The 41,033-nt window shown below is 35.1% G+C and carries 33 protein-coding genes, 2 tRNA genes and 1 pseudogene; 6 read left to right on the plus strand and 30 right to left on the minus strand.

Annotated elements, in window-relative coordinates; genetic code table 11:
• Both TY19_RS16170 and TY19_RS04630 read left to right on the plus strand, forming a co-directional pair.
• Window positions 1-181 (plus strand): hypothetical protein (locus TY19_RS16170; RefSeq protein WP_042280588.1); only part of this gene is annotated, 181 nt, incomplete at its 5' end.
• A 63-nt stretch (window positions 182-244) separates the two neighbouring features.
• Window positions 245-766: a hypothetical protein gene (locus TY19_RS04630; protein WP_042280581.1), complete on the plus strand. Its 522-nt coding sequence runs from the start codon at window positions 245-247 to the stop codon at window positions 764-766.
• Window positions 767-856: 90 nt separating this feature from the next.
• Here TY19_RS04630 and TY19_RS12740 read toward each other — a convergent pair whose 3' ends face one another.
• Window positions 857-1,243: an aromatic amino acid transport family protein gene (locus TY19_RS12740; protein WP_158383136.1), complete on the minus strand. Its 387-nt coding sequence runs from the start codon at window positions 1,241-1,243 to the stop codon at window positions 857-859.
• A gap of 443 nt (window positions 1,244-1,686) precedes the next feature.
• On the opposite strand from TY19_RS12740, the gene TY19_RS04640 reads away from it, so the two are divergent.
• Complete coding sequence (locus tag TY19_RS04640) at window positions 1,687-4,764, plus strand: hypothetical protein (RefSeq protein WP_042280589.1); 3,078 nt, start codon at window positions 1,687-1,689, stop codon at window positions 4,762-4,764.
• Window positions 4,765-4,974: 210 nt separating this feature from the next.
• Here TY19_RS04640 and TY19_RS04645 read toward each other — a convergent pair whose 3' ends face one another.
• The 22 genes from TY19_RS04645 to TY19_RS04750 form a co-directional block, all read right to left on the minus strand.
• The gene (locus TY19_RS04645) at window positions 4,975-6,564 is read right to left on the minus strand and encodes a protein kinase domain-containing protein (RefSeq protein WP_042280590.1); all 1,590 of its coding nucleotides are present in this window, start codon (window positions 6,562-6,564) and stop codon (window positions 4,975-4,977) included.
• A 75-nt stretch (window positions 6,565-6,639) separates the two neighbouring features.
• Complete coding sequence (sctQ, locus tag TY19_RS04650; RefSeq protein ID WP_042280591.1) at window positions 6,640-7,974, minus strand: type III secretion system cytoplasmic ring protein SctQ; 1,335 nt, start codon at window positions 7,972-7,974, stop codon at window positions 6,640-6,642.
• Between the two features lie 302 nt (window positions 7,975-8,276).
• Window positions 8,277-9,305 carry a hypothetical protein gene (locus TY19_RS04655; RefSeq protein WP_042280592.1) on the minus strand — a complete coding sequence of 343 codons (1,029 nt, stop codon included), beginning with the start codon at window positions 9,303-9,305 and terminating at the stop codon, window positions 8,277-8,279.
• 70 nt (window positions 9,306-9,375) lie between these two features.
• On the minus strand, window positions 9,376-9,873 hold the full coding sequence (locus TY19_RS04660; RefSeq protein WP_011175947.1) for a hypothetical protein: 498 nt from the start codon (window positions 9,871-9,873) through the stop codon (window positions 9,376-9,378).
• Window positions 9,874-9,886: 13 nt separating this feature from the next.
• Window positions 9,887-11,203 carry a flagellar protein export ATPase FliI gene (gene fliI, locus TY19_RS04665; RefSeq protein ID WP_039359951.1) on the minus strand — a complete coding sequence of 439 codons (1,317 nt, stop codon included), beginning with the start codon at window positions 11,201-11,203 and terminating at the stop codon, window positions 9,887-9,889.
• 104 nt (window positions 11,204-11,307) lie between these two features.
• Window positions 11,308-12,156, minus strand: coding sequence for a hypothetical protein (locus tag TY19_RS04670; RefSeq protein WP_042280593.1), 849 nt, complete (start codon window positions 12,154-12,156; stop codon window positions 11,308-11,310).
• A gap of 145 nt (window positions 12,157-12,301) precedes the next feature.
• On the minus strand, window positions 12,302-12,580 hold the full coding sequence (locus TY19_RS04675) for a DUF5407 family protein (protein WP_011175944.1): 279 nt from the start codon (window positions 12,578-12,580) through the stop codon (window positions 12,302-12,304).
• A gap of 309 nt (window positions 12,581-12,889) precedes the next feature.
• The gene (locus TY19_RS04680) at window positions 12,890-13,555 is read right to left on the minus strand and encodes a galactosyltransferase-related protein (RefSeq protein ID WP_042280595.1); all 666 of its coding nucleotides are present in this window, start codon (window positions 13,553-13,555) and stop codon (window positions 12,890-12,892) included.
• 26 nt (window positions 13,556-13,581) lie between these two features.
• Window positions 13,582-14,043, minus strand: coding sequence for a tetratricopeptide repeat protein (locus TY19_RS04685; RefSeq protein ID WP_226988482.1), 462 nt, complete (start codon window positions 14,041-14,043; stop codon window positions 13,582-13,584).
• Between the two features lie 90 nt (window positions 14,044-14,133).
• Window positions 14,134-14,376 carry a DUF5398 domain-containing protein gene (locus TY19_RS04690; protein ID WP_042280597.1) on the minus strand — a complete coding sequence of 81 codons (243 nt, stop codon included), beginning with the start codon at window positions 14,374-14,376 and terminating at the stop codon, window positions 14,134-14,136.
• 46 nt (window positions 14,377-14,422) lie between these two features.
• Window positions 14,423-16,285 carry a type III secretion system inner membrane ring subunit SctD gene (gene sctD / locus TY19_RS04695; protein ID WP_042280599.1) on the minus strand — a complete coding sequence of 621 codons (1,863 nt, stop codon included), beginning with the start codon at window positions 16,283-16,285 and terminating at the stop codon, window positions 14,423-14,425.
• A 64-nt stretch (window positions 16,286-16,349) separates the two neighbouring features.
• Window positions 16,350-16,736 carry a type III secretion system chaperone gene (locus TY19_RS04700; protein WP_042280602.1) on the minus strand — a complete coding sequence of 129 codons (387 nt, stop codon included), beginning with the start codon at window positions 16,734-16,736 and terminating at the stop codon, window positions 16,350-16,352.
• Window positions 16,737-16,988: 252 nt separating this feature from the next.
• Complete coding sequence (locus tag TY19_RS04705; protein WP_042280603.1) at window positions 16,989-18,071, minus strand: hypothetical protein; 1,083 nt, start codon at window positions 18,069-18,071, stop codon at window positions 16,989-16,991.
• 31 nt (window positions 18,072-18,102) lie between these two features.
• Complete coding sequence (locus tag TY19_RS04710) at window positions 18,103-19,062, minus strand: hypothetical protein (protein ID WP_042280605.1); 960 nt, start codon at window positions 19,060-19,062, stop codon at window positions 18,103-18,105.
• A gap of 21 nt (window positions 19,063-19,083) precedes the next feature.
• Window positions 19,084-19,758 (minus strand): hypothetical protein, encoded by a 675-nt coding sequence (locus TY19_RS04715; protein WP_042280606.1) that lies wholly within the window; start codon window positions 19,756-19,758, stop codon window positions 19,084-19,086.
• A gap of 2 nt (window positions 19,759-19,760) precedes the next feature.
• Window positions 19,761-20,354 (minus strand): SycD/LcrH family type III secretion system chaperone, encoded by a 594-nt coding sequence (locus TY19_RS04720; protein WP_042280607.1) that lies wholly within the window; start codon window positions 20,352-20,354, stop codon window positions 19,761-19,763.
• A gap of 11 nt (window positions 20,355-20,365) precedes the next feature.
• Complete coding sequence (gene sctE / locus TY19_RS04725) at window positions 20,366-22,615, minus strand: type III secretion system translocon subunit SctE (RefSeq protein WP_042280609.1); 2,250 nt, start codon at window positions 22,613-22,615, stop codon at window positions 20,366-20,368.
• A 118-nt stretch (window positions 22,616-22,733) separates the two neighbouring features.
• The gene (locus TY19_RS04730; protein ID WP_039359917.1) at window positions 22,734-23,306 is read right to left on the minus strand and encodes a SycD/LcrH family type III secretion system chaperone; all 573 of its coding nucleotides are present in this window, start codon (window positions 23,304-23,306) and stop codon (window positions 22,734-22,736) included.
• Window positions 23,307-23,436: 130 nt separating this feature from the next.
• Complete coding sequence (locus tag TY19_RS04735) at window positions 23,437-24,738, minus strand: hypothetical protein (RefSeq protein WP_042280611.1); 1,302 nt, start codon at window positions 24,736-24,738, stop codon at window positions 23,437-23,439.
• A gap of 95 nt (window positions 24,739-24,833) precedes the next feature.
• On the minus strand, window positions 24,834-26,276 hold the full coding sequence (locus TY19_RS04740) for a hypothetical protein (protein WP_042280613.1): 1,443 nt from the start codon (window positions 26,274-26,276) through the stop codon (window positions 24,834-24,836).
• Between the two features lie 99 nt (window positions 26,277-26,375).
• A complete protein-coding gene (locus TY19_RS04745) occupies window positions 26,376-27,614 on the minus strand; it encodes a hypothetical protein (RefSeq protein WP_042280614.1) in 1,239 nt (412 codons plus the stop codon).
• A gap of 80 nt (window positions 27,615-27,694) precedes the next feature.
• Window positions 27,695-30,298: a hypothetical protein gene (locus TY19_RS04750; protein WP_042280616.1), complete on the minus strand. Its 2,604-nt coding sequence runs from the start codon at window positions 30,296-30,298 to the stop codon at window positions 27,695-27,697.
• A gap of 193 nt (window positions 30,299-30,491) precedes the next feature.
• Here TY19_RS04750 and TY19_RS04755 point away from each other — a divergent pair, with 193 nt between their 5' ends.
• Window positions 30,492-31,415, plus strand: a complete 924-nt coding sequence (locus tag TY19_RS04755; protein WP_042280617.1) for a GNAT family N-acetyltransferase — start codon at window positions 30,492-30,494, stop codon at window positions 31,413-31,415.
• Window positions 31,416-31,419: 4 nt separating this feature from the next.
• Here TY19_RS04755 and TY19_RS04760 read toward each other — a convergent pair whose 3' ends face one another.
• The 6 genes from TY19_RS04760 to TY19_RS04785 form a co-directional block, all read right to left on the minus strand.
• Window positions 31,420-32,313, minus strand: a complete 894-nt coding sequence (locus TY19_RS04760; protein ID WP_042280618.1) for a GNAT family N-acetyltransferase — start codon at window positions 32,311-32,313, stop codon at window positions 31,420-31,422.
• A gap of 50 nt (window positions 32,314-32,363) precedes the next feature.
• Entirely contained in the window at window positions 32,364-33,605 is a 1,242-nt protein-coding gene (clpX, locus tag TY19_RS04765; protein WP_042280620.1) for an ATP-dependent Clp protease ATP-binding subunit ClpX, read from the minus strand.
• A 237-nt stretch (window positions 33,606-33,842) separates the two neighbouring features.
• Entirely contained in the window at window positions 33,843-34,436 is a 594-nt protein-coding gene (locus TY19_RS04770) for an ATP-dependent Clp protease proteolytic subunit (protein WP_039360024.1), read from the minus strand.
• A 467-nt stretch (window positions 34,437-34,903) separates the two neighbouring features.
• Complete coding sequence (gene tig, locus TY19_RS04775; RefSeq protein ID WP_042280622.1) at window positions 34,904-36,211, minus strand: trigger factor; 1,308 nt, start codon at window positions 36,209-36,211, stop codon at window positions 34,904-34,906.
• 30 nt (window positions 36,212-36,241) lie between these two features.
• Window positions 36,242-36,313, minus strand: a tRNA-Gly gene (locus tag TY19_RS04780).
• 88 nt (window positions 36,314-36,401) lie between these two features.
• Window positions 36,402-36,473: transfer RNA gene (locus TY19_RS04785), tRNA-Gly, on the minus strand.
• A gap of 359 nt (window positions 36,474-36,832) precedes the next feature.
• Here TY19_RS04785 and TY19_RS04790 point away from each other — a divergent pair.
• A complete protein-coding gene (locus TY19_RS04790; protein WP_042280623.1) occupies window positions 36,833-40,318 on the plus strand; it encodes a DEAD/DEAH box helicase in 3,486 nt (1,161 codons plus the stop codon).
• 235 nt (window positions 40,319-40,553) lie between these two features.
• Here the strand turns inward: TY19_RS04790 and TY19_RS14080 are convergent.
• Window positions 40,554-40,664, minus strand: a pseudogene (locus TY19_RS14080) (IS982 family transposase); the annotation flags it as partial.
• A 32-nt stretch (window positions 40,665-40,696) separates the two neighbouring features.
• Here TY19_RS14080 and TY19_RS14085 point away from each other — a divergent pair.
• Window positions 40,697-40,852, plus strand: coding sequence for a hypothetical protein (locus TY19_RS14085; RefSeq protein ID WP_320408604.1), 156 nt, complete (start codon window positions 40,697-40,699; stop codon window positions 40,850-40,852).
• Window positions 40,853-41,033: the final 181 nt, after the last annotated feature.

Genomic DNA, 41,033 nt, shown 5'->3' on the forward strand with positions numbered 1-41,033 from the left:
TTTAAATACAAATACTGAAACCGATCAACAAGCCGTAGTTGAAAAAGAGACTGACAACGTTTCCTCATTTACGAATTTAACAAGTCAAGAAAATATAGCAAAGCCAAGTTGGTTGGAAACGGCATTAAAGGTTATCCAGACATTAATGAACAGCTTATTCAGTTTTGTTAAAATAAAGTAATTTAGTAGAGATTCTAGAGCTTCAAACGTTTTATAAATGATAAAGATTATAGGAACGTTAAATATGTCAATACATTCAAGCCCCTTAAGCCCTTCAATGGGCTCTTTTGATTATCCCTTAGCAAATCCAGCAAGAAAAATTGTTACGAATTCTCGTTTAGGTGGTGTTCAAAAGAAAGTGAGCAAGCTTTCTAAAAGTCCTAATCAACTTGAACTTGTTTCAGCGATTCAAACAATTGAAAAGCTGATGCAAAAGCATAAGGCAGAGAGGCAAGAATATAAAGCTGAGAGGCAAGAATATAAAGCAGAGGTGCAAAAGCATAAAGCAGAAATGCAAAAGTTAATGGATGACCATGAGCAGTTTTTAAGGGATTTTAGACCTCCTTTATGCAAGGTAAAAGAAAGTTTAAATACAAATGCTGATCTTGATCAACAAGCCGTAGTTGAAAAAAAGACTGACAATATTTCTTTATTTACGAATTCAATAAGGCAAGAAATTATAGCAAAACCAAGTTGGTGGGAATCAGCATTAAAGATTATCCAGACATTGATAAACAACTTGTTCAGTTTTGTTAAAATAAAGTAATTTAGTAGATATTCTAGAGCTTCAAACGTTTTTATAAATGATAAAGCAAGAAGTAAATTCTCTTTTTACTGATCCGATTACGTTCTTGTTTTATATAAAAACTCTTCTTAAAATTTCATACGCTAAAACAGAGAAAGAGAATAGACAAATCAAGACAAGTAAAACGTTACCTCCTATCACTTTATAGTCTCCTTGTTTAGAAAATTTAGCCCTTCCTTTCCATATCATAATAGCCGGAATTAATCCGCTTATGATTGTATCTCCAATTCCTCCTGATAGCTCAAGAGCAGTTATAAATGCCCTTTGAAAGTAGATGGCAAAAAATAAAATAGGTAGAGCTATTAGCATGGTTAGGTAGATCTTTCCTTTTCCTTTTTTAGAAATTCCAAAGCCATCTGACAAAAAATCGAAAAGCGCTAAAGCAATACCCAAAAAGGAAGTAGCTAGAGCAAAAAAAAGCAAAAAACTGGGCAACATAAGACAGCAGGGAATTTTTGATGACGTAATGTAAACATTCTGTAGCTGGAATATCACAAATAAGAGCTTCTTGTAGGCCATGTGCTCCTTCATTTGAGACAATCCCCAAAATAAAATAAACATATGCGACAAAAGTTAAACTAGTTTTTCCAATAATAGCGATTTGAATCATTCTTATATTTCTATAAGTCATAAGTTCGCTTAAAATATACTAAGAAAATGTCCTATCTTTGTTAATTTTACGACAATTCAACAATTATAAAATTTTTAAAATATTTATTTGTTAATAATTCAAAAATTAATTAGGTTAAAAACGCTAAAATTTAAGAAGACAACTTATATTCCATTACCTGATTTTAATTTGATAGCTTCTTCTTATTTAAATAGCTTAAATGTCGTTACGAATTAAAAATTTACCGTGTCTTATTTATAAAAGAGGTTTTATGTATATAGGCGACTCAGTATCTCCTTCTTCTGTTAATACAACATCTAATTCTTCGATTGATAAAGCAAATCAAATACAGACGGATGTTCTTGGTCAACAAATAAAAATGGAAGCCATTAAGAATTATGCCTTAAATTTTTTGGGGCATGGGTATAATAGTTTGGCCAAAACTAGTGAGAGCAAGTTGTTACAAAGAACCTTAGTAAAATTTTCAACCGACATAGTCAATATTCAATCTGCTAATTCTTGCGATGAATATGCAATAGGGGCAACAAACGAGGAAGCTTCCGAAAAAATTAAAAAAAGTTATGAGGCGAGAGTCGATTTGCCTTGTTACATAGCAACTATCGGTGCTCGAATTAATTATAAAAGCTCTAAAAATTCGGAAGAAGGGGCTGATAAAATTGTCTTTGCCGCTTGCCATATTGATTACAGTAAATGCACATTTGACCAATTCCCCGAGCTAAGAAGAGATCTTCTTACAGCGGGTTGTGAAGTTAAAGGTGATTCTTTTGTCAGCTCTGGTTGGGTCTATACAGGATACAAAATCTTTTTTGAAATTGATATCGAATGGCAAACAGAGGGATCTCAAAAAAACTTTCAGATAGAAGCAGACGCCGAAAAAGGCTCTGTTGGTTTGGGAGCTCATGCCGATAGGTTAAATAAATCGCTAGCAAACAGAAAAGTTACGGGCATTACAATGCATGCTAAAGGCTTTGGTGGCTATTCTATTCCTACGAATTCCTTTTCTCCACCTCAGAATGCGGAAGGAATTAACCAGGTTATTCAGACTATTCACATTGACTATCTGGCAAAGGTTAATCAATTAATAACTCGAAAATTTTTCATTAATGAAGAATGCCTGACCTCATATGATGTTTTACCCATCCCTTGCTTCCCTAAAATTTATCCTAAACATTCCCCTGTGGTTGAAACTCCTCATGAGCCAATCATTGTAAATTTTCGAAAGCTTGCCGAACAAATTCACACATACAATAAGGACAAACTCAGGTCTGAGTTAGGAACAATTCAATTGAATGAACTCTTTACATCCATGGTAACGATTTTTTCAGACATTGAATCCAAGTTTAGAGGATCTTCATTAGAAGATTATACACTGGTTATAGGGGCAACTGGTGTTGGTAAGAGCACACTTATTGGTTATCTACAGGGAGCGGAAATTATTTATAAAAAAATTCCGATAATGGGTTTGCCAACAAAGTTTTCAGCTACCCATAAATTTGAAATGGTGGAAAATCTTTATGAGAAATTTTTAAATAAGATCCCCAAAAAGTTAGTAGCAGTTTATAAAACTAAACAAGATGCTCTTTACCCAGAAATAGGGCATCACAATGCAAAGACAAAAGCCTTTGGAATTTATAAAAACTATATCGATACAGCGGGGATTTTTGATTCCGCTGGCCCTACAGAAGACATCTGCAATGCGGAAGCTATACATATGGCAACAAAAGTCTACTCCCCCAAAAAAATGATTGTTCTAATCAATTCAGCATCTTTTGAACACAGATCCCATATTTTTTTGGAAATGATTGATCGATTAAAAAGAGTGGTAAGAAATCCAACAGATGAAAGCGTCATGTCTTCTATCCTATTTGTAGTTAATGACAAGCTAAGTAAAGCACGATATGAAAGAAAAAGTAAGAAGGAAGTCATTAAAGGAATTTTAGATGCGATCGACAGTTTAGAAAAGGAAAAAAAAGCTTTATTACCGAAGGATCCAACTTGGTGGGAATGGCTCAGGGGACAAACACCTGAAGATCAAAAACGTGCAATTAAAGGTAGCGTTAACGATGCTAGAGTAGATGATTATGACAATAAAATAAATATATTAGCAACTCTATTGAAATTACATAATAATATTATCGTTGCGGACATTTTTAGTGAACAGACAAGACAAAAAATTAAAGCTTGGGAGGAGAAAGAGATTTCTCTTGAGCCGTCTTCTAATCCCTTATCCTTCACAATGGAAAACTTTGTTGAAGGGGGGCACGATAAATTTAAAGCCGCTTTGCGGGAAACGGCCGGCTATTTTCTTCATCTTCTTTCAACAATACAACAACTCAACCAAGCTCTTAATGAATTGAAAATTGAAATTACAGATACCGAATCTCAAATAAGTGCTGAAGAAATGTCTGTAAATTCTTTGGGAAAAACTGATATCCCAATAGAAATTAGTAAGAAAAGAAAAGAGATTAAATCCAATAACAAAAAAATTGCTCGTTCTAAAACTGAATTAAAAAAGATTGAAGCAGAAATAATCGAAAAAAAGCGACGAGAAAAGGAATTGCAAACGGACAAAGAGATATTTTGGAAGAAGATGAGCCCAAATAAGCCCATTACTCCTCGCTCTTTCTTCGCAGCTGGGTTTCTAGCAACAAAATATGTATTTAGTATCGATGATAAAAATACACCTATCAATCGGGTAAAATTAATTCCTGGCAAAAGACAAGAAAAAACAACAGGGTCTTTTTGCGATGAGAATCGATCAGAACTCAATGAAGGAAAATATATAGTTTCTTATAAACCTGGTTGGCATGGATACCCAGAAGACTGTAAAGCAAAAGTAAAACTTTATGTTAAAACAAAAGATCATCCCTCTTCAAAAACCGAACTCGCCCAAATTGAGCAAGATTTAAATGGGATGCCTAATGTCCCAAATACTGGTTTAATAGCTCAACAAAAAAACCTAACAATTCGAATCAACGCACTTAAAGGACGTAATTCAGTTCTTTCTGGTGAGATATACCAACTTGAAACTCAAGGCAAATTAATAGAAAGCAATAAACAAAATATTCGTGATTATTCTGACAAGCTAAATTGCTTGAAACTCTCTCAAGCAGAAATTGATTGTGAACTACAACCGCTTAAATCAACACTAGATGTGTACAAAGATTTTTGTCAACTAATCGGCAAAATCATAAAAAATTTAAAGCTTGATGAATCAGAAAATAGTTCCGAGCGAAACATTTTTAATCAATTTCTTGATGAATATTGCCCAGAAGATGGTACTGAAGAAGATATTGGTGTCGAAGGGGATGTCGAAATCTTGTTTTGATAAATATAAAAAAATCCGATATGACCAATCTTATCGAGGGCTTGTAAGAACAAGCCCTCAGTAGCCTATTACATATCGTTTTTCTTAATCATATGAAATTCAATTCTAGCTTGCTTATGATGGAGGAGAAGATAAAGCGAGTTCATAATTTCTTAGAATAAAATTGTATGATTATGTTTATACACATTCTAATTTATTAATTAATAAAATTTATTCGTTTCTTAGAAGATTAAGAAGAACAATAGAGCGTTCATCGGAGGTACGGCTAAGCTCAACCTTAGCTTTTCTAAGAATCGTATCTACTTGTTTTTGGGGAGATGTCATAGAAGCTTCTTGAAGGCTTGATAACAATTGCTCATTTGAAAATAAAGGTTTTTTGGCAAAAGTATCCGAGGAGCATAAGGAACCATAGAAAAGAATTGCATCTCCAACATTCCATGGATGTTCGATTTCCACAAATGAGTTTAAATGATTAATTCCTAGGGGAGAATTTTCAGAATTAATGAGTTCTAATTGCAATTTCTCTTTTGGGAGATACCATAAGTGTCCACATCCACAAGAAATAAACCGGAAGAGATTTTCTTGAGGAGAAAGAATAAGATAACTAAAAGAGAAATTTTGCTTCATAGGATCATTTAACAAGAGTGCATTGAGGACCGTAGCCATTTCTTCAGGTCTTTGAGTAAGTTGACAAAGAGCACGAACCATTCCTCTTAAAACTGAAGTATAGACAATTCCTGCTGAGCCTTTTACGGAAGGTTCTCCAATGATGATTCCATAGCCGTGTTGGGGGAGATTAAAAAAATCATAATATAAACTCGATATTCCTAAACTTTTATAAGAAGCAAGCCCTATATCAATTTTAGGCCATTTGGGAGGATTGTCTGGAACTAAAGAGTGCTGAGCATGACGCAAGCTTTCTGAAAGATCGCTTAATGGATCTAATTCTTTGTTTTCTTTAAGCAGAGCTGGAGAATAAAGGTAAGCAGAGACATCTGTCATAAAATCAACGATATCTTGATACCGATCCTCAGGATTTAACTGTAAAGCTTTGGCTAATATTTTTTGCAGTCCTTTAGGCATGATAGAAAGATGAATTTGTCCATGGCTTAATTTTCCAAGCACAAGTTCATAAGTGATGATACCTAATGAGTAAATATCTGAGGGATAAGAAGTTGATTCAGGATTGTTTTTTTGTTCGGGACTCATATAAATAGGAGTTCCAATTAAACGGCGTTGAGATTTTGGATCTGCTTGCCCTTCTGTTAAAAGCTGAGCAATCCCAAAATCAATAACTTTGACTCCTCCTGATTCTGTCACTAAAATATTTTCAGGCTTGACATCTCGATGAATCACACCATGAGCATGAAGGTGGCACAGAGCCATTGAAATTTCCATAACTAGCTCTAAAGCATGCTTAAGAGAAATTAGATTACGTAAAAGATATTGCCTTAAAGAAATGCCTTGGATAAATTCCATTGCAATATAAAGTCCGCCTTCCCACTCTCCTTGCCCATACAACTTAACAATGTTTGGATGATCTGCAAGTCCAATAATTTCAGATTCACGCAGAAATCGTTGAACCATTTCTGGATTGGAAACAAATTCTGGAAAGAGAACTTTAATAGTGATAGGGTCCTTGGTATCTGGGTGTGTGGCCAGATAAAGAATACTCATACCGCCCTTTTCGAGTAGAGCTTCTACTTGATAAGGACCAATTTTTTCAGGAATTTTAACAATATTTTTAGTTGAATCAAGGGCAGTTGGTAAAGTTATTTGTTTGCTAGGATCTAATTCCACTGTATTAACCTAAAATATCAAAAATCAATTCTGAGTAAAAGCTATGCCATTTATTCATTAAAAAATAATCGGTAATCAATGACCTAATTCTAAAACTCTCACACCTAAAACTTCCCCAATACGAAGTAGCTCTCCTCGTCCGACAATTTTTCCATTAATCGTTAAATCGACGCCATCTTCCGGTTTAATGTTTAATTCAAGCATATTACCGGGTTCAAGTTTGAGTAAATGATCCATAGACATTTGGATACGGCCGACTTCTACAGTCAGATTGACAGGAATTTGGTTGGGGGTAATGAGACCTGTTTTTGTGTTTTCTGTAGTAGAAGAAGCTGGACTACTTTGAGATGAATTGTTTTTGGGAGAAGCTTGTTCTTCTTCTGTTACTTCATCTAAAGTAAAATTTTCATCATCATCATCTTCAGCCTCTTCCTCGTCGTCTTCGAAATCAAAATCTTCGTCTTCATCTTCAGTAAAATTTAAGTCACTTAAATCATCATCATCTTCTTCTGATTGTTTTACCATAGGGAGTTCCTCTTGTGGCATATTTAATTCTTGTAAAGGTGTTTCAACTTCTTGGATGAGAGGAGTTTCTAAAATTTTGATAACACCATCTTTGATTTTTCCTCGATGGGCAGGTTTTCCGTTGACTGTCAGCATAAGACGGCCTGTCAATTCTTGAGGATCTAATGAGCAGCTATCCAAAACAATAAAATCACCTAAACAAACTGAAGACCACTCTTTTAATGAAAGTGTCGTCTTTCCAGCTTCTAAATGTACTTGAATATCAATAGCTTTGGCAAGTTCAGTCGTCAAATGAGAAGGGCCTCGGGAAGCAAAATGCTCGACCCAGGAACGTCTCAAATCTTTTGAAATAATTAATCGACCCCAGACTATTTGTTCTTGAAATTGCAAACAGATATCTAGACATAAAGCGCTTTCATTAGGTAAAGAAGTTTGATTAGTGAGAATAGGAGTAATTGATTTATCGAAGTTAAGTTGATTAGTGTGGTAAAGAACTTCAAGAGCAAAAAATCGATAAAAGCTTTCACTTAATGCTCGATCTTGAAAACTAATAGGGTGAGACTCTTTAGTTAAAAGCCATGTCTCTAAAATAGCCATTTCCTGTTCCGGCATTATCCAACAAGCCTGTCCTTGTAAAGTTGGAATTGCAAAATGTAAAGGAAATGGGGAATCCCCTAGCCCTTCATATAAATTTTCTTGGGAACGCCAAACCAATTCTTTGGGTTGAATAAATAATCCTTCTCGATCAAAAGATTTTGCAATGCGTTGAGAAAGCTCTTCCCAGGGAAAAGGAGGAGCAGATCCTGTTAGGGGAATTTCATCTAAATTTTTTAATTCTGGATCAATTGTACGAATCCAATCATAGGAAGCTGAAGGAGTTGCCATTTTGTCTAACCTGAGTTTGTATTCCCTATGCAATTTATAGTAGGCGTTAAAATTAATTTTTTCAAAATACTATTTTCTCATATTTTTCTCAAAATTTGGAGAGAAATTTTGTCATTCATGTCAAATACTAATATGTACAATAAAAATGGATTAGAAAAAAGTGAATAACTTATCCATGTATGAAAAGTTTCTTTTTTTATCCATCCGTAGAGATGTCGGATGAGGATCGTTTAATAAAAAAAGATAGCCAATAAATGCATTGGCTATCTATGGAAAAAAATAAAAATTTTTTAACAATTAATTTACTCTTCTTCTTCTTTTTGATCTTGGGCTTGTTGATCTCGTTTTTGTTCTCGCTCTTCCCTAGTGAAATATTTATAAGAGTCCGTATCAGCATTCGCTTCAGGAAGGGTTGTTGTGGTTAAAACGTTAACAATAATATCTTGCCGCGCAAGGCTTTCTACTAAAGAATCTTCAACAATTTTACGATCTAAAAATCGCTTCGCTTCATCAGTTAAGTTGGCAAAAGCGACATTGAATTCTCGCGCCGCTCCTTCAAAATTTGTTAAAGTGACTGTTGCTCCTTCAAAAATAGGGGGGTATCGAAGTGTGACAACTGTATCTGTCTTTTCGCCTGTTTTAATGACCTGCATTTTTTCTACAATTTGGGCGACAATATCTTTAATTGACGATGAAGTTTTTGGTTCTTGAGCCAATTCCGCTTTATCTGCTAAAAAGGCGATCGGACGTTGTTGTGAATTAATGGCTGATAAATCTACCTGTTCTTCTCGTACTTCGAATGGAGTTTGGCTAAGTTTCTGTTTTTCTTTTTTAGGAGATGAAGCAGCGCTGTCAGTTGCTAAAGTAAAAGGGCTGTTTTTTTCTTTTTTTCCTTCAATGACAGATTCACGGACAATTTCTCCGTGAAGAAAAGTATCTTTCAAGGGTTTTTCAGCGGAATTTTGCTCAAGTTGAGGATTTCTATTTTCAGCCATTTCCAAAATTGGTTGTTGGTTGCTTTCTTCTTTTATAATAAGCTGCTGATTGCTTTCTTCTTTTATAAAAGGATTTTTTTCAACCATACTAGCGGGGGATTTTCGGGTTGATTTATTTTTTGCTGATAGATCAAAAAGAGAAAGGGGAGCCGCTTCATTTTCTTCCTCAAGTCCGGCTAGTTCTTCTTGCTCTTTTGAGGGATCTTCATCATTACGAACAAGTTTTTTAAAAATTTTATCACTACGTGGAGTGCCTTCGGGGCGACTTCGACCAAGGCTTGAAGAATCAGACCTTGGATTAAATCTGACTGGATTGATTTCATCAGATGATGGCATATTACACTCCTTTTCCGTTAAATAAGCTGCTAACTGCGCTTTCACTTTTTTGTTGCTTTCCTCAGAGAACTTAAGAATTGCGTCTTTGATTAGAGACAAAAATGATCGAACCTAATTCATCTTGTTCCCTGCCTTCCACAATTTCAAGTTCTTTACGCATTTCCTTTTCCCAGTCTTTTTTATGACTTAAGAGCTTATCTACTTCTTGTCTTTTTATACGTAATTCTTCTTTCGCTTGATCCAAATTTTTTTGAGCAATTTTAACCTGCTCTGCTTGGTCTTTAACTTTTTTTTCCTCGATTGCTAATTTTTCTTCCACGACTTTAATGTAAGCTTTCATTTGAATAACTTTTGGGCTAGTCGTTCCTTGATCTAATTGCTCTCTTAATTGATTCAATTTGTCCTGTTTGTGACTCTTTACTTTATTTCTTTCAGCTTCTCGTTCGGCTAACTTTTCCTTTTCTTTTTCCAGTGCTAATTGCTTCTGTTTAACATTTTTTTCGGCTTCTTCGACGCGCCTTTGTTTAACTTCAATGACTTGTTTTAAAGGATAAACGATTTTGCTCATAATTTAACCAATTTTATCTGAAGAGAGATTTCAGGAGTTGGACAGTCTCTTGAAATGAGCATTTTTCGTCGACACCTTGTTTGAGAAATTTTAAAACTTTTTCGATATAGTCTATAGCAAAATCACCTGCTTTATCCGCCCCTCTTTTGTATTCGCCAATTTTAATTAATAGTTCGTTTTTCTTATAATTAGCTAAAACTTCTTTAAGTTTACCAACTAATTGCAAGTGTTCTTTGGGAACAATGGCATTCATGACACGACTTGCAGAGGAGAGAACATCAATGGCGGGATAATGATATTGACGTGCGAGTTCGCTAGATAAAATAATGTGACCATCTAAAATAGAGCGTACTTCATCAGCAACGGGTTCATTCATATCGTCTCCAGCCACCAAGATAGTATAAAAAGCTGTAATACTTCCTTTATCAGAATTTCCCGCTCTTTCCAATAGTTTAGGAAGCGTTGAAAAGACTGAAGGAGTATAACCAGCTCTTGCCGGAGGTTCGCCTGCTGCTAAGCCTACTTCACGCAAAGCTCTTGCAAATCTCGTCACCGAATCCATCATTAAGATGACAGATTTACCTTGATCTCTAAAATATTCAGCAATCGCAGTACCAACGTAAGCTGCATTGAGACGAAGTTGGGAGGCTTGGTCAGAGGTCGAGACCACAAGGACAGATCTTTTTAGTCCTTCGGGACCTAAATCCTTTTCAATAAATTCTCTGAGTTCTCGCCCCCGTTCCCCAATTAAACTGATTACATTGACATCTGCGACTGCATTGCGAGCAATCATTCCAAGTAATGTTGATTTACCACCACCTGCAGCAGCAAAAATCCCTACCCTTTGTCCGAGGCCTGTAGTTAATACGCCGTCAATAGCCCTTATTCCAACGGAAATAGGGTTATGAATAGGCATTCTTTTGACAGGGTCAGGAGGAGCTTGAATAACAGGATAGGTCTCTTCTAAGATTAAAGGACCTTTGGTTTCTTCATCTAAGGGTTCTCCTAAACCATTTAAAATTCTCCCAAGCAATTGAGGGCCGACTTTGATGTGTAAAGGGAGATGAGTGGGAATGACTTCAGAAGAGGGACCGATACCAGTCATTTCTCCTAAAGGAGAAAGAAGGACTTCGTCTTTTGTAAAACCCACCACTTCTGCGCGTAAAGGGTCTCCTGCTCTTTTGATTAAGCAAACTTCCCCAATTTTTACTTGAGGCACTACAGCTTTGATTAACATTCCAACAATTTCGGTAATGCGGCCATTCACCGTCGTAAGTTGGAGTTCATCTAGATCATCCAGAAGTTTGTCAATTTGATCATTAAAAAACATGAAATTTACCCTTAGTTGGAAACAATAGTAGATAGAAAATAAGGACAAAATATTCCTTATATCAAGATATCAAGAATGAAGAAACCAACCAATATTTTTTTGCTTTAGACTTGAACGTTCATGATTGTTTTTGTCGATTCTAAAGCTTTATTTAATAAACTAGTGAACAACTCAATTTGTTGTTGAATATAACTAACTTTAATTTGTATGGCGAGCATACTAGCAGGTGTCATCTGAACTTTAGTAAGATTTAAGTGTTCAATTGTTTGGTTCAAATGTTCAAGTTGATATTGGCTACTTGTTAAGTATCCAATAAAGCGTTTAATAGGGTTAGGGCTGTTGATATCAGTAACTTGTGCAGCGGGAGGAGTGTATTCCACACCTGCTTTAGATAAAGCAATTTTTAAATTGTCATCGATATGTGTTAAGCGGTTACGGAGTAAATTTTGATAAGAAGGCTTTATTTCTGCTTGAGTTTGGCTAAGTTGTGTTTTGACTTGGTCTATTTGAGCAATAACAGATTGAGCCTGATTTCTTAATTCTTCCGGCGTTAATGTAGAGATTTTCGCAACTTTTGTGTTGAGTTTTCCGACCTCTTCTATGAGAGAAGAAGTTGTTTTTTTATTGGTTGTGGCAGCTACCCCTTCAATCTCATCATTTTGAGGCTGTTTTTTCTTTTTGTTTTCTTGATCCGTTGCTGTTCCATTTCTTTGTACAGTGACATTTTCATCTCCAAAAATGGGATTTTCCACCGAATGAGCTTGTTCGGGCGCAACCACTGACCCATCTAATCGCTGAAAAGAGGGTTGAATTGTAGAAGAAGTATTTAAAAAGTTTTGAAAATGCTCTTTATTGGGAGCCACTCGTTCTAGTTCTTCATGAACTTGAGGCTGCTGCTTATTAAGTGCTTCGCCCACTTTTTTTACTGCTTCAATTTTTTGTTCTAATGCCATGGCAAGCTTCCTTCACCTTTAGTGTTTAAAAGAATAACGAATGACCCAAGAAAAATTCAAACTCCTAATTTTAGAAAAAACTTTGAAGGTTAAATCCTTCTTAGGGTCAAGTTCGGGGTTAGACTGAAGTCTAACTAACCGACAATTATCCTTTAACGTTACGAGCCATTGATGAGATTGCTGAGTTGGATGCACTCACAACAGCCGTGGACATCTCTGATAATTGAGATAGGTGATTCATCAACATTTGCATGTCGAACATATCAGCAATACTGATAGAACTACGTCTTGCTTTCAAGATTTCCAGTTTTCTTTTTGCACTAACTGTCGCATCGTTAACGATGCTAATCAAAAAGTCAACTTTAAATCCTTCCCCTACGTAGTTACCTTGAAAATCACCACTACTTCCTCCACCAGTCGCCATATTTCCTCCTACTACTTCTGCTTATTAATGTTAATAAGTTCAGTAGGGAATTCAGATTTGGGAAATTACACTTCCTGAAGTTTAAAGAGAATTAGAGTCTCTTACCCACTTCTTTTCTGAAACGCTACAACACTTAAATACTTTACTAAATTTTTTGAGGACTCGTATTCGAGGCCTTTTAAAACCTCTTTCTTCCTATTTCTAATGATAGCAAATTCTAATAATTAAATCAATATAGTGAATATTTTATTAAATAAATAATTTGATTTTAGATAATTAAAATTTATTTAAAAACAAACGATTAATATTTTAAATATCTACTAAATATTGGGTATAATTAGAAAATATTTTGCTGTTTAAAACCTGATAATTGAGATCAGATAAACCTGACAAATCTTCTTCTAAATTTTTTAAAAGATTGATGAAGCGAGTTTTATTTGCTTGATGTTCTGGAGTACCTCCTGAATAAGCGTGAGTGAGGCTTTCATACACACCTGGTTTACGAATCCACTGTAAGTTATTTTCAACTACACGAACTATTAAATCATCGTCTTCAACCCCATATCCCCAATAACGATTAGAATACCCATTAACTTTAACAAAATCTGCTTTGTTGAATAAAACAACTCCGCCAAAATAATTTTTATAGGCAAGTCCATTACCCATCCATTCTCGAAACTGGCTCACGTCAGCTGCAAGATGAGTAGGAACAATTGGGTAAGAATAGTCTGAGGTAGTTGGTAACATATCTACATCATGAAAGCAGAAATAATCAAAAGTTTCTTGTGTTAATGTATATCCAACATTTAAAAGTTTACCTCGATTAAAAAGTTTACCCTCCGCTTGCTCGATGATAAAAATAGTATATTGAACATGAGGAGATATTTTTTGAATCTTCTCTGGGAACTCTGTGAGAAATATTTTTAGATGCTCTTCTCGATTACGATAAGGAATGATAAGAGCCATCTTTTGCATCATTTCACCATAACCCAAAAAAGACCTTATTCTTCGCTTTCATTTTTTTCTTGATTTTGTTTGGTGAAAAAGGGAGCTTTTGAAACTTTAGATAAATCTTTTTCTGCCCATTCGAGTGAAATTGCTCCTAAATTTTTAATCGTAGGATCAGTTGTTTTCTCAATGGCTTCATTGATCAGTTTTTCCCCTTTTTTTCTCTTTGTTTTATTTAAAAGAAAACACATGCCTAAAAATGTTTGAGCGAGATAATTATCAGGTTCTGCAGCTATAACACCTTCAAAGATACGCGTTGCTTCTTTTAACTCAAGCTTGTTTAAGGCAATGTATCCCAAACCAATTTGAGGAGCTGTGTTATGAGGGCTTAAAGCTTGAGCAGCATGAAAAATGCGAGTTGAGCTTGTTTCATCTAATTGTTTTACGGCCAAAAAACCTGCTTCGATTAGTAAAGCAAAATCATCTTTAAATGCATTTATTTTTTCTGGATCCATCATCAAGTCCTTTTGTTTCCGTCTATGATAAACTCTAATAATATCTTTAAACTAGATCATAACACCAATCAACAACCTTTATACCTATACCTATTTAGGATTAAAGCGAGAAATCACTTTCAGCAATGAAGTATATCCATGGAGAAGTAATCCAAAGCGGTCAAATTCTTCTTGATTTTCGCCGGATCTTAAAGCTTCTTTAATTTTTTGAATTCTTTCTTCGACTTGCTGTCGAATTTCTTTATTTTTTTTTGGATTCTTTAAATCTTTCTCTAGCTCAAAAACAAATTCTTCTGAAGTTTTTTTCTTTTTTTGATCTTCTAAACCAAACATTTTGACCTCACAAGTTGGGCTCTACATTTTTATTTTTGTAACAAATCTACTTATAATCAATTCTGTATTTCGTTCCATCTTTTTCTAAAAAAATAACTTTCTCTTTGATAGAAGTAATTGTCATACTGTCTAAATTATCTCCTTGAGATAAAATACGTCCATTAATGACAACAGTATAACGATTTCCAAGTTTAGATTGCCCTGTCACTTCATATCTATCAGAAAGATTAATAATACCCATTTCTGGAGCATCCGCTTTGATATAGTTATTAACGATTCTTACTCCGGGAAGGCCTTTAATTTTAGAAATCAAATGAGTTATTTCTCCTGCTTTATCAGAAGGGGCATTTCCCGATAAAGTAATTTCTCCACCATTTCCCATTTTAACCGCTACACCGCGAAGATTATAAGTTTGCAGCCAAACATTAATTTGTCCAATCACATCTTCTTCTACAATGACCTGTTTCTTGAGTAGATCTAAGTAAGGAAAATTAACGCTAATATAGTCGGAGAGCTTCTCAGCTTGTTTACGAGTTTCTAAGTAACCGGATAGAATAAATTGCCCAGCTTCAGGAGAATGAACGGTAATCCCTCTCCAAGAGGGATCTTTAGATAATATCGAATTAATTTCTCTCCAAACATATTCATCAATAATAATGCCATTGTCATCAATATGTTTAATAAATTTTAGTCCTTGCAGATTATACATCAGCTGGTTTTTATCTGCAGAATTACTAACGTGTCCTAATAACAAAAGATTTCCTGCGTTTTTGTTAAATGAGTAGCGAACGGCCGGAAAGGGAGCAATTGCTTGTTGGACTAGTTCAGTTGCATTTTCTTGCGTATTGACGACCACTGGTTCGCTTTTAAATAGAAAATATATTCCAATCCCTGTCAATAAGAAGAGACCTGATATAATAGCTAGCAAAACATAAGGCCCAAATTGTGATATTGTTGTTTCAGGGGCAGTTGGAGAAGGAATCATTTCTTCAGAAACAGGAATTGTAGGCTCTTCTTTCGGTTTAGCCATTTCTTCTTCATTTTGTAAAACTTTAACAATGGAGGGGAGGAGAGGAGAAATAATTGTCTGCATTTCTCCTTCTCGATCATAAACAACAAAAGAAGTGGTACCTAAAGTAACAATTACACTAGGAGAAAGATTTTGTTTAATCTCTAATGGTGAACCACTAACTAAAACTCCATTGCGACTTTTCAAATCTTCAATTGTCAAGGTATCTTCTAACGAAACCGCAATTTTGGCGTGTTGGCGGGAGACACTTGTATCATGAAAGACAATATCACATGTATGAGGATCAGTTCCAAGAATATAACTATGTCCTGCTTGCATATAAAATTCAGCGCCATTATTTGGTCCACCAATTACCTTGAGAAGCCAGCGCCCTGTTTCTGCAATTCCAAAATTAATTTCTGCTAAATTTGAAAAATTATCTTCTTCGTCAAAAATCGTATCAATTTCTCCTTCATTTTCAAACAAGGATTGAGAAGAAGCTGGGTTGGGGCGATCTTCAATTTCTATAGGTAGAGGTTGTTCTTCTCCATTCGAAGAAATTTCTGAGGGAAAATTTTCATCTAGTACATGGGCTGTGAGGTCTGCATAATAACGAAAAATTTGATTTCCAATTTTGAGTGTATCTCCTTGTTGGAGGAGGCGTACTTGTTCACCAATTTCTTCTTCATTAATTTGGATAGGATTTGTGAGGCTTAAATTTTCAACGGAAATACCTTCAGATGTTCGTCTTGCTACAAGATGGGTACGCGAAGTTAACGGATCTTCGATAACGAGCTGGCAAGCATCAGGATCTCTCCCAATAATCCAGCTCTCGCCATTTTCTAATGACAGAACTAATCCTTTCAAGTCACCTTCTTCTACAACTAGTCGCGCTACCATAATTTACCCATTGAGTTAAAGAAAAGTATTTTTAAGTCAGCTTATCACAGTGATAAGAAAGAATCTATCGATGTTTTAACGCTTCTTTTCGCCAGAAATCCAAAATACTTATGAAATCTTCCAATCGTTCTCTAAAATTTTTATAAGAAATATTGTAATCTAGCTCAAGTGAAAGCGTCAATAAATTCTCTTCTTTATTCAAACCTATTCCTGCCCCTCTCGTGCCGCGACCAAATAAATTTGCTTCCATTACTTTGAGGAAATATTGATCCAGATTGTTTTTCGGACAAGCTCCAATATTTCCTTTTAATAAATAACTTTGGTGAAACTGCGTCACATCAACCTGAATATCATCTGCAAAAGGGATAGTAAAATAATTAGGCTCTGGAGAAATAATTAAATCTTCCATTTCAAGTTCACGAGCTAACTGATGCACAAAAGAGTCTAACATAAGTTTTTCCTAAGACATCATAGGTAAATGATATTATAGACTAGAAAGTTTAAAAAATTGGACAGGCAAAAGATCTCCCAATAAGCCTTGCTTGCCTTTTTATCGACAAAGTCCCATTTTACAATGGCTTATCTACATCTGCTCATCTTATGCAATAAATAAATATATTGTTAAGCTCAAATTTGGTTTGCGCGAAAAACCCTGTATTTAAAAAGATTAGCTTAACTAACTTGCTTAAATACAGGGCAATTTTTAAGCAGGGCCTAGAGAGTGAGCCTTAAATACTGAATCTACAATTTTATTCACAAAATCTAAGGTTTTGTCAAAATCAGCTTTTGCTTCATCTCTTGATTTAGCTGTTGAATCAGCATATTTTCGCAGCACATCTAAATAGCCGTCATTCATAGTTTTTAAGGAATCGATAGCTCCTTGTTCGCTAATAAGGCCGGCTTGCAGGGATTGACTAATCCCATTCACAATGTTTTTCAAAATTTCATTTTTAAATTGAGTTTGCGTGTTCAAGATTTGTCTTTCACTTTCAAGAACTTGTCTGAAGTAACCAGGTTTTTCAAATTCTTGAATATTTTCTTGGTGTTTGGCAATTTTCTTGTCTAATGCAGTATTTTCTTTTTCAATTTCTTTTAATCGAGTTTTTTCTGCATTAGTATAGGGACGAGGGGTCATATTATTTGGATCTGTTCCAACTAAAGGTCTATTTTCAATGCCGGCCTTTTCAGTAGCAAGTGCTGCTTTTTTGTCCTCTGCGGATCGCATTAAGCTTCGTTCATGACTAATATTATTATCGACTGTTTTTTGCGCATTTCCTCTCGCAATTCCCGTGTTTGCCCATGTTTGGGCTAGTGAAAGACCTGCAATTCCTGCTTGCACGAATGAAGTAATCGCTTCAATCATTTTTTCTTCGGCTCTTGAATCATAAAGTGCTTTGGTCAATTCGGATTGCGTTGTGCTAATGGTAATAATTAAAGCGCGTTGTTTAAGCTCGACTTGAGCTTCCAGATAATGGGTGTTGCGCTGGAGATTCAATAATTCATCCATGATGGATTGAAAATTAGCCAAAAAAGAGGGATTAAAAAATGGATTAGATTTTAAATTTCCATCCACACTCGTATTAAAAGTCATTGTCAACACAGGAACTGAAGGATCACCTGTTGTGCGTAAATTCTGACTTATATTAAAATCGCTTCTTTCTGTAGTATCCAGTGTTCCCTTATCTTTTTGGACATTAGTATCTTGAGTTGTTAGATTGCTTGGGTCGATACCAAGATTTTCCATAACAAATGAACTTCTATTAAGATTACTATCAATTTCTGCCATAATTATCTCCTTTATAAACGACAACTCTTATTTATGCCGATTGTGTCATGCTTGTCGTCGTTAAAACTGATTGATAAAAAATATTTTCTAAACTCTCATTCAATTGTTTACAGAATGTGATTAACACCTGCATGTCAGTTTTTAACTGTTCATGTGAAATTTCAAAATCTTCAAAACTACTTTTTAAAGCCTGTTTGAAAGATTGTGTATCTTGCAAATCAATGCTGTTTATTAAAAAGCTTAAAGCCACTAGTGCCTTTTGCTCTTCAGGAGTTGGATGGGGATTTTGATTTATTAATGTTTCCATATTTTTTAAACTAGGCTTCATAAATCTTTGAATAACAAACAAAAAATCGTCATGAATTTCCACAACATCCTTCACGATGACCAATAAGATGAGAAAATGACAAAGTCCAATATCACCTAAATGCCTTTGAGCTTGGCCATCCAAATTTAAATGATCACCAAGTTCTGCATAGAAAGATGGAATTGCTTTGGTTCCAAGGATAAAAGTAATTCCCAGTTCCCTTAAAAGTTCACCTCCCTTCTTAGCTGTAGTGAAATCATTTAAAGGAAATAGTCCTTTCCAATTTCCTAAAGTTTGAGAGGAAACAAAAATCATTGCCCAAGTCATGACTTGAGAAAAATGCAATAGCAAAGGACAAAGATTTTTATCAGTAGGTTTCAAAACCTTTTCAATTAAAAATTTCATTCCATATTCTAATTTTTCTAAGGCAGGGCCTATAAAACCTGCTTGAGAATTGCCTGTTTTATTCCCAATTAACGCTAATTCAAACGTTTGACTAAATCGTGATAAGGGCCTCTCTCTTGACCAATCAGTTTGACTTTCAAGATGATGTAAAAATGTCTGTAGAATTATTAAACGATTTCCCGCTGAAGGATGATCTGCAAGTATCTTTTCATTTAAAGATAATTGATTGCCTAATCTTTTTAATATTTCTTTGTACTGGTTTACATCCATCTGCGCCATCTTAATAACTCCAAACTTGATCTAATCAAACATATCTTTAAGCTTGAGCAAGTATGTGGTCTCCTTGATAAGATTTGAAACGTTTAATAAACGGTCATAATCAGGATCGTTAGGTCCCATCTGACTTAAATGGTCATCTAAAAAATTGGTAATGGCACTACTAGTTTTTATCATTTCTTGCCCAATAGCATTTGGTAACCCTAAATATTGCTGGGTTGCTATCTGTATGGATTCATCTGTCTTAGAAACTGAAAAAGAGTCCCTAAAAGCAAGCAGCTGAGCATCAAATTTTAAACTAGCGTCTAAAGCTAATAGATCCGGATCGCGATCTTCAAACTCCTTTTGCTTATCGAGAGTTAGCCTGGCCTGTAGCTCAAAGGGTAAGCCTTCGAATCGACTTTGGTAATAGTTTAAAGCTAAATTCTCCGTTTGATTATTTTCGTCGACAAATCGAGAACGAAACAATGGAGAAAGAGAAGGTCTTCCAGCGTTTGCTCGATCAATATTGATACCAAAAGCCACTTCCAGAGGTACTTCTAAACTATCTTCTGTTAAAATTACCCCTGGATTAGTTGGAGCGCCTTGTTTCATTTTTGAATTAGTGAGGGTTTGAGATTTCGCAAGCGCGTTTAAATCATTATAATCGGGCGATGTTGGACTATTAGAAAATCCATATCCTATTGAAGGATTATTCATAACTAATCTCCCTCTATATCAACGAAATCCTTGTCTAAATTCTCTTTGTCAAAATTTTCTTTTAAATATTTTTTTAGGTCTTTTTTGAAAGATTTGTACTCTAATAAAGCTCTTTCTTTTAATTCGCTATTTCTAGGATTTAACTCGGCTAAAGCTATTGTTTCTTTAATGGCTTTTAAAGCAGACATAGGGAAGTTTAATTTGACAAAACAATCGTAAAGATGAAAGTGGGGAACAGGATTTAATCGATCGATGTAAGTGCAAATAATGTAATTGGCTGCTGCTTCCGAGTATTCTTGCTTAAATTGGTGGCAAGCTGCAATAGCAAAGGAATAGTCAAAATTCCCTACATCTATTTGTCTAAGAAATGTAAAAATTTTTAATGCTTCATCATAGCGTCCTGCTTGAAATTCATTGAAACCATGACGATAAATTTGGTTCATCGCATTTTCATCGAACCCTAAAGCTTCTTTAGGAGGGATATTCCCTCCTAAAATTTTTCCGATGGCTTCTTCTGTTTTTTTCTGCATATTAGGAGACAGATTGGTGTCAGCTTTTTCAATAGCTTCACGAATTTGATCTTGTGAAATTGTCATAATTTTTCTCCTTATCCCTGAAGGGCATTGAACATTTGATTTTGAGTTTTTGCAGCAGCATCATAAATGCTTGTATACATTTGCTGTAGCTGAGCAATAAAGTCATCTCGGTTATTCATACCTTGCTGAATATTTTTTAAAAGTTTTTCTAAAGCTTGAATTAACCCTTCAAGTTCCTCTTCTGCAGATTTTATTTCACCCACTTCTTTTAATAAACGGCTGACTTTAAGTTGCATAGATCCAGTTATGCATCCTCCAGTCATTTGAACAGCTAATGGAGCACTTTGTGCAACACCGTTTAAAACGTCCCATTTATCAATATTTTTAAAACCTTGCATCATTGATTTAAATTCTTGTTGCATCGTCTCTGGAAGCTTTTTTATGGATTCTTTTACGTTGTCTAATTGCGATTTAAAATCTTTTAAAGCGTCTGATGCCCGTTGAGTCACAGTTTTAGCGGCTTCTTTTGTGGCTTCTTCTGCAGCATCAACAGCTTTTTGCTCAGTCCCGCCTGATTTTGCGCCCCCGACTTTTGCCATGGCAATGACACACGCGACAAGGGTGATAGCCATGACAACCATCTCAACAATTTGTTGAGTTTTTTTATCTACTCCAGAAGCTTTCAAAATGCCTCCGACTAACTCTGGTAAAACATTACTGCTCATAATAGCCATGACCATGGCTTGAAGAGCCATTTGTTTAATCGCCTCAGTCACTGCCATACGAATGGTTTGTTGAACAGCTTGAGATGCCGCATTAGTTGCTGCTCCAGTTCCACTACCTGAAGCCATAGCAAGAACGATAATGACAGCTAAAACGGCTACAACAACTGCAACAATTAAAGCTTTAACAAGAGCTTTAGCCCAATCCGGTGAATCAGGCATCAGTTTATCCAAGGCATCTTTAAACGCTGTAACAATTTTTTGAGTGACACCAGCCACAGAATCAGCGATTGAATAAGCTGTCATTGCGATACCCACTGCAACTCCAGCTGCGATAATAGCAACTGATGCAGCTGTTGCAGTTCCTAAAGAAGCAATGGCAATAAGAGTTCCTATAATCGTTGATAAAGCAGCAATAATAGGCCCGATAATTTTCATCGCAAGGCCCATTGATTTCATTTCCTTTTGCTTCTTCATCATTTTTTCCATTTTTTCTGCTTGCTCTTGCGCTCGAAGGCGTCTGTCAGCTAACTCACCAAATTTGGCTTTTGCATTTTGTTTTGATTTTTCGGCATCGTGAACTTGAATTTCCCGAAGAGTTGCTTTTAAATCTTTGATAGCATCACCGATAATCTTTAAAAATTCTGTTAAAGCAACTCTTCTTGGATCATCCACAGGAATAGGAGGAGGACCATCTAAAAGTGCATTTGCGGCGGCGGAGATGTCTGTGAATATGGCTTCAGCATTTCCAAGTAATCCTTCTAAACGAGCATTAGCGACTTTGGAAGGAGTAATTAGACCTACATTAATAGGTTTCCAATCATCTACAGAGGTTGTGCCTTTAAACCAACTATTTGGTAATCCAAAAGCTTGTTGAGTTTCTACTCTTGCTTCAGCGGTTAATTGAATGTATATGTCTGCAATATCAGAAGATACTTCTCCTGTCTGAATAGCTTTCATTAAATTTATGGCTTGATCAGGATCTAGTTCTAGGGCATGTTCTTCTAAATATGCTGTCACTTTATTTAGAACAGTTTGATCATAATATTCATTAATTTGAGCTTGCTGATCCGATCCATAAGGAAGAATGGGTAAAGGGGTCCAGTCTTTAGCGTCTGTGGAGGTTAAAGTCCAAGAAGCAGGTAAATTACCTTCGGTAATTGTTTTTGCAGTAACATTTTTGCTAATTTTTTTTGCAATTTCTGCAAGGTTTGGATCAGCAGGAGCTGTTCCACTCATAATTGCTTCGTAAACAGTCTCAGCTTGTTCAGGAGTTAACCCTTGCCCCTTTAAAGCAGAGATTACTTGATCTGAAAAAAACTTTTTAATCATTCCTTGTTCTGTTGTTCCGTAAGGAAGCTGTTCACCGATTTCTTCGGTTTCGGGAGAAGCAAGTGTGGGAACAGAAGCATCAGCAGTGTAAGTCGTTGGTACGAAAAATTGAATAGTTGAAAAGAAATCTGCAGATGCAATTGTATCGTCAGTGAGAACAAATTTGAATTGAACAGAATTTGTTGTTTCTGTGCCTGTATTAGGGGGGGATTGAAATGCATAATCAGCAGATTGATAGTTATTGCCATCAGAAATAGTATTTCCCATAGTTAACCTCTTTTAGGGTTAAGTAAATTTATGATTGTCTAACCAGATAAATTCATGATGATTGTGATGACTTAAATTTCACCTATAATTCATCTGTCTAATGTTTTAAGCAGTTTATTTAAAGTTCGTCTTCTTCCATTTTTATGGGTTGAGATGGGAGATTTTGTTGTTTTAAACTTTCTAAACTTAAAATTGCACGTTCTTTAATTTTTGCAAATTCGGGCTTATTTTGAGATTTATCAATAGCCAATTGTAGACAAAGCATCGCTGATAAGTAATCTTTCATTTGAATAAAGCAATCAGAAGAGTGATAATAGGGGATAGGTGTATTAGGATCGATCGCACTGCACATCGTATAAGTCTGTATGGCATTTTTATATTCTTTCATCATATGAAAACAAGCGGCTAGCCCTAACACGTACTTCGATTCTGCATAGTTCATCATAATTAAAACACGAAACAAATGAACGGCTTCAATATATTTTCCTGTGTTATATAGGCGATAAGCTTGTGCATATACACTTTCTAAAATATTGCTGTTTACCCCCATGGCATCTTTGGGTGTCATTCCTTCATTGAACATACGTCCCATGACATCCCCATAAGCTTTTTTGAACTTCTCATCTTCAACCATCGAAGCATCTAAGGCATCTTTTTTCATCTGATTTTTTACTCCACGAGAACCTTTCATGGTCTCCTCCTATTTCTTATTCTTATGTCTTTAATTTAATGAGAAAGTTCTTTTTTACACTCTGAATGCTTCATATCATTAATCTAGTGAATTTTGCGTTTATTGAGTGAATGCTTAATTTTTTTATTTCTTAACGTAAAATTGCGTTTAAAAGGGTTTGCATTTGTTGGATAAACGTTGATACCATATCTGTCTGTTGGTTTACTGCATCGTTAGTTGAATTAACTTTGGATTGCAGTTTTTTAGCATTATCCTCTTGAATTCCTCTTAACGATCTTAAATTATCAGTTAAAATACCGTTAAAAGAAGAGTTTAGGTCATTACGAGTTTGCCCAGCTTCTGTTGAGGAACCTCCTAATGGATTGGAACCATCTTTTAAAAAGACAGGTATTTGTGTTTGTAAAGCTGTATAAACGTTTTGATATTTAGTAAGATACGTTAGTCGATTAGCTTGCGCAATCCCCACATCCTGTAAAGTTTTTATAAGTGAAATCAATAGCAATATAATTCTATTAAGCACAAGAGCTTTTTCTGAACTATTTCCTGCTAGAGAAGAACCAATTAATTCTAAATTCATGTTGACATTGTTTTCATTACGAATGGCGGTGACCCAATCTGCCAAACTTTGGCTGGGCATAAAATATCCTTTGGAACTCATTTCTTCTTGGTAAAATTGTTTTAAACGTAGTTTAAATGCTTCATCTGATGGATCTTTGGCATAAGCTTTGTAAATCGCTTCATAGCTTATTAAATTTTGAAAGTTGGCAGGAGTGCTCGAATCGGGAGTATTGAGTAAACTAATATTTGATAAATAGGAATGCCATTGATCTAGAAAATTTTTATAATAAGCTAGATCTCCTGATAAAGGCGATTGCGGATAAGTATAAGTGCTCAAAAAATTGTTGAAAGCGCGAATAAAAGGGTTATTTGCACTGGAAGCACTAAAATTGACAGCAGGGCTGACAGTAGGAGTACCGGTCAAAATTTGCCAATCGCCTCCTGTAATGTTTCCTGAGCTATCAATTTGAATGTTTAAAGCAGAGGCAAATTCTTGTAATAAACTGTTGTATAATCCATCTTTTGTACTACTTTCATGCATAAAATCCACATACCAAGCTGATGCTAGACCGGATAAAGTTGTAAATTTTTTGGTCGGAATAACAGCTCCTGGTGTGTTTGGAAGGCTATATTGTGCTAAAAAGCCATCAAAATCTTCTGCCGTAGTACGAGGAGTTTGGCCTGGAAATTCTGTCGCTAGTTTATATGGTAAAATGCTCGTAGGTAACGCAGTAAGATTATTATTTGCATAATAACCAGCAGGTAAGCCTGTAATGGGGATATCATTACCCAGAACGGCATTAGGAACGTATTGCAGGCCATCTAAAAAACTTGTTTGATTATATCCATCGTCAAACGTAATATTATCAGCCATATTCATCCTCCTTCAGGACCTCAAGGGAATAGCTTTATTTCAATTTTCATATTTGTAATTTCTAAAAACTATTAATAATCCAAAAAATATGTTAATTATCTAGATATCCCTTGCGCTAATTTTTCCACAATTTGGGTCACTTTTTGTAAAACAGTACTTGCGGATTGATAGAATTGTTGAAAAACAAATTGATAGTTTCTAACGTTTTCTTTTTCTGTATCGTTTAAAGATTGTGCCGCTGTAATTGCTTGCGTAATTCGATCTTGGATCGAACCTACATTATTTCCAGCTTGTGAGCTAATTTTTTGATCTTGATTATCTATAATCCATTTGGAAACTGCAGTTTTTAGTTGTTCTGGCGTTGCTGTGGATGCATCTAGCCCAAGAAAAGCGGAACTAATGTCTTGTACCACTTTGAAGATCATACTGGCTAATGTGCCCTCGACAGAGCGTGTGTTAGCTGGAGAAATAGCTTCTAAGTCCACCAGGCGCTGATATAATTTTTGTTTGGCTGCCAATAGTTCTGTTGCTGCTGTACTAGTCGGTGTAGCAACTGGAAACACTTGAGTAAATTGTGCACTTGCAACAACTTTATAAATTTTCGTGTAATATTCAATTTTCATGTTTTCTGTGGAACTATCTTTCCCACTGCCTTCGGATTTTGTCCACTCATGAAGAACAACGTCATTCATAATCTTAGAGGCATTAGTTAGCTTACTAAATTCAGTGCTGAATGTTGTTCCATTCGCAGCAGCATTTTGTTTGGCAGTGGCTATGTCATTGTTATAAGTGGTTTGAAAATTTCTCATTCTGTTAATCAAATCACTCGAATCTTGCCCGTTTGCAATCTGATTGAAAGCTTGTTGAATTTGGGCAACGGCTGTGGAAGGAATTTGCCAGTTATTTGTAGGAGGAAAGGCAAAATCTCCTTTATTTGTGATAGTAACTTGATTTGAAATTCCTTGAATGAGAGCTAAGGTATCTAGAATTCCTTGTGTTGTTTTCAAACTTTGCTCTAAAGCCTGAAATTTTACAGCCAAAAGATCATTACCTTGTTTGACATATTCTAGCTCTACCATACTTTGCAAAGTGCGAGTGGAGCTTGTGGAAACACTTGTAGCTGCATTCATGATTTGCTGAACGCCAAATCCAGCCAGGCTTTGCCAACTTTCTAGCAGAGTTGTTTTGCCAGAAGGATAGGTAACATCAAGAACGATACCTGCTGCTTTTAAAGATTTAAAAACTAAATCAAGATTGGTGGCCATTTCTGCGGTTAAATAGAATGTCAGAGGAGGATTTCCATCAGTTACCCCATTCTTAGCCAAATCTCGTAGTTTATTCATAGCTGTAATTAAATTATCAAAGTCCGTATCACTTAAGGGAGCATCACTACTGTTTGGATTGCTACTGCGTCTATTGAAAATTTCTGCAATTATATTGATACTTTCAAGATATGCTTTGACAACAGATCCACTCGTATATTCTGCAACATTCGAAGGAACGGAACCAATTCCATCAATTGTAAAGTTAGCGCTCATATTCAAACTCCTTAAATTACTTACTTATTAACATGTAAGTAAATAATTAAAATTTTCTATAATTTTATTATATTATTAATTATTTTATTAAACAAATAATTACTCTTTAAATATTCCTTTATTAATTTTGTCAAAAATAGTTCCTAGTAGTTGAATCATACTCATGGCAGATTTATAAAATTCTTGGAAGAGTAGTAAATAGCGGCGAACATCTTCTCTTTGGCTCTCTTCTAAATTTTGAGCGGTTGTCATTGCAGAGGCAAGTCGATCTTGAATTGCACCTGCATTTTTATTACTTCCCGCTTCGTCAATACGGACATCTTGGTTATCCATGATCCATTTTTTTACAGAAGCAAACAGTTGATCCTGGGCATTGGCAGCAGTTAAATCAACCCCGACAAAAGCTGCGCTAATATCTTGAACAACTTTGTAAACCGCATTAGCAAGTGAACCTGCCACATTGCGTCCACTAGTAGGGTTTGCAGCTTCAAGAGCTACCATTTGATCCCATAAAGTTTGTTTGAGATTTAAAAGTTTTTGAGCAGAGTCGGCAACAGGTTCGGCGGTAGGAAAAATTTGAGCAAAATAGGCACTTGCTTGTTGTTTATACTGTTTTTTATAGTCATCTAAATCGCCAGTATTGGGTAATTTGAAAGGAATTTTATTGTAAACTTGAATTTGGTTAGAGATATTTTGAATTCCTGTTAAAGTCGTTAAAATCTTTTGAGACAAACTTAAAGCTTGCTCCAAATCAGCCATTTTACCAGCCATTTGAGTATTGCCCGCGCCTATATACTCTAATTCAAGCATACTTTGCAGAGAGCGTCCTGGCGAAGCTAATACTGTTAAGGTCGAAATAATTCCTGTTCCTGGATTTTCAATATTGACAGTATATTGATGAGCTTCTAATTGTATCGATAACGCTGCATTCAGTGGTCCTAGAACATCAATTTGGAAATTAGGTAAGGATTTCCAACCCGTGAGGGTGGCTATTTTTGCTGAATCGCTTAAGGGTGCAGCATTGGGATCTGGAGGAATTCCTACTATCGATAGAGTTTTCATAATATCATTTAATGGTGTGACCATGGCCTGATTCATAAAACTTTGATAAGTATCAGTTCCGTTTGTGTCTTGGACACCTTCTTTTGCTAACTGTTTCAAGCTAGCGACTTGTTTTAAAATTAAATCATAATCTTCAGCCGTTAATTCGGAAGAGTCTTTTGAAAATATCGTTTTTAGAGGGGTGATCAAATCTGTATACTTTTGTAAGACATTGATGCTGTAATACTCTGTGAGGCTGACAGAGGCGGCACCTAGTCCTATAATGGCCACTTCCATACACACCCTCCTTACATTATGATTTATGCTTTGTTTTATGCATTGTCAATAAATTATTTTATTTATTACATCTCCATTTATTAAACAATGATATCTATGGATTTTCTGTAATTTTCCGGTTCTTGCCCTGCATACATTAAGCCAGTTCCAACGGAATAAACTAAGGAATAAGCGGGATCCATTACTTGTAATGAAAAGGCATAAAAATCTGTCGTTGTTAACAAAGTTGCCTTAAATGCTTCAGAGACTGCTTTTGCAGATTCGTTATTTTGATCGATTTCAAGTTTATTCAATTGATCATTGACTAAATTAATCAAAGACAAAGGAGATTTTAAATTGGCGATATCTCTAGTATCTGGATTAAAATGGCCAAACAAGGTATTTGCAATTTCTGCGCTAATAAGTTTAGCTAGTTGACCTCCACCTTGCGGAACAAGCGAACTGACAGATTGCTCAATCAGCTGAGCCAAATTAAGATGTTCTTGAGTAAATACATTTTGAGAAGACACTAAAATAACATCTTTTAAAATTTCATCAATCTGACTAGAAGGAATATTCAAATCTCTTAAATTCGATTCAAGATTGGCCTTAAATTGAGTCGAAGAAATAATAGTTCCTTCACTATCACTTAGTGTCCTTAAAATAACTTCATTTGCAATTGCATCAGCTTTAGCCAAATCATAAATTTTAGAATCGGACAAAATTAAACTTGCTTTGATTGAATCCGTTAATAATTGCGTATTTAAATTATCCTCAGAAATAGTAGTTGGTGAGGGTCTTAAAATGTCATTTTTAACCATTTCTTGTCCTAAATTCGCTAAAAAAGCCGCTTGATCTTTTGCAAAACCTTGTTGGATAAAATTAGCATTAATTTGGGTTTTTAAATCGGCATTCAGTTGATCACTTTGTATAGAAGCTTGACTAATAATGCTTGAAGATAATTCAGGAGGAAGTTGAGAAAGAATAAGTTGTTGAGAAATGCCTGGTAATCCTAAACTTGATTCTAATAATTTAGAAGAAGTAAGTAATAAACCTAAATTTAAATTGGCTGTTAGGGTGGCAATATCTGCTTTACTTAAATTTTGAAGAGCTGGGATGCCACTTAAAAATTCTTTAAGGGATTCTTCTGTCAATCCATGGCCAGTCAATTCATTAATACGGTTAGCAAAAGAAAGGGAAAATGAAAGGCTAAAAAGAGGACTATCTTGAGGAGTTGTTTCTAGCTGAGATAAAATAGGTGCTAAACTTGGTAAGAGTGCATCAATGCTACTTTGAGCAATTAAATCCGAGGATAAAAGCACAAGGTTATTTGAATATTCTCGGATTTGCTCTTCTGTTAAATTTAAGTTTGCATTTCGAAGAGCTTGTGCGAAGGCAGCTTGCCCTAAGATAGCTGTGATGTGAGGATTATCTAATCCAGCTGATTCAACTGTAAGCCCTCCTGCTCCTTGTGCATTATTTCCTTGAATGGGTTGCATAGCTTCCACAATTGTGTTAGGTGAGATTTTCTTGGCTAGTGGTTTAAAATTTAGCAAAGGATCCGGAACATAATCTCGATTAGGATTAAAAATGCTCAAGACTCGTAAAAAACCCCAATATTGGGAATTATAAATGATATCGGAGTCCACAGGTTTAACGATTTGCGTATAATATCCATCTTCAATGACTGGTTTGACTTCATTTTCGTTAAGCTGTTGATAGTCAGGGACTTTCCCAATAGCCAAGGAACGGGTTCCATTAGCAACTGAATAAGCATAGGCAGAGGGAGTAGGAATAGCCACAACTCCTGCGGCACCAGCAGCGGCAGGGGCTGCTTCTTGAGAAATTTCTGCGGTATTCCTAGTACCAGCTGCCGCCTGCAAAGGAACTGTTAGTTGATGTTTATCTAAATAGTCTTGTAGACCAAGATCTTTTACTAAATTATTGATCCATTCATTATTCGCCGTTGCTGCTTGATTATAAGAATTGGCTGTGTTGTTATAATTATTCAATTCATTTTTGCGGGATCCTATATAAGCATTGAATCCGGCTACTTGTCCAGAATAAGCCTGTGTGAGGGAGTTAAAGGTATTAACCTTGCCATCAGGAATTGTAACGGTTCCATTGCCATTGATCGTAATGCCATTTGCAGCAAGTTTAGCTATATAAGAGTTATAATTATTAATCAACTCTTGGTATTTTGATTTTTCTTGGCTATTTCCATTGTTAATATTATCAATGGCATTATTTTGATCATTAATTTGATTTTTTATCGCTTCATTAAGATTGTGAATTTCTGCCATTTTTGCTTCAGTGGCTTCTTTTGTTTGCTGCAAAGCAACTTCTCTCCTTGCAAACTCACCGACGAGGCCTAAAGCTTGAAGACCCGCTTCTCGGCTATCTTGTCGTCTTGTTAACTGGTCAATAAATTCAGCAGTACGAAATTGAAGATTAAGCTGTACTTTTGCTTCACTTAGTACTTTAAAAAAGTTGTCTAATGAACCAGAAATATCATTAGGAGCTAGAAGTGAAGGGATACTAACGGTTGCATTTGCAAATCGTTCATTTAATTCTTCTTTTGTGAAAGATTGAATTAGGCTATCTTGAACCGAGGATGGAAGGCTTTGAAAAACGGGATTATCTGTATAAGAAGAGTAAGATTGCAGGCCTTGGGTAGATCCACCAATGTTGTTAATATCTGACATGACCATTCTCCTTGTGTATGTGTCTCAGATTTTCCTCGCCAATCAAAAACAATGTCTATTATGAACGAGTAATAAAATTAATTAATTGTCAGAAATAATAATTCTATGCGCTTATTTTTATTTTAACATAGAATTAATTTTATTTTAGTTAGTTGTATAAAAATAAATAAAAATATTAATATTTAATAAAATTATGAATATCAAATACAATATAATTATATTTCCTCAACAAAACTATTCTGAATTATTGAACTATCAATTTTTAACAATTTCCACAGCAAGAAATCATTTAAAACAAAAAAACAATTATATAGGTATTGAAGCATGTTTTGAGGAACAAAAAATTGGATTTATTTTTGCTCAACTATTTAAAAACCAAACAGCTCAAATTTTTTCTTTATTCGTCGAAGAACCTTTTAGAAAACAAAAGATTGGACAAACTCTATTCGAACACTTAATCGATCTCTTAGTAAAAGAAAAAAAAATGGTGGCAGTCGGTTTTGAATATGAAGACCTATTTCCAGAATCTCTCATCATTGAGAAAATTTTGGCAAGACAAAAAAACTGGCATGTGACTCAACCTTACTTAATTCGTTACTATTTTGACAGTTATCAATTTGATCCTTCCTGGATTTATTTACCCTTTCGCCCTTTAGAGACCATAGAATTTTTTAAATGGAGTGATTTAACAGACAAAGATCATTCCATTCTTCAAGAAATGAAGCAAAACAATGAAATCCCTTCTTTACTTTGGCCATTTCGTGGAGAAGAAAAAATTGAATATCGGACTAGTGTGGGTTTGCGCTATAAATCCCAGCTTGTCGGTTGGTGTGTAACTCATCGTTTAGAAAATACTCTTCGTTATTCCATTTTATACGTACAAAAAAACTTGCAACGTTTTGGTTATGGAATTCAGTTATTAATTGAGTCTATCAAATTACATGACCAATTGATGCATGGAGAAGATCCTATTCCATTAGCTTTATTTGAAGTGCGACCTGAACAAATCAATTCTACGTGGGCTCGTTTTATAGAAAAACGACTCCTCCCTTATGCCATTAAAGTTAGTAAAAAAAAATGGGTCGTGAAATTCTATAATGAAAATATTTTGATTTAAAGACTTAAACGTAGCTATTAAAAGCCCATTTGAGTCTTTCGACACGATAAGAAAGAGGAATCAGTCGTTTTTTTATGAAACGAAGCCATGAGCGATCGATTTCTTCAATATTTGCTTCAAAAATAGCTTGTGGAATGGGTAAACGTTTGTGTCTGCGGATAGACTCATTAAGGATTTGTATTCCATACCCAGAATGTAAAAATGCATGGTCGATGTAAAGAGTATTATACCGGATGGTGTTAAGATTATCAGAATGAGTGATACACCATCCAATAATGGTGTCCAAATAGCGTAGGCCTACACTAGTTCCTAAATGAACGTGCTCCTCTTCTTTAAAAGGCGAAAGGCTAGGTAAGAATTGTCCTTGCTCTGCCTTATATTGAATATATTCTTTCTCTTTAAGAGTGAGCTCCTGCCAACTAAAAAGTTTGAATGTCGATGGCAAACGAGTGGGTAAATGAATCCAAGTTGGATCGAAAGTATAAGCATCAAAATGGCAACGAACCAGATAAAGTTTGGGGGGAAGCCACTGTTGATAAGACAGAATTTTTTCTATGGCGGGGGTAAATAGATCATTCTTTTCGTATTCAAAGCCAAAGGCATATATCTTATTTTCTTGTTTGAGATCGTTTTCTAGAAATTGAAAAAGAGCAAGCCCAAGTCCCTGTTTTCTAAACTCTTCTTTGACAAATAAAGAGTATAGTTGTGCTGTTTGATTGATAAAAAATACTTGAGCTACCGCGCATCCTACCATTTCATTTTCTATAAAAGCGGCGCAGGCGACAAGGTATCCCTCCTGTGCCGAAAATTGGTTGAAAAAGGGAAGGGTAGCAGGAGCAATCAGGTAAGAAGGGATGGAAGAGAAAGGAATTTTTTTAATTGAAAAAGAGTGTATCATGATCACTTTTTTTAAGGAACGCTGGACTAGATCCAGCGCCAGGAAAATGGTTAAGCTATTTTTTGATCATGTCGTTTAATAATAGGAGGTTTTTTCTCTGTAACTGTTTCTTTTTCAATCAGAATTTCACTGATTGTTTCATCAGAAGGAATTTCATACATTAATTCGCGCATCAAGTTTTCTAAAATAAGGCGCAAAGCTCTAGCCCCTGTCCCTGCTTCAATTGCTTGTTGAGCAATAGCCGCTAGTGCATCTTCAGTGAATTGGAGTTTCACTCCTTCGGATTCAAACATAGCTATAAATTGCTTAATAAAAGCATTTTTTGGCTCTGTTAAAATATTAATTAAATCAGGCAATTGCAACTCATTACAATTCGCGATGCTATTAAATCGGCCGACGAACTCAGGGATCATTCCAAATTGAATAAGGTCTTCAGGTTCGACTTTGGAAAGTAGTAAACTTTTTTGAGTTGGGTCAACCACTTCTCGATTGCTTCCATCAAAACCAATTGTATTTCGTCCTAACCTTTTTGCAATAATTTTTTCTAAATTAACAAAAGCACCACCTACAATAAAGAGAATATTTTCTGTATTCACTTTAATATACTCTTGATTTGGGTGCTTACGACCTCCTTTAGGAGGGACATTAGCAATTGTTCCTTCAACAATTTTGAGTAATGCTTGCTGAACACCTTCTCCAGACACATCTCGAGTAATTGATACATTTGCGGTTGTTCGATTGATTTTATCAATTTCATCAATATAAATGATTCCTTGTTCAGCCTTGGCTACATCGTAATCGGCTGCTTGCAAGAGGCGTAAGATAATGTTTTCTACATCTTCACCGACATAGCCTGCTTCTGTTAATGTCGTGGCATCTGCAATCGTAAAAGGAACATCTAAAATAGAAGCTAAAGTCTTTGCGATCAAAGTTTTACCTGAACCTGTTGGGCCAAAAAGTAAAACATTAGATTTGCTAAATTCAATTCCATCTGCTTCTTTATTTTTAGACCGGATTCTTTTGTAGTGGTTGTAGACACCTACTGAAATAGTTTTTTTTGCGCTTTCTTGACCGATAATGTACTCGTCGAGCTTCTCTTTGATTTCTTTAGGCTTGAGAATTTTAAATTCATAAGTGGAAGGAGCTTTTTTATCTAAAATTCCTGTGCATAATCGTACACATTTATCACAAATATATACATTAGGTCCTGAAATGAGTTTTTCAACGGCCTCTTCAGTTCTGCCACAGAAAGAGCAGCTAGCAAGTTCTTTTGTTAAAGACTTTTTACTCATGGGTGATTACTTTATCTAAAGGTTAAAAATTAAACTCTTTGTATTTATCGTTTAATGTATTCATATAAAAGAAAGAGCTTCATTTGGAGCGGTGCATTTAAATTTATGTAGAGAGCAGTCGATCTCAAAGACAGCCGTAGAGTTTTTATTTAAAGCAAGTTTGAGGATTTCTAAAACTTGCTTTTGAGAAAGAAGATCAAATTTTGTTTTCAGTTTATACACCCTAGATAAATTCTATCATGTTGTCTTTTTTTTGGGGACGACAACTTCATCAATTAGGCCATAATCTTTAGCTTCCACAGCACTCATGTAAAAATCTCTCTCTGAATCCGCAGCAATTTTTTCTAAAGGCTGTCTTGTGCTATCAGCCATGATATGATTCAATCTTTTCTTCAATTCGAGAATTTCTTTAGCTTGCAATGCAACATCGGCAGAAGTTCCACCGACACCACCATAAGGTTGGTGAATCATGATACGGCTGTTTGGTAAAGCAAATCGCTTACCTTTTGTTCCGGCGGTCAAAAGTAAGGCTCCCATCGAGGCTGCTTGCCCAATACAATAGGTATTGATATCACATCCAAGGTATTGCATAGTATCGTAGATCGCAAGGCCTGAAGTGATATATCCACCTAAAGAGTTAATATAAATATGAACATCTTTCTTAGGATCTTCCATTTTCAAAAAAAGTAGCTGAGCTACAACAACGTTTGCCACTTGGTCCGTGATTTCAGTTCCAATAAAAATAATGCGGTCTTTAAGTAAACGAGAGTAAATATCCATGGAACGTTCGCCACGGCCTGTATCTTCAATAACGTAAGGAGTTAAAGACATTTCAGGTCTTGGATGAGAAGAGTGTGACATATGAATCCTCAATTAAAATCATTAGCTTCAGATAAGTATTGAATGTGTTTTTAACAACTGTTCAATCATCTACGATGTATATGATTGCCAAACAATAAAAGATTTGGGTGAATTTATCAAGTTGATGGTGAATTTATCTGAAAAATAGCACCTATTAAAAATCATTAGCTTTAAAAAAAATAGAATTGGTGATTTTCTTTAAAAAAACAGGCGATGTCTAAGCAAATTAAAGTTTATGCAGTTTTTTCTGAATTTCCTTTCCAGTTTACTTGTCCGTTTTTATCAAGGTAAAAAATTCTCTTAATTTTAAATCATTTGAAAAATTTGATTGATTAGATTTAGTCAATTTGCATTTTTCAAATGATTCCTATTTAGATTTTTCCAGTTTTTTGTTTAAATTTTCCTGTCTAAATCAGTATCTAAAATTTAATTAATAATTAAACCCATTGTGCTTGATCTAGTAAGAATTTTTTAATTTTGCGATCTAACGCTAAATTATAAAGCTGCTCACGCAATTTCGATTTATCACCATAAATATCAATTTGGCTTTTTCCGCTAGGAATAAGAGCAATTTGCTTTGATAATTCTTGAGAAACTTCTTCTTCCGAAACTTCAAGTTTGTTATCTGCCGCCACACGACGGAGCAGGAAGTAAAGTTGAAGACCTCGTATCGTGCTATTTTCGATCATTTTCTCAATTTCTTCGTAATTTTGAGGAAGCTGGCTTTCTTGATCTAATTGCTTCAAGTAGTCATCTAAACGTGCCTGTTTATTGGATTCGATATAAGAAAGGGGAAGATCGAAGGGATATTTTTCGATAAGCTGATCTTCTAAATGATGAATGTGTTGTTTATAAATTTCTTCTTGGGCTTCTTGTTCTAAACGTTCGTTTAATTTTTGATATAATTCATCAACGGTTTGTAAACCTACTTTTTTAGCTAGTTCGTCATCAACCGTAGGCATGTTTCCTTGCCATATCGTTTTTACAGTTACACGAAAAGGAACAGATTTAAAATCTGGATCCGGGGATTGTTCGTTAGGCTGAGTCATTCCTTCAGCGCTAGCTCCCGCATTTAATCCAATGACTTTTTCTTGTATCCAAGAAGGTAAGCCAGATTGATTAACTTGAGTGCGTTGATTGTCGATAATGAGACGAGGTGTTTCTTCTAAAATTGTGACATCAACATTAATAAAATCTCCTTCTTGAACAGGACGATCTTCAATTGGTTGATAGGTCGTAAATTGTAAAAGAACTTGATTAAGAGCGTTCTTTTGTTCTTCGTCTGTCACCTGTACAGGAGCTTGGTGGTGTAAATGTAATTCTTGTGGTTGAACAGAGGGGATAGTGGGGCGTGCTTCAAACTCTAAAACAAAATGGGCTCCTTTTTCTTGAGTGCAATAGTGCACGATAGGGCGTTTTATATGGCCGTCTTTTAATGGGTGGATATGAGTGAGTTGTAAAGCATCATTGAATCCAGTTTGTAAGACGATATCAACACATTCTTTTTGAACATTAGACCCATATTTTTCTAGGATTAATTGCTGAGGAGCTTTTCCCTTCCGAAATCCTGGAATATTGATTTCTTTATTGATCGTTTTCAAAGCTTTTTGATAAGCAGCGACAACGGCTTCAGGTTTTACTGTGATGTCAAATTTGACTTGACAATGGGTGCCTCGGGTAATCTGAACGTTAAGATTATCATTACTAATGGTTTTTGAACCAGCTTCAGTCTCTTGATTTGACACGGAAAACCTCTTTGCTATAGATCTTATAAAAGCGGGTGATGAGATTCGAACTCACGACTCTCACGTTGGCAACGTGATGCTCTACCACTGAGCTACACCCGCATGTCATTAATAGATGTGAACAAATTTAGCTGGACTAGCTTAAATTTGCTTCAAAAAAGATCACAAGTATGATGCGATCTTGACTTTTAGCGGGTGATGAGATTCGAACTCACGACTCTCACGTTGGCAACGTGATGCTCTACCACTGAGCTACACCCGCAGATTCTTAATAAAATTCAGTTTAAATTAAACATAAGTCTCATGTGGAACGCATAATATAAAAAGGTAAGCTTTTTTCGGCAAGTAAAAAGTCTTTTTAAAAATTTTAAAAAAATAGACCAATTAAGCCAAATTTAATTCATTATTCTTGGAAAATTACAGAGAGGAAAAAGGAAAATATAAATTTTTGTTCGCATATTTAATGCTTTTTCGCTAATAACGAGCTTCCATCAAGAAAATGCTTTTTTAGTACTAATTTACAAACTCAACTTAAATATGCGAAGAGGAATAAGAAGCAAAAAATTTTGTTTTTGTCACTTGCTTATGTTTAAAATGAGTTACAAATTGAGATAATCACATATGTTAAATTTTCGAAAGCTAAAACACGATTTTTCACCCTCCGTTATTAAAGAAGGGAAAACACTTCAAGATAAAGGAATGGTCGTTTCTGTTAAAATTTTAAACTTGAAACCCGATGTAGTGCGATTGAGCTGTCGCGTGATGGGGAGTTTTGATAATTCGTATGAATCAGAGCTTGAAATTGATAGAAATGAATCAGTGATTATTGATTCCGATTGTGACTGCACTTATAAATATGATTGTCAACACTTAGCAGCTGTTTTGTTTTATTTAGAAGCTCATTTTAATGAAATTCTTGTTGCTTATTCTAAAGAAACAGATTTAGAAAAAGATGTCAGTGTTGATGACCAGGAAAAAGAAAACTTGAGAGAAACATTTAAAGAAGCAGAAACTAAAGAGCATGCGAGACAAGGTAAGAAATTCCAAAAAGAACTTTTAGCAGAATATATCAATGCTTCTCAGGTTTTAGGGCAATCTTCATTTTTTCTCCCTGAAGAAGAGATTATCCAAGATAAGGCGGAATTAGCTGTGATCTTTTTAAACCCTCAGAAAATGACTGAACAAGTTGAAATTCAATTAGCGCTACGTCTCCCTTTTCGCTCAAAAGCTTTAAATATCTCTCAAATTAAACTTTTTATCGATGCTATTCGTTATAATGAAGCTCTATACATTGGTAATAAAAGATACTTTTTTTCACTTAGCTCTTTTGATGAAGCCAGTTCAGAAGTTCTCAAGCTGATTATTGATTTTGCCAGATTTATTGATAAAGGAGATAAGCAACAACGATCGGCATTTATTGATACGGAAGCTTTTGGAACTCTACTAGCTGTTTCTTATGGGATTGCTGAATCGAAGTTTGCTTTAGCAGGCTCTTTGAATGATTTAGAAACAGAGCTTTATCCGATGCCTTGCATGTATCGCGGTACTTTAGAAGAACCTCTTCGATTAGCAATTAGTCCAGCACTTCTAAGATTTGAATTAAACTATTTAGAAGTTAATGCACCAAAAGTGTTATTGAAACCAAAAATTGTCCTACAAAATGAAGCGGTTATCGATTGTGATGAAGCGATATTATTTGAATGTGCAAAACCAGGTATGATTCACGGGAATACCTATTATCGTTTTCAACCTTTGATAAAAAGAAAACATTTACGTAACTTACCTTCTATCCGAGATATGACGATTCCGGAACCATTATTTGGTACTTTTGTGGAAAATTCTATGACAGAGCTTTCTCGTTTTGCAGAGATTGCTAATAAAGAAATGATCGAGCGGTTTGTGACACTTCCTTTTGTCGAAAAAGTAGCAGCAGAATGCGATATTCAATATTTAGACGGAGAATTAGAAGCTTCTTTAAATTTTGTCTATGGAGGTGTCAAGGTTCCAGCAGCTTCTTCTCAATTAAAAGTATCTCATATTTCCACTTTTGTGACTCCTGAAGGGATTTTAGCACGCAATCTGACAGAAGAACAAAAAATTATTGATCTTCTATTTCAAGATTTCGTTTATGATCCATCTCAGGGCCTTTATAGTGCTAAAAATGATAAGAAAATTGTCGAATTTATGACAGAGGTGATTCCCGCTCACCAAGATCAAGTGAAATTTAACTGCCCTGAAAATCTCTTGGATCAATTCATCTATGACAATTCCGTATTTCATTTGAATTTAAAAGAATCGAATCGAATTGACATGTATGAAGTCGAGGTCAAAGTTGATGGTTATTTGAATAATGTGACGGTTGATTTGCTTTGGGATTGTTTGTCATCTAAACGAGCTTTTATTGAATTGTCAGTCAAAAAAGGGAGTAAACGTAAATCTAAAACTGAAGAAAAAGGAACGTACAAAATTCTCATTTTAGATTTAGAAAAGCTTGCTCCTGTTATTCAAATTTTCGACGAAATGGGAATTAATCGTTTAGATCAACATAAAGAATTACGACCCCTTTGGAGTTTAGCTAGTTTAGATATCGAACAATTTGCTAATTTGCCAATTCATTTTTCCATGTCTGATAAACTAAAAGAAATTCAACAACAAATGTTAGGAAATCTTCCTTGCCCTTCAAGAGAGATACCAAAAACGATTAAAGCATCTCTTCGTAACTACCAAATTGATGGAATTCACTGGTTGAATCGATTAAGAGGCATGCATTTGAATGGGATTTTAGCTGATGACATGGGACTTGGTAAAACCCTCCAAGCCATTATTACATTAACGCAATATAAAATGGATCATCCGAAGCAGCCTTCGATTGTTGTATGCCCAACTTCCTTAGTTTATAATTGGCAGGAAGAGATTACTAAATTTAATCCTAAGCTAAAAGTTTTGCCAGTTGATGGAAATCCGAGCCAAAGGAAAAAACTTTTAAATGATCTCGATTATTATGATGTCATTATCACTTCTTATACCCTTCTTCAAAAAGACATTGAATTTTATAAAACAGTTCCATTTGGCTATATCATCTTAGATGAAGCTCAACACATTAAGAATCGCGGCACTCGAAATGCCCAATCAGTCAAAATGATTCAAGCAGCTCATCGCTTGATTTTAACGGGTACCCCTATAGAAAACTCTTTAGAAGAATTATGGAGCCTTTTTGATTTTCTCATGCCAGGACTGCTCAGTTCTTACGATCGTTTTGTGGAAAAATACATTCGACAATCGACAATATCGCAAGGGGGTAAAAATCTGGATAATTTACGTCGTAAGGTGGCTCCATTTATTTTAAGAAGAATGAAAAAAGATGTACTAGATGATTTACCACCGGTTTCGGAAATTGTCTATCACTGTCATTTGTCTAATATTCAACAAGAACTTTATCGTTCTTACGCGGCTTCTGCTCGTGAGGAATTGTCCCAACTCGTGAAAAAAGAAGGATTTGAGCGCGTTCAAATTCATGTTTTAGCGACGTTAACAAGATTAAAACAAATTTGTTGTCATCCAGCCATTTTTGCCAAAGATCGGCCAGAGAATGGGGATTCTTCTAAATATGAAATGCTTCTTGAATTGTTGCAAACTTTGATGGAGAGTAAGCATAAAACAGTTATTTTCAGTCAATATACTCGAATGTTGAACATTATGCGTGAGGATTTAGAAAAGCAAGGCATTCGATTTGAGTATCTGGATGGTTCAAGTAAAAACCGATTGAGTATCGTCAAAAAATTTAATGAAGATCCGAATATTCCTATCTTCTTAGTTTCTTTAAAAGCCGGAGGATCTGGACTTAACTTAGTCGGAGCCGATACTGTCATCCATTATGACATGTGGTGGAATCCAGCTGTCGAAAATCAAGCAACAGACCGTGTTCATCGTCTAGGACAAAAAAATTCCGTCTCTTCTTATAAATTGATCACTTTAAATACAATTGAGGAAAAGATTTTAGAACTTCATAATCGCAAAAAAGGATTAGTTAAAGAAGTGGTTAGCCGGGATGAGGACATGATGGCTAAATTGACTTGGGAAGAAGTCTTAGAACTCCTTCAAACTTAATCATCAATTTTTTAAATTTATTCTTCTTCATTCTTCTTAGCAGATCTTTTTGATTATCAATAAGATCTGCGTATTTCCAATATACGATGATAAATTAAACAAATTAGTTAAACTGAATTTTGGGTTTCTGCCTTTGATAATGAATAAGAAGAATAAAATTTAAATGACGAAAGACCTCCACATGATTTAAAACATTTTTTTTCCATTAAAGTTTAATAACCTGAATTTTGGGTTTTTAGGCAGCCATTAACAACAAGTGATGCTGCTCTGATAAATTTATAGATGGCTTTTTAGGTTGGTGAGTATAAGCAACAATCCCAGCTAATAGATTAATTAAAAAATTTCCGGTTTGCAGCATCTAGATTTAAGCCATTGCGGATGACTTACCGATGCAGGATTGATCCATTTGAAACTCTTGACGGCTTTGCAGCGTCTAAATTTAAACAGTTGCGAGAACTCACCGATGCAGGATTAGCCCATTTTAAAATTTTAGCAGATTCACTCAATTTAAAAATTATTAAAACCTTCAGTTGAGATTTTAAATGGGTTAGGAAAAAATCATAGATGCTTTACGAATTACTTTGAATATGAAAATTGCAAGTTAACTTTTTATTTTTTGCGTCATTTTTGGAAAAATCTGAGAAGCATTCATTTTTAAAAAGAAGAGTAGCTGTTTGATACAATCCCACTTTATTATAAGAAGGAAAGGGCTAAA

Origin of the sequence: Candidatus Protochlamydia sp. R18, assembly GCF_000648255.1 — a bacterium.
Taxonomy (GTDB): Bacteria; Chlamydiota; Chlamydiia; order Chlamydiales; family Parachlamydiaceae; genus Protochlamydia; species Protochlamydia amoebophila.

Bases quoted from the DNA above. Each gene is read 5' to 3' on its own strand.
- TY19_RS04705 (WP_042280603.1), bottom strand. From the start codon at position 18,071: ATGGCAGAAATTGATAGTAATCTTAATAGAAGTTCATTTGTTATGGAA.
- TY19_RS04660 (WP_011175947.1), bottom strand. From the start codon at position 9,873: ATGAGCAAAATCGTTTATCCTTTAAAACAAGTCATTGAAGTTAAACAA.
- TY19_RS04630 (WP_042280581.1), top strand. From the start codon at position 245: ATGTCAATACATTCAAGCCCCTTAAGCCCTTCAATGGGCTCTTTTGAT.
- TY19_RS04720 (WP_042280607.1), bottom strand. From the start codon at position 20,354: ATGACAATTTCACAAGATCAAATTCGTGAAGCTATTGAAAAAGCTGAC.
- TY19_RS14085 (WP_320408604.1), top strand. From the start codon at position 40,697: ATGACTTACCGATGCAGGATTGATCCATTTGAAACTCTTGACGGCTTT.
- TY19_RS04760 (WP_042280618.1), bottom strand. From the start codon at position 32,313: ATGATACACTCTTTTTCAATTAAAAAAATTCCTTTCTCTTCCATCCCT.
- TY19_RS04755 (WP_042280617.1), top strand. From the start codon at position 30,492: ATGAATATCAAATACAATATAATTATATTTCCTCAACAAAACTATTCT.
- TY19_RS04730 (WP_039359917.1), bottom strand. From the start codon at position 23,306: ATGAAAGGTTCTCGTGGAGTAAAAAATCAGATGAAAAAAGATGCCTTA.
- sctD (WP_042280599.1), bottom strand. From the start codon at position 16,285: ATGGTAGCGCGACTAGTTGTAGAAGAAGGTGACTTGAAAGGATTAGTT.
- TY19_RS04710 (WP_042280605.1), bottom strand. From the start codon at position 19,062: ATGGCGCAGATGGATGTAAACCAGTACAAAGAAATATTAAAAAGATTA.
- TY19_RS04700 (WP_042280602.1), bottom strand. From the start codon at position 16,736: ATGTTAGACTCTTTTGTGCATCAGTTAGCTCGTGAACTTGAAATGGAA.
- TY19_RS04680 (WP_042280595.1), bottom strand. From the start codon at position 13,555: ATGCAAAAGATGGCTCTTATCATTCCTTATCGTAATCGAGAAGAGCAT.
- TY19_RS04740 (WP_042280613.1), bottom strand. From the start codon at position 26,276: ATGAGCGCTAACTTTACAATTGATGGAATTGGTTCCGTTCCTTCGAAT.
- TY19_RS04675 (WP_011175944.1), bottom strand. From the start codon at position 12,580: ATGGCGACTGGTGGAGGAAGTAGTGGTGATTTTCAAGGTAACTACGTA.
- TY19_RS04690 (WP_042280597.1), bottom strand. From the start codon at position 14,376: ATGTTTGGTTTAGAAGATCAAAAAAAGAAAAAAACTTCAGAAGAATTT.
- TY19_RS04685 (WP_226988482.1), bottom strand. From the start codon at position 14,043: ATGGATCCAGAAAAAATAAATGCATTTAAAGATGATTTTGCTTTACTA.
- TY19_RS04735 (WP_042280611.1), bottom strand. From the start codon at position 24,738: ATGGCTGATAATATTACGTTTGACGATGGATATAATCAAACAAGTTTT.
- TY19_RS04750 (WP_042280616.1), bottom strand. From the start codon at position 30,298: ATGTCAGATATTAACAACATTGGTGGATCTACCCAAGGCCTGCAATCT.
- TY19_RS12740 (WP_158383136.1), bottom strand. From the start codon at position 1,243: ATGTTGCCCAGTTTTTTGCTTTTTTTTGCTCTAGCTACTTCCTTTTTG.
- TY19_RS04670 (WP_042280593.1), bottom strand. From the start codon at position 12,156: ATGGCATTAGAACAAAAAATTGAAGCAGTAAAAAAAGTGGGCGAAGCA.
- TY19_RS04745 (WP_042280614.1), bottom strand. From the start codon at position 27,614: ATGGAAGTGGCCATTATAGGACTAGGTGCCGCCTCTGTCAGCCTCACA.
- TY19_RS04770 (WP_039360024.1), bottom strand. From the start codon at position 34,436: ATGTCTTTAACTCCTTACGTTATTGAAGATACAGGCCGTGGCGAACGT.
- TY19_RS04715 (WP_042280606.1), bottom strand. From the start codon at position 19,758: ATGAATAATCCTTCAATAGGATATGGATTTTCTAATAGTCCAACATCG.
- sctE (WP_042280609.1), bottom strand. From the start codon at position 22,615: ATGGGAAATACTATTTCTGATGGCAATAACTATCAATCTGCTGATTAT.
- fliI (WP_039359951.1), bottom strand. From the start codon at position 11,203: ATGTTTTTTAATGATCAAATTGACAAACTTCTGGATGATCTAGATGAA.
- sctQ (WP_042280591.1), bottom strand. From the start codon at position 7,974: ATGGCAACTCCTTCAGCTTCCTATGATTGGATTCGTACAATTGATCCA.
- clpX (WP_042280620.1), bottom strand. From the start codon at position 33,605: ATGAGTAAAAAGTCTTTAACAAAAGAACTTGCTAGCTGCTCTTTCTGT.
- TY19_RS04640 (WP_042280589.1), top strand. From the start codon at position 1,687: ATGTATATAGGCGACTCAGTATCTCCTTCTTCTGTTAATACAACATCT.
- TY19_RS04655 (WP_042280592.1), bottom strand. From the start codon at position 9,305: ATGCCATCATCTGATGAAATCAATCCAGTCAGATTTAATCCAAGGTCT.
- TY19_RS04790 (WP_042280623.1), top strand. From the start codon at position 36,833: ATGTTAAATTTTCGAAAGCTAAAACACGATTTTTCACCCTCCGTTATT.